Below are 56,642 nucleotides of genomic sequence, written 5' to 3'. Positions count from 1 at the left end.
GAAGAGGATCCGTCGAAGCCTCTTCGATAAGCTCTAGACCTTTATCCTTAAGAACCGGGCTGACAGAGAAAGCTTCAGCTTTATCCTGAGCGGATGCATTGTTTTGTTTTTTCTTGTGAAAACCCAAACCATCGGTGAGCGGCTTAAACTCAAATTCCTCAAAAGGATCCATGCCTTCTCCTTAAATCAACACATCAGATCAAAGTCATACTTTAGGACGGAGACCAAGGTCATGCAAGCCGTTTCAACTCGCAGAACCTGGGGCCCTAAGGTGACTGGATGAAGGCCTAGTTTTTGGAATTCCTCAACCTCGCGGTGAGAGAATCCCCCCTCACTGCCCACGATAATCCAGATGTCTTTGATCCCTTGAGGACGGTCAGATTTAACTTTGGTGACATAATCCTTGATGCTTAGAGTCGCCGGACCCTCATAAGCAAATAGACCCACACCGGAGTCATTTCGGTTAATTAAATCCGAGATCTTTTCAAACGGGATGGCCGGATGGATCTTCATCAGGTCGCCACGTCCACTTTGCTGAGTGGCGGATTTGACGATTTTATCCCAGCGGTCGGTTTTATTATCCGACAGCTTTTCCCCTTTTCTCAAGAAGCTAAATTCAGAGAAGAAGGGATGGATGCTGGAAACGCCCATTTCCACCGCCTTTTCCATGATGGCATCCATCACGGGAAAGCGGGACAGGGAAAGAACAAGATGAAGGTGAGGTTCTTTGAGAGCTGGGATATCCCGAGTTTCAAGAATCTGCGCGGTGGCAGTCTTTTTGGAAACTTGGGTGACTTCAACGAAGTAAGCTTTACTGTCTTCAGTCAGCACTTCAAATTTGGATCCCACTTCCTGACGACAAACATCGAAGATGTGATGAAACACATCCCCGGTGAAGTTCACCTGATCTTGAAAGAGATCTTTTTTGTCGATCCAATAACGTCTCATGACTGAACCCAGTAACCAACCCACTCGTCTTTTTCAAGGCGACGGATCACAGTCAGGCCCGAGCCTTCCAGGAACTTTTCGAAGAAGTGGTTGTCACGCTCTTCGAGAATACCCGTTAGCAGCATGTGACCACCGGGTTTCAGAACGCGCATAAGGTCTTTTTTGATATTGATCAGAACGCCGTCGATGATATTGGCCACGACCACATCGTACTGTTCACGCAGGTCTTCGATCAAAGACTCGGGGATGGAGATTTGTTCCACCTTGTTGAGCTTGATATTTTCGCGCGCCACTCGGCGGGCTTCAGGGTCAATTTCGATCCCGGTGACCAGGCCCATACCGGCCATCTCGGCCAGCATTGCCAAAATGGCTGTGCCAGTGCCGACATCCAACATCGTCCAGTTGCCGATTTGACCTTTGTATTTTTCAGCCAGCTTGTGAATGAAAAAAGCCATCATCTGAGTGGTCGCATGAGTGCCTGTTCCGAAAGCCATGCCCGGATCAATATAGATCGGATGTTTGCATTCTGGAGGAGGCGTCAGCCAGGAAGGGACAACCCAGAAGTCACCGACAAGTTTGAACGGCTTGAAGCCCTTTTTCCATTCTTCCAACCAGTCTTTGGTTTCTTCTTCATGGATATGCCACTTGATGTCTTCATTAAGTTCGATCAGGCCATCAAAGAAATTGCAGCCCGGGCGCTCTGGAAAAAACACGTCCAATTCATGGGCACGAACGTGAAGAATTTGAGGATCATAAGTCAGATCAGGCTGTGTGAACGGCAAGGCTTCAGTGACGCCCGAAGCGCCACATTCAAAGCAATGTGTGGTGATGATGTCTTCAAGTTCAGCAGGAACCTGGCTTAGGCGGATACGGAAGTAGGAATTTGTGTCACTCATTCCGAGTGGTGTTATCAGAAACCACCGATTTTTCAAGCTTTTCTGCGGTTTGCAGGGACGCCTGAACCACCGTGGATGTCACTGGTGGAGGGTTTGCAGAAACTACAGGGTTGGCGGTCTCTGGGGCCAGGTTGGGAGTCGTAATAACCTGCGTCTGAACCACGGTCACGGCCGGGGAGGGGGTGGCGGCCGGGGTATCAGCTTCGGCAATCTTGCGCCGTTTGGGTTTGGAGTTGTCAATAAACGAGCCCCCCAGATCAATGCGGTCGCCGGTCATAATGCCAATTTGCTCCAGCATGGGGAGCTCATCCCTGGATAGCAGGGTGAATTCGCGTGCCACGGCCACACGGTCATAGACGGCGATGATTTTAAGTTGTCCCACCGGGACCATGATTTCACCAACAGCATTGGCACCACTGGCATCACGCACGTTGATTTTTCGGACGGCGGTGACCACCAGATTCTTCTTTAAGCCAGAGCCGGGAGTGACATTGATGTAGAAGTCTTTGTAAACGGTGTCTTCTTCAGACAGCGTGATGTTTCTGCGCACATCCACCACTGACATGTCAGCGGCCTGCGATGGCGTCGAAAATCCCAACAGGAATGCAATTAAGAACATCATAAGAAAACCCTTCCATGGTTTGTCTGTTCCCTTTATCGGCTGTCTTATTTTGAAACTTGAGGGCTCTGGACCTTGGTTTGACCGAAGGTCCGTCAGTTGGAAACGATGGCGCCCTGAACAGAGCTGTAGACTTTGTAGGTCTTGTCTTCGGTGGTCTGCTCGATACCGGACATGTAGTTACCCACAGTGCTTTGCACATGATAAGTCACACCGCCACCTGTGGCGGTTCCTGTCTGAGTGGAACCGGAAACCAAACCGGTTGTTTTGGCAGGATCCTGAAATTTAATTGGAGAGTTCTCTGAAATTTGCTCCAGTGACGCATCCATCGAGCATCCTGTGGCAAGAATCATAAGTGAAGCCAGTACGATCCATTTCACGTGCAACCTCCGCACAAAATACTTATCGGCTGGAAGCCGGAGTTCTTTGAGTTTTCTCATTTTGAGACCTGATATATTTCATTAGATCTTCATTCTGTTGGCGTAGATCCTCATTTTGTTTTTGTAAGGCGGTCATTTGCTTTTCCAACGCCGAAATTCGATCTTCGTGATTCATGAGCATCGCTTTGAATTTGTGATAAAGCTCCTGCACAGCGCCAGTGATCGGGGCGATCATGTTCATGTAAGACACGGACTTGATGCCGCTTTTGTTCTGATCGACAACATGAGGGTAAATCTGTTCCAGTTCCTGGGCGATAAAGCCCATTTGCAACCGAGGATCCGCATAGGGGTCTTTCCAATGATACGAGGACGGTTTGAGCTGAAGGATCTTTTCCAGACTGCCTTCAAGAGTATGAATGTCTTTCTTCAGGCGGATGTCCGATGCACCGTTGACGGTGCCCACGGTCGTCAGATTTCCGACAGCAGACAAAACCATTTTGGGAGATATCGAACCGCCGTTTTTCGTGATGAAGTGCATATCGCCCCCCTCCATCTCGTTGGCGATGTTAAATAGTGTGCTCCCCGTGGTTGGTATGCCAAGATAACCGCTTCGAGTGGTGGGGCTTGCGGTGCGGGCAAAGAACTGAATATAAGTGTGATCGCCCGTGCCGGGCTTCAGGCTGAGTATTCCCATCCCGTTAGAGCCGGATTCACCCAAAGTCAGCAAGCCTGACGCATCCAAAGACATCAGCATCTGACCTGAACCCAAATTGCCTTTATAGAAATTCAGGCGACGGGAACTCCCAAATTCATTCACGATGTGGAAGTTGTTGGTGACAGTGGCGTCACTGCCGATCTGGAAAGAAGAGTAAGCCGTATTACCCGCACCCGAGCTGCCAATATGCACGTTGGCCAGGGGCGAAGCGGTGTTAAATCCGGTAGGACCCGCAAAATAGTTCTTAGCCGTGCCGCTGGCTTGATAGACGCTGTATCGGTTCGTCGCAGTACCACCTGTTGTCGGAGCTGCCAGGAGAAGATCGTACATGGTTCCGATGGTTCCGGATTGAAGTTGGGGTAAGACATGTAACCCAATGGCATTGTTTGTTGTGGGAGAGTTGCCTGCTTCGAAGCCTTCGTGTCCGTACATAAAGCTTGCGGCTCGCAGGTCGCTGACGGTCCCCGCGTCTATATTGCCGGCATAGCGATTGCGGGTCGCCGCTGTATACAGCGCCTCGTTGGTGCTGGTGACGGTGACACCCGCGGGAACATTCGGCACAACAATACTGACCGACGCGTGGGTGGACAGTGTCGAGTTGGCAGACGGGTTGAAGCGTTGATAGACTCCGCTGCCAGTCAGGTTGCCGGAGGTTTCGGTGTTGTTGCGTAAAACCGCCATCTGAGTTTCAGTCGGGATGACGGAATAAGCTGCAGGGAACGGTGTGAGATCCCCGATGATGGCTCCACCTTTGACTTGAAAATTGGTGGCGGGGGTGGCTGTCTTGATCCCCACCTTTCCATCCGCCTTGATGGTCATCCAGCGATTGACTCCCATCATGTCAGTAAAGTGCAGGTCCGCGGAGGTTGTGTTCGTGAAGTCAGTGCCGGACTCAATATAGTTGACTCCGTTCTGAGTCAGGATGCGCAGAGTGGAGGGATTGGCCACTGATTTGTCATGAAGGCGAATGTCTGTGGCCCCCGTGCCCGACACCATAAAACTTCCCGTCGGGGAGGTTTCGTTGATACCGACAGCGCCGTTTGAAAGAATTGTCATTCGAGGCGAGCCATTGGTTTCCAAGGTCAGAGAGTTGGCATCGTTCGTTCCCAGAACCGCCGCAGTTCCGAAGCTGTTGCCTCCATTGGCGAAGATTCCTGAAGATGAATAGTTAGTGCAGCCCATGACACCTAAGGCATCAAAGGTCACCATTTGCCCCACAGCACAAGTGAAAGGCACGATGCTAGAGCCGGTGCCATCCGAGGCCAGCAGGCGATTGGCGGTGATCGAGGCAACGCCGGTTCCACCTTTGGCAACAGGGACTGTTGACGGGAAATTAGCAGGGTCTGCGCTGATCGTGCCGGAAGATACGGCGATTCCCGCGCCTATTTGTACAACCCCGCGGGCCCCTGTTGTTGCCGGGTCCACGGAAATCACAGGAGTTGTGGTTCCGCTGGCCACCTGCACAGGTGCGGTTCCAGAAACACTGGTGACAGTTCCAACGGTGGGGGAAGCCCACTTCAGCCCTGAAGCTGTCGCGGTATCAACAGTCAATACCTGACCATTGGATCCAATCGGCAGACGGATATTATTACTGGTATCTCGTGTTAATATATCGCCTTTTGTGGTCAGAGGAGAAAGGGCATTGAAAGCCCCCAGAGAAGTTGTTGCACCCGTTCCGCCATTGGCAACAGGCAAAGTGCCAGTGACTTCAGAGGCAAGATTGATGGCAGCCCCATTGGCAGCCGCAGTCAAGCGGCCTTGCGCATCGACGGTGATATTTGCGCGGGTATAAGACCCCGCAGCCACCGTCGTGTTTGCCAGTGAAATCGTTCCGGTTGTAGTGATTGTTCCACCGGTAAGTCCGGTTCCGGTGGCGATGCTTGTGACGGTTCCCCCTGAGGAAGTGTCGGTGTCATTTGCACACTCCCAGCGGTTGTTCGCAGAAACCCATTTCAGAACCTGGCCGTCCGTACATGCCGTGTTGTTCGGGCGATAGATAAAGTACTTTCCGGCAGCGTTACCGATATCACCCACATCCAAGGTCACGGAGCCTGTGCGGCCCGCAACGCTGGTGACAGGGAAGGCGATCGCAGCATTGGCCGCTGCGGTTAAACGCCCTTGTGCATCGACGGTGAAAGTGCCGACTTGAGTTGTGGACCCATAAGAGTTCGGCGTGACCGTGGTGTTGGCCAGAGAAATTGTTCCTGTCGTCGTGATCGGTCCACCGGAAAGACCGGTTCCCGTGGCAATGTTGGTGACGGTGCCGCCTGAGTTTGCATCGTTATCGGCGGCGGGCGCCCATTTCGTTCCATCATACTTCAGAACCTGCCCTGGCGTGAGGCCGGTTGTGTCGACAGCAACACCTTTGATTTTATTCACGGTCACAGCTCCGATGGTTCCACTGACATCACCAGCGACAGAGACATTGATCGCCTGACAGTTAAAACCACTCACCGCATTCCAGTACATGGTCTGGTGAGCACCACAACCCGCATTTGCAACAGCATCACTGAATTCCGCATCGGTCATGTAGTTGTTCAGTGTTGTGTTGAGTCCGTTGACGTCGGCTGTGTTGATTTGCGCGGACAACCACTGGGTGCCGTTGAATTTCAAAAAATGCCCATTGGTGGGAGCGGCGTTGGAGACAGCAGTCCCCTGAAGCGCGACAACGCTGGGATTTGGGTAAGTTCCACCCAGATCACCTGCGGCGGCACCCGAGGGCGTTCGTGCATCGCTTAGACGAGGATCGTTCCCCACGGTCACAGTGTTTGCTGTGTTTCCCACCTGCAAAGTCAGTTGCGGAGTGCTGGTTCCATTTGTGATGGTGATGAATCCATTGGCGGAGGTGACCTCTGAAACTGTTCCTCCATTGGCTCCGGTAACCCCCGCACAACTTAAAGCCGTGCCATTCCATTTCAGGAACGTGCCATCGGGACACGTTGGCAGAGCTCCCTTAAGCACGAAGTCTTCGGCTTTGTTTTGCCCCAGTTTTTCCGAGGACAGGGCATAGGCTGCGTAGGGAACCGTGCGAATTTCATTGGACGGGGAGATGACTTTCCAGCCCGAGCCGTCGTGGAACTGCACTTTCAAAAGACGCGTATCCCCGGCTTGTGCGGGATAAGTGGAGTTGCCATAGCAGTTGTGTGATTTGCTGTTGTTAAAAGCATCCAGCAAAGTGAAGAGAGGATCTGAGGGAAACAGTTTGGTTCCCGAGCCGATCGGAACATCAAAGACCCCGGCGGAGTTAAGCATGTTGATGCCATCTTTTTGTTCGCGATAGATGACACAACTGCCGTTGGGGCTTGTGATTTCAAATAAAAAGCTGACGCTGCTATTTTCCAACGGTTGACCATTGGATTTGATAATCCGGCCCTGATAGGTCAGAGAATTGGGCGAGGCTTCAGCAATAAAAGCGCAAAGCCATGAGAGTAATATTAATAAATACGTTCCATTTCTCATGCTTAACTTATCGGCTGTTCGGAGGATTCGAAAGAGGTAAATTATCGAATTTCTGCAAGAATTTAACGAATCTTACTTCTTTTTTTGGCAGATTTTGGCCTTTGGATTGACCTCGCAGATGGCTTCGCGCAGTTCTTGATTTTCCTGCTTTAAGGAAGCAATTTCGCGCTTCTGGGCCTGAAGCTCGGCCTGAACCCCTGAGATGGATTTATAGAGTTCCTTAAAGGCTTCGATCATCGGGCCGATTAATTTGGTATAAGCCACGGCACGGAAGCCTTTCTCATCTTTGTCGACGGCTTCCGGGAAGACTTTTTCAACATCCTGAGCGATCACACCCATGTCCTTTTTGTCGATCAGATCCAGATCGGGACGGACATCGTGACGCCAGTTGAAGGTCACACCTTTTAGAGACAGTATTTTTTGTAAGGAGTCCGGTATGATTTCGATATCCTGCTTTAATCGGGCATCGGATAAGTTTTCCCAGGCTGCGGTTCCTCCGGAAGTTCCATTGACGAACAGTTTCCGCGAACCTGTGTTGCCGCCGATATAAACGTTTCCGCTGTTGGTGACCGTGATAATGTCCGTGGTGCCTGTTGTTGGGCCTGGACGAATCCAGAAGTTGCCGCCGTCGACACCCATGAAGAATTTTTGGTTCGCATCAACTTCTTCAAAGCCGATGTATGGCGCCGTGGCGTTCTTGATGTAGAAGGGAGCCCCTGGAGTTCCTGCCATACCGACTCCGACCCATCCAAGAGCGGAGATGCGCATTCGTTCTGTGGGAACCAACATGGAGCCCGTGCCAGAGTTTACGGCAAACACCAAATCTGCTGGAGCCGAAGTTGAAGTCCAAGTGGCAGAAGCTTCACTGTAGATATTGGCACCAAGACCCACGGTCGTTGCATCCCCATAACCGTTGTAAAGCACATTTCCCAATGTGTCGCCGCTTTGAACGGCTGCTTTTGCTGATGCGGTTCCTCGCGACTTCATCAGTTGAATACCCGGGCCGGCGGTGGCGTTTTCATTGCGCTCAAGGGCTGCGGAAGAAGCATTGTAGTTGGATCCTTGCACATGCAATCGCACGCTCGGAGAAGTTGTTCCGATTCCTAATTGTCCCCCGCTGGTGATTCGCATGCGTTCACCGTAGGATCCATTGGAGATGGTTGAGAAGGCCATATAGGCAGACTTGGCTGTGGCATAGTCGGCTTCGGCATAGGAGCTGATGGCCGTGCTATTGGAGTAAGCGGTGCCGTCCCAACCGCGCATTGCCAAGAATCCTAGTGAATCACCCGTCAACACAGGGGACTCGGCACCCGCATTGTCCCGAGCCTTGGTCAAAACAACAGCGGCTTCGGCCGTGTTGCCGACACTTTGAATGTACAGGTCATCACTGATGCCGCCGCTGCCCTTCATATGGAAGCCACGCTCGGGACTGGTTAAGGTACTTCCGATGGCAATGCCTCCGGGAACGACCAACTTCAAATCCTGAGTCGAACGCCAGTCCCCTTGGGCATTGGCATTACCCAAGCGCACGGTACTGCTTGCAGGATTGGCCACAGGCCCGATTCCCCAGTAACCAGTGCTATTCCAGTTACCAACAAACTGTGCCTGCCCCAGAGTGTTGTGATAGGAGCCGACGAATACGGCGTTGTAGTTGGCCGTAGCATCCCACTGTCCGACCTGCAGACGAGCGCCTGGATTGATCGTGTCAATTCCGACCTTTCCGTCGTTGGTGACACGCATCTTTTCGACATTGTTTGTATCAAAAATAATATGAGCGTTGGTTCCGTTGGTTACATAGAGATTTGAATTGGTGGCATCGGTATAGCCGATATTTCCCAGCCAGGCGGAATCGCGGATGTATTCCATTTCCACTTTGCCAGCATCAGGTCCTGAAAGAATAAGAGCTGATTTTGTTGTGGCTGGGGCTCTGACGATTAGAGAAGCATTGGTATCCGGAGTTGTATTGATACCGACATATCCATCCTTGTGGATGGTCATACGTGTGATGTTGGTGGTTTCAAAGTTCAAAGAGAAAGCGTCGTTGGTGCCCAGTGTGGCATTGGCTGCCAGAGTATTTCCACCATTGGCAAAGAAGCCGGCTGAAGAGAAATTAGTGCAGCCCATGATGCCTGACGCGTTGAAAGTGATCATCTGAGTTGTGCCGCACGTAAACGGAATAACCGCCGATCCCGTACTGTTAGACACAAGCAGACGATCAGCTGTTAAGGCTGTGGTACCAGTCCCGCCCTTGCTCAATGGAACTGCAGAAGGGAAGTTGGCCGGATCCGCAGAAATTGTACCCGCAGAAACGGCGATACCAGAGCCCACTTGCACCACGCCTTTGGTTGTCGTGGTTGCATTGTCAACCGAGATCACGGGTGTGGTTGTGCCGGTGGCGACTTGAATGGGAGCAGTCCCCGTGACATTGGTCACAGTGCCGACTGTTGGAGTCGCCCACTTCAGACCCGAAGCTTGTGCGGAATCCGCGGTCAGCACCTGACCGTTTGTGCCGACGGGAAGACGGATGTTGTTGGCGCCATCACGAACCAGAACATCACCTTTGGCCGTCAAAGGGGATAGGGCATTGAAGGCCGCCAAAGCTGTGCTCGCTCCAGTTCCGCCGTTGGCAATCGGTAAAGTCCCAGTAACTTCAGAGGCCAGGTTGATGGCGGCACCATTAGTCGCAGCAGTCAAACGGCCTTGGGCATCGACGGTGATATTCGCGCGAGTGTAAGCTCCAGGAGTGACCGCCGTGTTGGTCAGGGCAATGGTTCCAGTGGAGGTGATAGGACCTCCGGTCAAGCCCGTGCCTGTGGCAATGTTCGTCACAGTGCCACCGGAAGAAGTGTCTGTATCCGTGCCGCATTCCCATCGATTGTTGGCAGCAACCCATTTCAGGACCTGTCCGTCAGTACAAGCTGTATTGTTAGGGCGATAGATAAAGTATTTCCCTGCGCCATTGCCGATGTCACCCACGTCTAATGTGACAGCGCCCGTGCGGCCGGCCACAGTGGTTACCGGAAAGGCAATGGCCTGATTGGCGGCTGCAGTCAGACGCCCTTGCGCATCGACGGTGAACGTGGCCACTTGAGTAGTGGAACCATAGGAGTTCGGAGTCACCGACGTGTTTGCCAGGGAGATCGTCCCCGTCGTGCTGATCGGGCCTCCGCTCAGGCCGGTACCGGTGGCTATATTAGTCACTGTTCCGCCGGAATTTGAATCGTTGTCGGCCGCCGGAGCCCATTTGCTTCCGTCATACTTTAAGACCTGTCCGGTGGCGAGACCGGTTGTATCCACGGGGACACCTTTTATTTTGTTCACAGATGTTGCGCCGATAGTTCCACCGACATCCCCGGCAACAGACACATTGATCGGCTGACAGGAGAATCCAGCCACAGAATTCCAGTACATGGTCTCATGCGGATTGCAGCCCGCGTTCGCCACAGCCGCACTGAATTCGGCGTCAGACATGTAGTTGTTCAAGGTCGCTGACAAGCCACTGACATCACTTTGGCTGATTGTCGATGGTGTCCATTCTGTACCAACATACTTTAAGAACTGGTTTGCGGTCGGTGCTGTCGCAGTGACGGCAACGCCCTGGATTTTTGCAACCGACGGTGAAGGGTAGTTGCCAGACAGGTCCCCACTGGCTGCCCCGATGGGGGCACGAGAGTCTGTGAAACGAGGATCATTCCCCGCTGCCACGGTTCCTGCAGTTTGGCCTATGTTCAAAGTGATCACCGGAGCTGTTGCATTGTCAGTGATGGTCAAGGCTGCGCTGCCAGAGCTGACATTGGTCACAGTACCACCATTGGCGCCAGAAATACCGGCGCAGGACAAGGTGCTGCCCGTGCGAGTCAGGAAGCTATTTGCCGGGCAGACGGGAAAGTCAGATTTTAAAAAGAAGTCATCGATGACATTGGCGCCCAGCATTTCCGCGGACTTGGCATAAGCCGCATAAGGAACTGTGCGAATTTCATTCGCCGGAGAAATCACTTTCCAGCCGGAGCCGTCATGAAACTGCACTTTGAGGAAACGAATATCACCGGAAACAGCTTGATACTTGGAGCCCCCGGCGCAGTTGTGCTCCAGGGTGTTGTTGAAGGCATCCAGCAGTGTAAATAACGGGTCCGTCGGGAACATCTTGGTGCCGGAACCTATGGGAACATCAAAAACTCCACCGGAGTTTTGCAGGTTCACGCCATTTTTTTGCTCGCGATAGATGACGCAAGTTCCGTTGGGACTTGTGATCTCAAAAAGAAAGCTGACGTTATTGTACTCAAGACCTTTGCCATCACTGTTGATAATGCGCCCTTGATAGGTCAGAGAATTCGGAGCCGCACCGGCGATTCCGGCGCACAGAAACACGATAATTTGTATCAGGTACGTACCGCTTCTCATGCTTATCTTGTCGGTTTTTTAACAAGAAACATGAGCTTTTAGGGTCTGGATTGCACTATTAAAAGGGATCCCTGAGTTTAGCTCTGTCTCACTTTGAGAGTGGTCGTGTTGATGACGAGGGCCGCACCAATCACAAGGGCTCCAAGGATCTGAATAGGGCTCAGGGACTCTTTAAATATAACAGCTCCCATGATGGCCGCTGTGATGGGCTCTATCATCATCAGAAGGGCGACTTCGGTGCTTTTTAATTTTTGCAAAGCTGCCAATTCAAAGGTCAGAGGGATGATGGTACAGACCAAGGCCAGGCCCAGAATACTGGACGCCTGAATATTGGAAAGATTCTGAATCGCTGAAAAGTGCGGATGGTGGAAGAGCGACAAAGCCAGGGCCCCGAAAGTAATAACATAAAGAGACGAAGAAATCGGTCGGACGTTTTTCTGCAAACGCCCAGAAAGCAAAACATAGATCGCATAGCTGATCGCAGAAGCCAGTCCGGCGCCGACGGCCCAGATATTTTTAACTTCGATATGTCCCCATAAAAGAAGTACCAGACCACTGGAAGCCGCCAGCAGACACAGGGCCTCGCGACGGGAAATCTTATCTTCCGTAAAGAAGTGTGAAAAAATATTCACCCAGAATGGATAGGTGTAAAGCAAGAGTGCTGCCAGCGTGACACTGAGGCCTTGAACAGCCGTGAAATACAAAGTGGAAAAGAAGGCGTAACCGAAGATTCCCAGCAAGGCGGCGATCACGGTCTGGCGCAAGGTCAGGCGAACCCATGAGGGGCGGAACAACAGCAGGCCGATCCACATCAGAACTGCCGCCAAAGTGAAGCGATAGGAAAGCACTTCGCCGACTGAAAGGCCTGAATCAAAACCCCATTTTCCGAACACTCCTAAAAAACCAAAACCCACGCTCGCCAGGGATATTTCAATAGTTCCGCGAAGACGTGGGTTCATGTTTTTCATAGGCAGGGATTATTTAACTCGTTGGCCGTTTTTATATTTGCTTGGTTTTTTCTGAGTCTTCACTTTGGAAGCCGGTTTGGCCGTCTTCTTGATGGAAGTCGCGCGTCCTTTATAGGTGCGTTTTGTTTTTACTTCTTCCGGATCGTCGGCAAGGAAGACACGTTGAGCGGCCGCTTCGTTCAAGTAGGCCAGTTCGCCGGTTTTAATGGCACCCATACGCAGACGGCCGATAGCCACGCGCTGAAGTCTCATCACATCAAAACCGATTTTAGCAAACATCTGACGGATCTGACGGTTCTTACCCTCAGTGATCACGATTTTGTACCATTCGTACTTTTCAGATTTGTTCTCGCCAGTTTTTTTGACTTTTTCAATGTGGCGGGCCGACACGCGACCGCCCACGATGGAAACACCTTTGCGCAGTTTATCCAATTGCGCGGGTTCGGGTTTGCCGCTGAGTTTGACCAGATAAGTCTTGGTCACTTCGGCCTTTGGATGCATCACCTTGTTGGCGAAATCACCATCATTGGTCAAAAGCAGCATTCCTTCAGAGTCCCAGTCCAGACGCCCCACCGGGAACACACGTACTGGAATGTCAGCCAGATATTCGGCCACTGTCGGACGATCCAAAGGATCTTCCATTGTCGTTAACACGCCTGTGGGTTTGTTCAGAATGGCATAGATTTTCTGAGTCAGAGGTTTGCGCAAAGGTTTGCCGTCAACCAGAATACGGTCATTTTGCGGATCTACTTTGACACCCAACTCGTAAACGCGCTTACCGTTTACAGTCACTTGTCCCTCTTCGATCATGCGGTCTGCATGACGACGGGATGCCAAGCCACTGTCAGCAATTAGTTTATTAAGTCGAACTCTTTCAGAGGAGTTATTTTCAGACATTCTTCATCGGCCTCGGGTAATTGTTGAGTGATCAATATATCACTACTGAGGCCGGAAGAGGAGATATTCTTGCGGTTGTACTCGGCGATGGCATGGCGGAGGTCACGAGCCAGCAGAGTCATGAGTTTGTCTCCCAAAAAGACGTTATCCACGGCTGTTTCAGCCTTGGAAAGAACAATAGAGGACCATTTCAGGGCTTCAGAGTCACCCTGTTGGATAAGAGCACAGGTTCTTTCCAGTTGGCTGACCAGATCCTGATAATAAGGATCGGTACGGCGATCGACAAAGAACTGCTCCAGGCGTTTGATCGGGAACAAAAGACGGGTTTGTTCCTGCAAAGGCTCATTTTTCATCTCAAGCAGCTTTTGGAAAACGTAGCCGCGCAAAAGAGACCCCGTCACCTTGTCATTCACGACGCGGAACTGGGCGGTGATGTAGGGGGCCACCTCAATTTTGTGGGTATGCTGGGAGCTGAGTTCCAATTCAGACGTATAGTAAAGCACCAGATCCTTGCGCAAAGGCTCCAAAAGCCCGTTGCGGATTGTGAACTTGCGATCAAAAGTACGGACTTCCAGGGATTTGTCTTCGCGAAGGATGATCGCCACGGCCCGTTTGTTCTGATCTGGCAGGATACGGAACTTCTCACCTTCAGCGCATTGGGTCTTAATATATGAACTCACCGCGTCAATAAGGTCGGAGAAATGTTCAATCTCAATAAGTTGGACCGTTTGCGGGAAGCGAATCGGGGTTAGGTCAAACTTCTGCTGATAAAAGCCATTGAAGTTTTCCAAAAGAAACTGAACTTCATGGCCCAATTGCTGCTTATTGGACGCCCAGTGCGGGTAGTCCATGCAGTAATTGAAGAACATTTCGATCAGTTCCGGAGTCAAAACGTCATCAGGATGAGGGAAACCACGAAGGAAATTGAAAAAAGACAGACGCGTCGGAGTGTTCTGCGGATTTAAATCAGAAACAAACTTCAAAAGCTGTCCAACTTTTAGCATTTTTCCCCTCTCTGCATGTCGGCCCTAAAGTATGAACATTTGAATTTTTAGTCCAGAGAAAATATACTGGAAAGGCAGAATTTTTTAAGTCCTACGGAGGGGCCCGATTATGCATAAAGAATTGAATCCAGAATTGTTTGGGGAAAAGAAAGTGGCCAAGAGTTCCGCTATGGACAGCGTTTCTGCCATGGGGACAGCCCCGAACAGCTACTTGAATACGGACCGGCAGATTTTTGAACTGAAAGCCCAAAACCAGGCGTTGGCAGAACAGTTGAACAAGGTCGTTGCGACCGTGAATGAACTGATCAAAACATCCAACATCAAGTTTGAAAAACAGCACCACATGCTGAACCGCCTGGAGCAAAGCCACAACGGGCTTGCCACAGAAGCCGGCCAAAAGATCACTCAGCTCAGCCAGCGTGTGAACGAACGCAAAAGCTTGGATCTGAAAGTTCAGGAAATGGTGGATCGTCATAATAACGTTATCAAAAGCTTTGAAGTTCGCATGAACCATCTGCAAAAGCTTCTCGCGGAAAAAGAAGCTCAGATGATCGCAAGCCAAGCGGCTTTGAATGAAGCCAAAATGGAAATCTCCCGCTTGAAGCGTCTGTAAGATCCGAATCCTTCGCGGGCGGACCGTTGTCGGCGCTGCCCGCTACTGAACAGTACTTCCGCATAGAAAACTGAATGCGAGTTGTTTTGAGTTCGTCGAGATATCTAACCTATTTCGACATGCTTAAAAACATAATCACTCTTCTGACGCTTTTTCTTTCCATCACAACTCAGGCCGCCAATTGGTCTCAGACCAATGTGCAGTTCCTTCACGGTGATTCGTACAAGAAACCCGGGGACACGTCCTACTCAGCCACCGTCGTGACATTTGAACATCTGAGTCCGTGGGACTACGGTTCCAACTTTTTTTTCTTTGATATTGTCAGTCCTGACACCGAAAGCAGCACCTCCTATTACGGAGAGTTCGCGCCTGCGTTCAGTCTGGGAAAGATGGGGGCTTTCAGCGCGCCGGATGCGTGGCTGAAAGACGTCTTGTTTCAGTTGAATTTTGAGATCCCCCAGGGACCTGCTCGGCGGGCGAACTTGGCCGGCGTGACCTTGGAATGGAAAGATGTGGGCTTTGACTATCTGGCCACTCAGTTTCTATATCGGGATGTTGTGGGCATTGACGGGCATACGGGGCAATTGACCGTGGCATGGTTAAAGCGTGCCGGTGGGGATTGGCTGCCGCTGGAGTTTTCTGGCTTCTTGGATTGGGCCGGGGTTGAAGGCACTTTGAAGGACAACGTGCACATTCAGGCAAACTTCCTGTACGACCTGAGTCGCAAGACAGCCCAAAAGGTGCCATTGAAAGCTGGTTTGGAATACAAATACTGGAGCAATAAGTATGGCGTCGATGGCCTGACTGAAAATGTCCCCCAGGCCAAGGTGCTTTGGATTTTTTAGAAAAGCGGGTGCTGGAAACCCAGCACCGAGCTTACATTTTCATGACTTTTTTATATCGACAGGTGTTCAGTCCAAAAATCTGATAAGCGGGGCACCAGCCGACCAAACCTGTGACTAAGGGGATTGCTCCCAGCAGGAACCACGGATTTGCGGGGCCCACAAAAGCAAGACTGACCAATACAAGCCCGACGACGATTCTTAAAGTTCTATCTAATGAGCCTTCGTTTTTTTGAAAGACAGACATAAAGGCCTCCTTTTATAGGACAATTATATCCCCAAAGAGACCTGTTCGAATATGATCCAGGACATAAAACCCCGGTTGAAAGTCTATTGAGACGCTTTTTCCATGCGTTTGATGAATTCCGGCGCCTTTTCAAACTGGGTCAATGTCAGAGCGTCAATCCACATACCGTGAGCATTGATAAAGACAACCGTTGGGAGTCCTTGGATATTGTACTTTTTCTTAAGCTCTTTGAGTTCTGCCGAATCTTTTGTGGCATCGAACTTCAACATGACGAACTTTTCTGAAAGTGCCCGGACTCGAGGATCTGTGAAAGTGTGTTCTTCCAGTTCGTGGCAAGCAGCACACCAGTCAGCCCAGAAATCAATGATCACGGGTTTTTGATCCTTGGCAGCCTGAAGCAGCAGGGCCTCAGAATAGGGTTGCCAGTTCATTTTCTGTATCTGATTGATGCTGGCGGTTCCCATCATCTGACTGCGTATGTAGGGACGCAGATCAAACGTTGCAATCACCATGTATCCGATACCCACGATTAAAACGGATTGCATCAGACCCTTTTGAATGTGTTGCAATGTGGATTTTCCCGCTGCTGGCAGGAAAGCTCCGTAGACACTGGCCAGAATGATCAATCCAACAGCCAGGGCGCCATCGAACCAACGATCCGGCAACAGCAGCTCCAGATAGTAATAGAAGGCCGACAACATCAGGGTGCCCAGAATGAATTTAAAGGCATTCATCCACGTGCCGGATCTTGGCAAGGCTTTCGCCAACTGATTGAAAAGTCCCAGTGCGATAAAGATCAAACCTAATCCCAAGGCATAAACGAACAGGTAAATGAATCCAAGGGTCTTGTTTTGTGTAGAGGCCACGTAAGTCAGAATCGCCACCAGCACCGGCCCCACACAAGGGCTTGCCACGATACCGGCGAACAATCCTGTCAGATAGACGCCTACAATTCCTTTTTTCTGGGTCCCACGTCCAAACTTATTGCGCAGGAATGCTGGCACTTGCAGATCATAAAGACCGTACATGGAAAGCGCCATTGCCAGGAAGATTGCACAGATAACGGAAAGCACATAAGGATTGCCCAGGCTGGCACCAAAGATGCCACCGCTGGAAGCTGCAATCAGTCCAAGAATAGAATAGGTCGTCGCAATCCCCAGAACATAGATACAACTGGTGAAAAAGTTTTGCAGACGTGTGCGTTCGTTCGAATGATTTCCCAACACGGCCAGGGTGATTGGAATCATTGGGAAGATGCACGGAGTGAAGCTGGTAAAGATTCCGGCCAAGAATACAAAGATCAGCCCGGCAAACATACTGGAGCCAAGATACTTCTGGAAGTTATCAATGCTAAAGAAGGATGTCGGTGCAACCGTGGGTTGCACATCGGCTTCCATGATCTGCGATTCGCCTTCGACCTGGGTGACTGTTATGGGGACCTCAAGAGTTTTTACTGTCGGGAACAGGCAGAACTGATCGGAGCAGGCTTGATAAGTGAGCTCCATCTTCATTTTTGTATGGCGCTTCAGGAAGCGGTGAGGGGCTTCAATGTGCGCCGTCAGCGTGGCTTCGTTCACTATCCCTGAGCGCATCTTTTTTGAAAACTTGTCATTCCAGGTGATCAACGGTTCGATCTTAAAGGGAGCCACCTTAAATCCATCCGGCTCCAGAATCACCACGCTGAATTTATCTTCATAGGCGTGATAGCCAGCAGGCAGCTTCATTTTTATTTCAATGCTTCCGCCCTGACCCGGGCTCCATTCATAGGGAAGGACTTTGGTTTCCGCCAAAAGAGGGTCCGTGTCGTTTGGATCAGCGGCCCAGGACTTAGGACTTGCGAATAAAGAGAGAATTAAAACTACAACGTAAAACAGGCTGAATCTCATGTTTTTCCTCTTGGCCCGTCATAGTCCGTCTCCAGACTATGGGCAAGTTTATTTGCGACTGCCTCAATATTAACACAGTTCGGTCCGATAGAGAAACTGAGAGGTCATAACTTATGGGTTTTGTAGGTATTCTCGTCGTATTTGTGATGGTTTTCGGGGGCTTCCTGATCGCAGGCGGTAACATGTCTGTGATCATCAAGGCAGCTCCACTGGAGCTGATGATTATCGGGGGCGCCGCATTGGGAGCTTATATCATTGCCAACCCAATGAAAATTATCAAAGCCGGTTTCAAACTCAGTATCAAAGCTATGACGGCCAAAGGGCCTCAAAAGCAGGATTACGTTGAGTTGTTGCAGATGATGTTCCAGCTTTTCCAAGCCTTCAGAAAAGAAGGGCCTCAAGGGATCGAGAAACACATCGAAGAGCCGGATAAGAGTGACATCTTCAAAGCTTATCCCAGCTTTATGCACAATCATCATGCCGTTCATTTTCTTTGTGACACGATGAAAATCACATTGTCTGCTGAGATGTCTCCGTATGACGTCGATGACCTTCTCGATGCAGATATCAAGGCGATTCACCACGAAGAACACATGGCTGTTCACGCAGTACAGACAGTGGCTGACGGTTTCCCTGGTCTGGGGATCGTTGCCGCGGTTTTGGGTATCGTAAAAACGATGGCCCATTTGACCGACGGGGTTGAAAAGATCGGTGCCTTGGTTGCAAGCGCCCTGGTTGGTACGATGCTAGGGGTTTTCGGAGCCTACGGTCTGATTGGTCCCACGGCGACGAAAATGGGCGCAGATATCGATGCTGAAGGTCGCTATCTTCAATGTATCAAAGCTGCGATGGTGGCGTTGCAAAGAGGCGCACCACCGATTGTATGCGTAGAGTATGCACGCCGTTCGATCATGCCAGAAGAAAGACCTTCTTTTGAAGAGATCGACAAGGCTACAAAAGAAATTAAGAAAGCTGCGTAATCGGCTCCGCCGAGGAAGTGAAGCGGGCGCTGCCCGCGCAACTGGACTGGGTCGGCCCCGCCGAGGATGTGGAGGGGCGCAAGCCCCGCAACTGGACTGGAACTAAACTATGGCAGAAAAAAAACAGACGATAGTCATCAAGAAAATTATCGTATCGGGCGGCGGTCACCACGGGGGTTCCTGGAAGGTGGCCTTGGCCGATTTTATGACAGCATTGATGGCCTTCTTCCTGGTGATGTGGCTGGTGGGGCAGTCTGAAGAAACCAAAAAAGCGGTTTCTGATTATTTCTCCACTCCGTCTGTTATTGAATACAACTTCCAGAACTTCGGTGCGGAAATCACTCTTGAAAAATTGTTCTTGGATATTCTGAATGAGCCTTTGAAGGCCTTCCAAAGTTTCATGGAACCGGCGGACAAAACTCCGAACCTGCTGGATATGGGCTCCACAAAAGTGGTGGCGGCTTATCTGGCGGATCAGATGAACGACGTGGCGAAGAACGTCACGGTAACTCCGGAAGGGTATGACTTTGATATTCCAGATTATATGTTGTTTGAACGTGGTTCGGCGACACCGAATGCGAACTTCGTGAAGGTCATGGACAAAATCAAAGGCATCACAACAGGCTTGAAAGATGCCAATATCAAACTGACTTCCGGTTTGTTCGTGCAGGCAGTTCCCGATGCCAGCCTGATGACGGCTAACAAAGTGGCGGCGGAACGCTATGATATAGTTCGTAACAAGATTCTGGCTTCTTTGGAAAACAACACCGTGGATGTTTCCGGTGGTATCAACGTCAAAGAAAAACGCGGGGAAGTGGACCCGGCAAAACTGGTGGGCTTCATTCGTGTGAAGATCGCCCAGAAGGAAATCACTTCTGATGGCAGAAAGCCACGCAAGCTGGACACCTTGTTCGGGCCTTCGCGTGTGGATATGTCTGTATATGACAACTTTGTGAACCAGATCAGCAACCGCAAGAAAGCGGAAAAGCCGGATCTAAAGCAACAGGTCGATCAGGATCTGAAAGAAGAAGCGGGCTTCACAGCTCCGTCTTCGCAGACAGAATAAAGAAGTAATCCCCTGCGCCGTTAAACTGAGAGCTTTCACTGGTTCCGGTGAGAGCTCCTTCAAAGAAGATCACCCCCCATTTTCGTCCTAACCCTGTGCGGGCATCGAAGTAAGGATTGATGGAATCCACCTCGGGGGTGTTGTACCCAACCTCGTTATCCCATTTCCAGCTACCAAAGACATCCATGGTGTTGCCAAAAGCAAAGCGTGCTGAGCGTTCTTTGCTGGCTTCCCAGTTGGACAGGGCATCGTACATGATCCGTGATTTCCACAGATGCAGGTGCAGACTCAAAATGTTGCCGTTGTGATCACCACCGTTATAAAACTGGCTTTCGCTGTAACCGATAATCAGATTGGCATTGGGTGAAAAATCAACTTTGATATCGGCATTCAGGCGCAGATTGAAATGATCGTCACCTTGTTCATAGTTTGTGTTGGAACCCCAAACTCCAAGTCGGAACTGCGAGCCAAAGTTAAACCAGAATGAACCCTGCAAAGCCGGTGAATGGTCTGATTGGGAAAGTCCATATTCCACATAATGGGAAAGCAGACTCACGTCTCCGGAAAGATCGAAAGTGGGGGACGTGCTGGCTTTGGAGTTTAAGGCCCCTAAAGTGCTCAATAGAATAACGGTAAAAGTAATGTATCTTCGCATAGATAGTCGTCTCATTGTGACTTAAAGACGTGGGAAAAACAAAGTTTTCGCAGGGCCCCTGCAACGGGAACTGGACCAAAAGCCCAAGGACGGGTAGATTGGCCCGCTATGAATCTGGATTTGCCCCTAAACGAATACACCTATGTTGCCTTTGATACTGAAACCAGCGGAGCTTATCCGATCGGATTTGACGTGGTCGAGTTCGGGGCCGTGAAGTGGTACAAGGGGGAAGAAGTCGGGCGCTTGCAGTTTTTGTTCAAACCGCGCGAACTGATGAGTGACTTTATCATCGGCATCCACGGCATCACCAATGAGATGGTAAAGGATGCCCCTTTAATCTCTGAAAAAATCCAGGAGATCCACGAATTCTTCAAGGGTGCTGTGGTGATGGCACACCATGCCCCTTTTGATCTGGGATTCATGGCCATTGATTTTGAAAAGGCTTTTCTGCCTGTTCTGACCGAGCCTGCTTTATGCACCAGTCTGCTGTCCAGAAAGTGGATTCACGGCGTGGACAATCACAAGCTGCAAACCTTGGTGAAGCACCTGGGAATTGATGGCGGTCAAGCGCACCGGGCTTACGACGATGCTAAGGCCTGCCTGCATGTGGGACTGGCTTGTTTTGCCAAGATGCCACCGGAAATGACTTTGGCCGGAGCCATCAAAAGTCAGGGGAAGAACCTGCAATGGAAAGACTACTCCATCAATGCGCTGACGGCGGCGCCCATCAAAACTCTGATCGATGCCATTCAGACCAAAAAAGATGTCGATATGTCCTATGAAGGTGGATCCAACAAAGGTGAAACCCGCCGGGTCACACCGATTGGCATCGTTCGCAATCCCGATGGCGACTATCTGTACGCCTTCTGCCATAAAGATCAGTCGCATAAAAGATACTATTTAAATCGTATCAGTGATGCCCAGGTGATCTGGATTTAGTCTTCGTCGATATTCCAGCTAAGTTTGCTTTTCTTTTTGGACTTGTTTGGGGTCAGGTCAAAGCGTTCTTTCATTTGTTCCAGATCCTGTTTGTGGGCGCGGATCTTCAGCACAACGCCATTGCCTTCATAGTTTTCTGAAAGCACGCGCATTTTGCTGCGGATTTCGCCGATGGCCCCTTGAGTTGTGTAAGGAATCAGGACGTCTTCCTCGATCATCTCTTCTTCAAAGTGTTTGACCAGTTTGGCATGCAAAGCGGCCACATCGTCAGGGTTCTTTGCAGACATGAAGTGAGCAGTTGGGAATTCTTTTGCCAACTCGGCTTCTTGTTCCGGCGTCAGGCGATCGCGTTTATTGAAAATCAGGAAACTTGGCAGATCGGCCGCACCGACTTCGGCCAAAACCGTGCGCGTGACTTCCAGCTGGGATCGGAACGTCGGATCAGAGCAGTCCACTGTGTAAAGCAAAAGCGAAGCATTGGCCGCTTCGTCCAAAGTGGATTTGAACGAGGCCACCAGATCGTGCGGAAGTTTTTTGATAAAACCAACGGTGTCGGAAACCAGAATACGAGGACGGGTCTCTGGATAAAGAACACGGACCGTGGTGTCCAGGGTCGCAAACAGTTTGTCGGCGACAAGAACATCACTGCCAGTCAGAGCACGCATTAAAGAGGACTTTCCAGCGTTGGTATAACCCACCAAAGCGACGGAAATTTCCTGATCACGACGAGCCCGGCGCTGATCCAGCTCTTGCGATACGGCGGCCAGTTCTTGTTTTAGTTCTTTGATGCGGTCGCGGATTTTACGGCGATCCAATTCGATGCTGGTTTCCCCGGCACCTTTACCACCACCACCCTGGCGATCGTCATCCCCTAAAGCCTCACGCATGCGCGGGGCTACGTATTTTAAGCGAGCGATTTCCACCTGGGAACGAGCCGCTTTGGTTCTGGCATGACGACTGAAGATCTCAATGATCACACCCGTGCGATCCAAAACCTTGGCACTGGTGGCGCTTTCAACAAGCTTTAATTGGGAAGGCGAAAGATCGCAGTCAAAAACCACAACCTCGGCAGTTTCTTTGGGAACCGTATCCGCAGAAGCATCCAGATCCTCTGCTCCTTGTTCAACATCAAAGACCTCTTCGACGTTGTCTCCGAAAAGATCATCGTCTTCGTCCTCTTTGTTTTTGCTGAACTTCAGGGCGGCCTTGTGTTTCTTCTTCACAAAAGACGGCGCCACTTTTCCAGTGCCACCGGTCCATTCTGCCAGTTCCATCAGTTTTCCATCCCCAAGGACTGTTGCTGTCTTCGTGGACGTACGACGCTGGGACATTTGGCCGACAACCTCATAGCCCAAAGTGGTGACCAGACGGGAAAGCTCCGTCAAGGACTCTTGGGTCTCTTCATAAGTGGTGCGAGGGGTTTGGATGCCGACAAGGACTGCCTTCAGAGGTTTTGTTTCGTTCATGGCGAACGGTATAGCACAGGCCCATGGAAAAGCCAGCGAAACCCCTGAAATTATTCAGGGTTCAAAGATGAGTTCGGGTCGGAGTGTAACAAATACCTGGGCTTATTCGCTTTCAGAGTACTCGATGACGTTGACGGTGCGCTCTTTTTTGATCTGGTGCAGGCGTTTGTTGACCTCTTCCGCCAATTCTTCCAGATGCTTGAACTCGTCACCGGCGCGCAATTTTAGATTGGCGTTGGCTTTTCCTTCCAGGGCTTCATTCAGGAACCTTTCAAATGCATACAAAGGCCCTGCGATACGGTGGGAGATCAGGCGACCGACCGCGAACAGGATCGCGCAGAAAGCGACAGAGATAATCAGGAACGTGATTACAAACGGCACCAGAAACTTGTTCAGCAGAAAAGCATTATTTCCGACCAGCTCCTGAATCGTTACGCGCATATAGGTGTAGGAAAACACCGAGCAAATCAAAGTCAGACTTAAACCCACGCCCATCAGAATGAAGCAGTATTTCAGCTGGAAAGGCATATTCACCCAGTACTGCTTGCGCACGTTATTTTCCGGCCACAGCAGTTCTCCCTCACGAATGATCGCATAGACGATCAATCCATAGCCCAGCCATTGCAAGGCATCGGCGATGTTAAATGCCGGACTGGACAGGGACGGAGTTCCCAGGACAATGAAGTCGACCACGTAACCCCAGACGATACGGTCGGTGACATTCCCGATGATCCCGCCAATCAAGATGGACAAACCCGAACGCAGAGTCAGGGACTTGATCGGCAGCAGATACTGAATCAAGGCGTAGGTCGCTAGCAGGAAAGCACCGCCGGTGGATAAAGACACAATACGCAGAACAGACGGAAGGTCGGAAAACAGTCCCAGCATCGCACCGTGATTGTGGTGCAAAACGAAGTGCACCGGACCGAAGGATTTAATCTGGGTGATGCCCGTGGCCCATATTTTTGTGATGCGGTCCAAAGACCACGTCGCTAGAAGAGGAAGAATCACAATTAGCCATTCGCGTTTTTTCATGCACTTCAGTCTAACAATTCACACAAGGACTTGCGAACGAAAAAACCTCTCATTACCATCGTCTAGAAAGCGGGTGAAAAAGGTCCATCCGACTGCGTTGGCGGGACGCCTTCTCACTTCGACGTGCCACGGGCACGCCTGCGTTGCGAGGGCATCCCTCCGCCTTGCGGCTGAACCTTTTTGACCCGCTTTCTTTTGCTTCTGAGCTGGCTTTTCTCATTGGGATTGGAGACTTCGTGAGATTTCTTTTGAATGTTTGTTTGATTGTTTTTGTAGCAGTTTCGGCGCGGGCCGATGAGAAGTTTGGGGATGTCCAGAAAGAGTTTGAGGCTTTGGCTAAGAAGTATGGGGTGAGTACCAAGGATGTTGGTATCTATGCGACTATTGGTGAGGGGGAGGAGCTGAAGACTTTGCTGGACGTGAATGGTCAGAAGGTGATGATTCCGGCCTCTATTTCCAAGGTGGCGACGGCTTCGGCGGTTTTGGCGTCTTTTCCGCCGGGGTACAAGTTCAAAACTCAGTTGCTGACCACCGGGGATGTCAAAAATGGCACCTTGAAAGGGAATATCTATCTGAAAGGCGGCGGTGATCCGTCGTTTGTTTCTGAAAATATGTGGTTCCTGGTGAACGCGTTCACGCGTGCGAAAATCAAGAAGATCGAAGGGGATATTGTCGTTGATGATTCTCTGTTTGATAAGATTCGCTACGACATGAGCCGCCAAAAAGAGCGGGTGGATCGCGCCTATGATGCGCCAGTCGGGGCGATGAGCTTTAACTGGAACTCCGTGAATATTTTCGTTCGTCCCAACGGTGTGGGAAATGGGGCGGATGTTTCCATTGATCCTGAAAATGATTACATCCGTCTGGTGAACAAAGCCAAGACTGTCGCGGGTTCGGCGAACAAACTTCTGGCGGATCGTCAGGAGGACAAAAAGTTCGATGGCGATGTGATTCATGTCGGCGGCAGCATCGGGCAGGGCCTGAAAGAGGTTGTTGTCTTTAAGAACATCACGCAGCCCGACCTTTGGGCAGGCTACAATTTGAAATCTTTTCTGGCACAGCGGGGAATTCAACTCACCGGAAACATCAAAAATGGTGTCACACCAGAGAAGGCTGAACTGGTTGCCGAATCAGAAAGCAAGGCGATCGAAGCCATCGTGGCTGACATGAACAAGTTCTCCAACAACTATGTGGCAGAGATGCTGACAAAGAATATGGGGGCCGTGAAAAAAACAAAGGGTGCTTCATTGGCAGATGGCGTGGCTGTTTTGAATGAGCACATGCAAAGTCTGGGTGTGCCGGCGGATCAGTATCATTTGCAGTCGCCGTCGGGTTTGACTCGCGATAACAAAATGTCATCGTTCGCTATGTGGAAGGTCCTGCAGCATTTACGCAACGACTTCCGAGTCCAGCCGGAGTTCCTGACCTCCTTGCCGATCGCAGGGGTTGATGGCACGCTGAAGAAGCGCATGAAAAACTCTCCAGCCGAACGCTGGGTGCGTGCGAAAACGGGATTCCTGACTGGCGTTGTCTCCTTGGCGGGTTATGCGGGTTTGGAGGACGGTCGAGTTGTGACTTTCTCTTTCGTTTACAATGGTTCTACGGATGAGACGAAGATTCGTTCGTTTTTTGATAATTTACTTATCTATCTTGTAAAATAAGCCGAATAAAACTGTGGAAGGTGGACCTCCATGATGAAATTTAGTGTCTCAATTCTATACGCAGTTCTTTTGAGTGCGCCGATGGCGATGGCTCAAGGGGATCTTGCTTCTCAGGTCGTTCCACAGGTGATGGGAAGAAACCCGGAGGAAAGTCGTCCTTGGCGTGCGCCGGTGTTTTCTGGTCAGGAGTCCTTCTTAGGCTATCATGACGAAGCTTTTGCAATCCCGAAGGGCATGGAAAAGCAGGTTCAGTTCTGGGTGGATATCTATACCAAGTACTCCACGAATCAGGGTGTGATCCATGATGCTGAAAATGTCGAGACCGTTTATGAAGTGGTCGATTTGACAGGCCTTGTGGGTGAACGTGCCCAGCAGAAGAAGATCGATGAGGTTAAAAAAGTCATCGGTTTAAAACTTTCCCAGGAAGAAAGGGACCGTCTTCGCTTCCAGTTGGGTCAAAAGGATCGTATGCAGGATGCGATCTTCTATTCCGGTCGCTACATTGAAGAGATGGAAAAGATCTTCCGTGATGCCAAGGTCCCGGTCGAGTTGACTCGCCTGGCATTCGTTGAAAGCAGTTTCAATATTATGGCGCGCTCTAAAGTCGGGGCGAGCGGTATCTGGCAGATCATGCCTTACACGGCAAAGCCTTATAAAATGATTACCCCGACAGTGGACAAACGAAACCATCCGATGGAAGCAACCAAGTTGGCGGCGAAGCTTCTTCGTCAGAATTACGGCATGTTGCAATCCTGGCCTTTGGCGGTGACGGGTTACAACCATGGTCCTACGGGCGTGCGCAAGATGACGGAAAATTATAAAACCCGTGAGTTGGGTGAGTTGATTGCCAATGTTCGTTCACGTAAAAGCTTCGGCTTTGCGTCCCGTAACTTCTACGCAAGCTTTTTGGCGGCAGTGGAAGTGGAAAAGAACGCAAACAAATATTTCGGTTCTGTGGTGTGGTCCAAGCCTTTGGATGCCCAGGATCTGAAATTGCCAGTATCAGTGAAATATAAAGAGATCGTCAGTTGGTTTGACGGTGATGACCGCAAGGCTCAGATCTTCAATCCCCACCTGACATTCAAAGCCCGCAAAGGTCATCCGATCCCTGCGAAAACAGTGATTGCCGTTCCCAAAGACAAGTACAATGTGGCTTTGATTTCCCTAGCTCGCCGTGACCGCATGGTGGCAATGGAACGAAAATAAGTCCGAAATTAAATCAGGGCACAAAAAAAGGGAGCTTTGCAGCTCCCTTTTTTATTTTCTAAAAGTCGATCTTAGATGAAGTCACCTTTGCTGCGGTTTACAGTCGCCGCAGGAGCCGGTGCCGTTGCATTCATATCCAGATACTTGTGGAAGAGCTGATAGATCTCTTCAACGATGGCCGCATCATGGATGGCTGTCGGGTTGTCGATCGCCATGGTGTTAGTCAGGCCGATAAAGGCATTGACCATGATGTAGGAGATCTTTTCCATATCGCGACCCGGGATCTGAGGCAGATTGTAGCGAACAACCTCCTGGAAGAACCGGATGGACTCAGACATATAAGCAGCTTCGGCTACATAGTACTGAATGGTGGTCAGTTTAGAGCGAAGTTCTGAGTTACGGCGAGTGGTCTCCACAGCAAGTTCGATCATTCCCTTCACACGCTGTTCCGGTGGAAGTGGAGAGACGGCGCGCATTTTCTCACTGAAGATGCGTTTGTCTTCCTCCAGGATATTCTTCACCACGGCCTGAACAACGGATTCTTTGTTGCCAAAGAATTGGTACAAAGACCCGATGCTAACGCCCGCCTCTTTGGCGATTTTATCCGTCGTGATAGAGTAAAAGCCTTCACTTACTAGCAGGCGAGAACAGGCATCCAAGATAGTCGCAACTGTCTGGCGTGAACGTTCTTGAGTAGGTGCCTTGACGATAATCTTAGTTTTCTTCGTTTTTTCTTCCGGTGACATCATGATTAACGAATACCCTTTCTGTGGACCCGAAGTCCGTGAGGACAGAATAGGTTCGTCTGGACGCGTGGGCAAGTCTGGTTTTTTACAAACCTGTAATGTTTGTAAATAAAATCTTAAGAATAATGTGAGGCTTTCTTCGACGAAAACTACTGAAGCTCTTGATCGCAGTACTGGAGCGCTCTTTGCTCGTTCGCAGGGTAACTCATGCTTTGGGCGAGCTTATTACACTGCTTCTTTGAGATCGTCTTATTAAAGTGACGCAGGCACTCCCAACGGGCTTCATCTCCTGAGTCTGGGAACTCCATAGCCTTCGTGATGGTATGGCATTCCTTTAACGTCGGACGCGTGCGCAGATCATAAAGGCAAATCAAACGTGCATCTTCGGCGTTAGTAGAATACTCCATGTTGGCCGCGATGTTAAGACACTGGGCCACAGAGATCTGTTGTTTCTTTTGTTTAAGGCATCGCAAGCGCAGATCGTCTCGTTGGTCCATGGCAAGCTTGGCGGTCTTGGAAACCTGGCAAAGACCCGAAGCCTGAGCCTGGGACAACCCAAATCCGATCATAACTGCAGCAGCCAACAAGAACTTCAACATACGTAAAAACCTCTCTCAAGGAATCCAGACATCCATTTAGCAAGGCTCTGGCCAACCTTTTATGCATTTAGAGGCTACCTGAAGGCAAGTGACTGTCTCAATATTTGACAGCAGGCACATTATTGGCTGGAAAGACTCCACCCCGGGTCGACTATTTCAAAAGTCGTTGGGCTTCGATGACAGCGGCTTGTGCATCAACCAATCCTGCGCCGAACTTGTTATGATCATTCGGAGTCAATGGCAGGGCTGTCTTTATCAGCAGGGACTTGATCTGTGCGGGAGTCAGCTTTTTGTTGGTGGCTTTGATCAGGGCCACGACCCCCGCGACGTGCGGTGAAGCCATGGAAGTTCCAAACGTTTCAAAGTAATTGGTCCCAATCGTCTGCAATGACACGACCGGATTTTTCCCGGCGGCAAGCAAAGATCTCAGTTCCCAACCCAGTTTCGCATCAATCAAGTAGGCGCTGGCAAAGAGCGAATTTTCTTTTTCAAACAAACGGAGGTCCGTGTATTGGTCATCCGTATTGTAGATCAGAACGTGGCGAGAACCTGCAAGCATGGCTGACCTGATCTGATCTGCAAAGTTCTGATTTGTTTTTGCAACCAGAGCGATCTTTCCAGTCAGATCTTTTCCCTTAAAATCCTCGGGACGACCCCGGCCGCAATCGACCACCGTCATTTCCTGAGGATTCCAACTGGGCGTGGTTCCCATCATCAAATCAATCGAAGACTGAATCCGGCGGGCACCCACCTTCAGAGTCAAAAAGCTTTTGCGACCTTTGCCCACTGGATAGGTGGAAATCACCTCCACACCCGGAGCCACCACGGTCACTTCTGGTCCGTACTGGGAAAACGATGCGATTTCCATATTTCTATCCACGGCCCCGACAGCAATCACTGAAGGATAGGCCGCGGGGAAAAGAACACTGTCGATGCCGTAATTGCCCGTCGCCGCCACCACAGAAATACCAGCACGATCCGCACGCAAGATCGCCTCTTGTTCTGCGGGGGACGAACTTGTAGAGCCCAAAGACAGATTGATCACGTCGACTTTTTCACTTACGCCCCAATCCAGTCCTTCAATCATCGCAACGTTGTTGCAACCCATTTCACTGCATACGCGGCCAGCTAGAATTTTAGCTTTGGGAGCCACACCGGCAAAGCCCGCATTGTTTTCGACCGCGGCCACCGTGCCTGCGACGTGAGTTCCGTGACCGGTTTGATCAGTGAAGTCTTCGCCTTTGCTCAGGCCGGTAAAGTCACGGCCTTTTTCAAAGTTGTCTTTCAAGGAGGGGTGTTTTGGATCAATGCCGGTATCCAGCACTAGCACGCGAATGCCCTGACCTTTCCCCGCGAGGTCCCAGGCTTGGGGTGCTTTGATAGCTTCCAGACCCCAGGTTCTTTCTGCTCGGTCAATGGCGATATTGGCCAAACGGGATTGTTTTTGCGGGCGCAGGCCCAGGGGATGGTTATGTTCTTTTTCCACATAGCTGACGCCGGGAAGATTTTTAAGAGCTTGCAGCTGCGACTCGTGTGGGGCTTCGACGATGAAGGTGTTTAAATTCTTTAGGTGCTTTTGAACCTTGACGGGAAGTCGTGCGGTTTCAAAGGCCTGGCGGTCCTTCATGAACACGATGGCGCGACCGGCCTGGGCAGCAGGAGTTAAAAGAATGCTCAACAAGAAAGTAAAAAAGGTGAACTTCATCGTCGCTAGAAGTTCACCTTTTCATGTCTTTATGTAAAGGGGTGGCCGGGGGGCCTTGAAAGCTTTACCGGAGTGTCAAAAGACTTTACGGGCGATTTTCTCTTTCAGAGCTTCTGCCACCCAGAACTGCACACCGTGATGTTCTTGGATGTTCTTCATATACTGGCGGACCGTCTTGTCTTTGATCTGCACGTTGTATGATAGGAAGCGGAAGACGATCGGCGCAAAGAAGGCATCGGCGATACAGAAGTCACCAAACAGATAAGGTCCCTCACTGACTTTAAGGGCGGTTGTCCACATCTGTAAAATGCGCTCAATGTCTTTGATAGTGCCCGGAGACAGATGTCTGACGTCCCCTTTGTGTTGCAAATCCATGCTTAGTTGTGCCCGCAAAGAGGCAAAACCAGAATGTACTTCCGCGGCATAACTTCTTGCCAGGGCTCGGGCTCCGATGTCTTCAGGCCACAGCTGCGCTTCAGGGGAAAGTTCATTGATATATTCAGCAATCGCCAAAGAATCCCAGATGATGATTTTGCCATTGCGAAGGGCGGGAACTTTGCCTGCAGGGGAGTATTTCAGGATCTTCTTTGCCGTGTCAGGCTGATCCAGAGTGATATTGATTTCCTTAAACGGCAGGCCCGACTGAACCGCCACCAGCCACGCACGCATGGACCAGGAAGAAAATGTTTTATCCCCGATGATCAAATCAAAGAAAGGCTTGTCGCTGTGAACGTGATAGGCCACGAAAATACCTCCGGTATTGCTGAAGTGGTGCTGTCACAGTCTAAACGGACGAGGGACTGTCGGCAAGGGTCATCTCAAACGGTGGTGGTGATGCCGAGCTTCTTTCTTGTTTCTTGTGAATATACTTGGCCCAGAGCTTTTTCACCCAGTGGTGGGTCAGAGGATTGGCGAAGTGGCGCTGATCTTTTTTTTCAAAGACCGCGATGGCGCATTTGTAGTTCATTTTCTCGATGTGACCCTGGATCGTAGCCCCCAGGCGTTCACACATGGAATCCACTTTCAGATCCACGCGGGGAGTCCCGACCACTAGGTCGGCAGGTGATTGATCCATGTAGAATAGTCCCAGTCCTGTCAGGATCTCGCCCCAGGGAATTTCCTGGGACTGCTTGCGCCAAAGGGGCGACAGGGTGAAGTATTCCATCGTCATGATCTTGCTGCCTTGTTTGGTGACTGATTTTACAAACTGGGGATCAAGATCTTTGAAGTAGTTGTGGTTGCGGTGGGCGTGCAGATTCAGATCGAAAGTGGTGAATAGATTAAATCCCACCACTTCATTTTTATAAAGCAGCACCCCGGCGGCATGACAGCGGAAGAAGTCATCGTAATCCAGTTCGACACCGGCGCTGTTAAGCACATGACCGAACGTTTCTTCCCAAAGTCCGAAGACTTCATTGAGGAGCTCTTTTTGGGAATCACACACATGATGAAGTGGGATGATTTGATAGCTGATGCTTGGCATACATCAAGCATGAAGTTGGTACCGTCAAAATACAGAGTCCAAATCTGAGAAATTAGACCTTGGCAGGAGTATCTGTGCAAAAAAACAAAAAAAGGACGCCAATTTCAGCGTCCTTTTCAGAGTATATTTTGTTTTTACTTTCCTTAAGGCTTGAAGATCGGACCGCCACTTTCCAACACCCGGTAAGGGTTGTCGGCGTATTCGATCATGTACAGCACCGGTTCTAAATTCTTTCTTTGCACTTCGGGAATGATTTGAGCACCGGGATAGAAGCCTCCGCCACCCCAGCCGCTGTTGGCTGGATCCAGCTCAAAGGTGAAAGAGATGATTTTGTGTTGTCCATAGGACCAGTCAGTGGTGTCTCCGCTGGCAATGTATAGTTCAGAAGACTGTTGAGGGCGATAGCCGTTCCATTCTGCCATCTTTTTTGCCATCACTTCATGAACTTGTTTGTCGCGGCTGTTGGCGATGCCTTCGTATTGATGCCCCCAAGGGTAAAGAATCAACTGTGAATAGGTGTGGAAGGAAAGAAGACTTGTGATATTCTCGTGCGCTTCCACATAGTTTTTGATCGCTTGAGTTTCCGGTTCGCTAAAGGCGGAAGGTCCACGATAGGTATCACTGCCAGGGCTTGTGCTGGCACCGCCGCCGCCCCAACCGTAGCCATAATTGCGATTCAGATCCACTCCGTAAGTGCCGTTGCTGTTCTGGCGGCGATTTTTTCTCCAGGATTTATAGCTGCCAGTGGAAATGTCATACTCAGCGCCATCTGGATTGACCATTGGGATGAAGTGCAGATCGCGTCCGTTCACCAGACGTTGGATGCGCGGATTGCCGTTGGCGTATTCCGTTAGCAGGTATTCGATGTAATAAATTGGCAGCTCAATGGACAGATGCTCACGGGCATGGTGTCCGCCCATGAAGATCGCCGCCGGGAATGAATCCGCCTGAGCAAGGTCCCCAGAGATTCTCACAGCCCAGATGTCACGGCCTTCCAATGATTTTCCGATGGAGTTCATTTGAGAAATGCCGGAGTGTTGCTGCGTCAGGGTGCGGAGCTTGTCGGTCATTTCGGCATAGTTATGAAAAGCGGCATCCTTGGCTGGGAAGTCCATGGCTTCAGTCAACGGAAAGCTGACCTCCAGAAGCCCCAGTTCTTCGATGGCTTTCTTTTCATCCAGGCTGCCCACTGCAATCACATAGTCTTCGCGCGTGGTTTCAATCGTCGCACCGGTATCGGCAATCAGGCTTCGTTGAAACTTGTCGGTCGCGCGAACTTTCATCCAGTATTGATTGGTATCGACAGATTGTGCGTTTTGGATTGGCAAAAGTGCCATCGCTGCAACGGCGACAAGGCTCAGCCATTTAGTGATTTTCATAACCCCTCCTTGGGTTTCTGAGATTCTCAGATACCATATTGTGAGAGGATTTTATGTTAGGGTACAAGGCTTAGGTAGAGTCGTGCCGACCTAGGTCCAGCTTGTCGGGCTACCAGCGAATAGGTTCGGGTTCGATATCCACGCCGAATTTGTTTTTCACATCCAGGGCCACCTGACTTGCCAGCCGCCAAACATCTTCTGCCGTCGCGCCACCGTGATTCACCAACACCAGCGCCTGCTTTTCGTACATACCCACGGGGCCAAGAGTTCTGCCCTTCCAGCCGGTTTGATCGATCAACCAGCCTGCCGCTAGCTTGAACTGACCCTGCTCATAAGGAAAGCTGACCAGATTGGGATAGGTGATCAGAAGCTGATCGCGCAGTTCTTGTGTGACGATGGGATTTTTAAAGAAGCTTCCAGCATTGCCGATGACTTTGGGATCCGGCAATTTACTTTGACGGATATTGATCACGGCTTTGGCAACGCTGCGTGCATCCAAAGTCCAACCCTGGCGTTCGACTTCCTTACGGATATCGCCGTATTCCAGTCGTAAGGTGTTTTTCTTGGGCAGACGGAAAGTCACATCCCAGATCAGATACTTGCCGGCACCTTCTTGTTTAAAGAAACTCTCCCGATACGAGAAGCGACAATCCTTGTTCGAAAAGACTTTCGTTTCACCGGATATCAGCTCAAGGCAGGTCACTTCCCACAGGCTGTCCTTCACCTCAACACCATAGGCCCCGATATTCTGAATCGGGGCAGCCCCCACGGTTCCGGGGATCAAGGACAGATTTTCCAGCCCCCAATAGCCTTGTGCCAGGGTCCATTGCACAAACTCGTTCCAGATGTCGCCAGCTTGGGCTTTGACGAACCAGTAATCAGTGTCTTCGTTGATCAGGGACCAGCCTTGATTGGCGACTTTTAGAACCAAACCCTGAACCTTGTAGGGGAGTACCAGGTTGCTTCCGCCTCCCAGGATCTTCCAGTTCATCTTTTTGACTTGAGAATCGTTCAATAAGAAGTGCAGATCTTCGGGCTTATGCAATTCCACGTAATGCTCGGCTTGCGAGCGCAATTGAAGGGTGTTGGAAGAGCTGAGGTCTTGATTTGTGTGAATCTGCATTAAGCAGAGATCATATTAGAAGCTGCCAGTTTTGGCCATCATTCTTTCGAGGATTTGGTCTTTATGGATAAAGCAAATGCCAAGTCCCAAACCTTTGCTCCAAATCACTTCTGCGGCCACGTTGTGAGTCCGTTCGACGGTGTCTAGCTTAACTGTGAGATTTAGCAAATCACCTTTTTGAGGGACATAGTCGCCTTGAGACACTTCCAGGAATGCGCCGGTTTGCGAGAGATTGCGAAGTTTGGCCACCAAAATCCCGATGTGGCCATAGACTTCAATATGCGCCATCTCTTTTGTTCTATAGCGTTTTGCGGCTGTCTTTGAACTCATCCGACACTCTCCGGGATAAAGTGCTTGCTATTATTCTCGGAGAAAAAATCGTGTTGGTAGAGTCCAAAATGGTGCGTTCTCAAATTGGGACCTGTTTCTGGACCTTACTTTCGCAAGTAGGTCAGAAACGAAAAAGGTATGGGCGTTTCGACATCCCGACGGTGAGTCTGGGTGAAAATACTTTGGTCAATTTCAGGGTAATAAGTGTCGCCCGGAAACTCTTGGTGGATCAGCGTCAGATAGATTTTGTCCGTGATCGGCATAGCTTGTCTGTAGATCTCGCCACCACCAATGATGAACACTTCATCCCCCCACTTTTCAGTCAGGGGTTTTGCATGTTCAACGGCTTCTTCGATCGAAGATACAAAGACCACAGGACTTGATTCGGTCGAAGGGAAGCTGTGTTTGGACGGATCGCGCGTGATGACGATATGATAACGGTTTGGCAGCGCACGACCGTTGAAGGAATCAAAAGTCTTTCGGCCCATGATCATGATGTGACCCTTGGTGGTCTCGCGGAAAAACTTCATGTCCTCGGGAAGATGCCAGGGAAGTCCCCCTTGTGCCCCGATCACGCGGTTTTCAGAGCAAGCCACCACATGAGTCAAAATCATACTGCCACCTCGGCCTTGATCGCCGGATGTGGATCGTAGCCGACAATTTCAATGTCTTCATACGTGAAGTCGAAAAGATCTTTCTTCGCAGGATTCAGTTTCAACTGTGGCAGCGGGCGAAGGTCGCGGCTGATTTGCAGCTTGGCTTGTTCCAGATGATTCAAATACAAATGGGCGTCCCCCAGTGTGTGAACAAAGTCACCCACTTCAAGGTCACAAACCTGCGCGATCATATGAGTCAACAATGCATAGCTGGCGATATTGAACGGAACGCCCAGGAAGATATCCGCGCTGCGCTGATACAGCTGACAGGAAAGCTTTCCGTTGGCCACGTAGAACTGGAAGAAAGCGTGGCAAGGCGGCAGGGCCATCTTGTCAACGTCACCAGGATTGAACGCCACAACCAGCAGACGGCGCGAATTTGGATTCTTTTTGATTTGTTCCACCACATTTGTGATCTGGTCAATCGTGCGTCCGTCAGCGGTTTCCCACGAGCGCCACTGTTTACCATACACCGGACCCAGGTTGCCATTTTCATCGGCCCATTCGTCCCAGATGGTTACTTTGTTGTCGTGAAGATACTTGATATTGGTGTCACCTTTAAGGAACCACAAAAGCTCATGGAAGATGGAGCGGGTGTGAAGCTTCTTGGTCGTGACCAGGGGGAAGCCTTCCTGCAGGTTGTAGCGCATCTGATACCCAAACATGGAAATCGTACCCGTGCCTGTGCGGTCTTCTTTTTTTACACCCTGTTCAAGCACTGTTTTGATGAGATCATGATACTGCTTCATTCTGCCTCCTTGCGATCGCCCGCCCCGGTGAAAAGCGGGTGTTTCTGTCGCCGAACATTCTATTTTAGCTTCTTGCCTTGTCCACGTGAAAAGTAGTTCCAGATGAATTTGCCGCAGGGGCCTAAATCCTTTGCGGAGTGTCGAGCGATACTGGCGTGAAGGGTGATCGGCTTTTGTCCCAGCGTCACGAGGGATTTTTTCTTGATTTCCTCTTTAATTGCGAAGTCGGGCATGCGGCCGTAACCCAAGCCGCCCTCCAGAAACACTTTTTTGGTTTGCAGATCCTGCACGCTGATGGTGTTGGACTGATTCACGATACCACCTGAGCGGTCGGAGCTTTTCACCGTGCTGGAAAGAACAATCTGAGGATACTTCTTCAGATCTTCGGTGGTGGGTTTTTTCAGTTTTGCCAAGGGATGCTTGGCTGAACACACCATCACCATGTCCACAGTGAAAAGCTCCTCAGTGATGAGGAGTCCTTTTTCGTTAAAGATCGTGCCTAGGGAAATGTCGGCATGGTCCTCCAGCAGTTGTTCATCTGTACTGAGAACATCGTGAATAATTTTGATCTCCGTCTGGGGGAAGCGTGAAGAGAATTCCTTCAGCGCGCCGACCAAATTCGGGAGGGGCCACAGCGCACTGACGGCCAGACGGATGATCGGTTCATGTCCTCTTTTTAAAAACTCAGCAGTTTCCCCCAGTTCATCGAACTGAAAGATCAGGTCATTGGCTTTCTTTAAGAAAGCCCGGCCCTGGGGGGTCAATGTCGGACGGTACTGGTCGCGGCTAAATAATTTAAAACCCAGTTCGTCTTCCAAAGTGCGCATGGAGTAACTGACCGCGCTCTGGGCGCGATGCAATTCCTGGGAAGCGGCTCGGAAGCTTCCGGAAGAAACAATGGTTTTAAGGACTTGCAGTTGATCCAGCGTCATACCAGGAAAGTATATCAAAAAATTAGATCATGTTAATAGAAAAATTATAATTTTTTTAGATCATTTTATTTTGTAGGATATTTCCTGACGCCAACAACTATGCAAAGAAGCAACAGTACGGGCGCAAAAATATAGCTACAATGGCGTAGCGCTCGAAGAGAGGAGTTCTTTATGATGTATCAACGTAAATCTGCCGACAGAGGCTATGCGGAATTTGGCGGCTGGCTGAAATCCATGCACACATTCTCGTTTGCCGACTATTACGACCCTAAATTCATGGGCTTCCGTGATTTGCGTGTGATCAATCAGGACTGGATTGCGAAATCTTCCGGTTTCCCCACTCATCCTCACCGCGACATGGAAATCATCACCTATGTATTGAAAGGAACTGTGGAGCACAAAGACAGTCTGGGGAACGTCGGCCAGATCAAAGCAGGCGAAATTCAGACCATGCACGCCGGAACCGGCATGCGCCACAGCGAGTACAATCCGTCACCAACAGAAGAGCTTCAATTGTTCCAGATCTGGATCATGCCGGATGTGGCCGGGGCTAAGCCGGGTTACACACAGCAGTCCTTCACTCGGGAGCAGAAGCTCGATCAGTTCAAGCTGATTGTTTCCAAAGACGGTCGTGAGGGCAGTCAGATGATCAATCAGGATGTGAACCTGTATGCGTCTGTGTTCACCGAAGGGTATGAACAGGAATTCAAACTTCGTCCCGGTCGCGCTGCCTGGTTGCAACTGGCAGAAGGCGAGCTGGAGGTCAATGGTCAGGTGTTGAAATCCGGCGATGGCCTGGCGGTGGAGCAGGAAGAGTCCTTGCAGATCAAGGCTCTGAAGGAAACCGAGTTCCTGCTGTTTGATCTGCGCTAGGTTTTAAAAAAAACAAAAAAAGGCGGAGTGAATGCTCCGCCTTTTTTATTTTGAGGAAAGGCGTCGCTCGTAGAGAATGCCTTGATCGAACGTCGGGGGAATGAAATGTCCCCCGCTTTCTAGTGATGATGATGTCCTTCCGGTTTTACGCGGGGAATGACTTTGAAGTCATAGGTTTCGCTTTTGCCGTTCACCTTGAAGGTCACTTTCAAAGTTTCATCCGCCTTCACTTCGCGGATCGGGTCGAATAGCATGATGTGATTGCCGCCCGGTTTCAGATCCACAGAGCCCTTCGCGGGGATTGTCAGCTTTTCCACTTTTTGCATGGCCATGCGGCCTTCCTTTTCGATCGTCTCGTGCATTTCCACGGCTTTAAACGGCTCCACTTTTTCGATAGTCACGGCGACCTCTTTGCCGGTGGTGTTGGTGAAGGTGCCATAGCCCGCTGTCGCCGAGCTGCCTTTCAGTGGCGCAAAGATGCGCGCTTCAATGATGTTAAGTGAGTTCTTGGTTTCTTTGGCTGCAAAGGCCACGGGACTGAATGCCAAGGCCACAGCGGCCAGAGTCATCATTTTCATAAATTCTCCTTAATTTTTTGCACAATCTCTTCGGCAGAGCGTGGGCTTGGAATGGAATCCACGACGATGCCTTTTTTATTTAAAATAAAAATACGATCCGTATGGGCGATGGAATAGCCCAGGTAGGATTTTGGATTTTCCTCAACCATATAGGTGGCGCCGAAGGGTTTGATGGCCAGATCAATGGCTTCCTGTGTTCCAGTCAGCCCGATAAACTCCGGATTGAACTGTTTGGCATAAGTGGAAACGGACTCGGCGGTGTCATTCTTGGCGTCCACACTGATAAAGATCAACTGCACTTGAGAGATCTCTTTGGAGGTCAGCATCTTAAACGCCTGTGCGGAAAAACTTAAAGCCATCGGGCAGACGTCCGGGCACTTCGCATAGCCGACATAAAGCAAATTCAGAGGTTTTGCGTGTTCAGAAAAGGTCCACATGTTCCCTTCGTGAATCAGGCTAAAATTTCCACCCATCCGGGGGCCTTGTTGGGAATACCACAAGCCGACACCTAAGGCGGCTAAAGCGAGGACGGCGGTAAAGAAAGCGGTAAGTATTTGTTTTTTGAGGGACTTCATTGTTTGTATATAAAACCCAAAGGGGCGTTCCGCCAAGCTGTAGCATCGCATGTGCAACATCATGCTGCGGGGAAATTATCTTTTGACTTTCATTTCGGCCTTTCGTAGGTTGGCCAAGTAGTTAGGGAGTAGTCGAAAATCTTCCCAGATTTTGTTTAGGCCGACATACTGAGTGATGAACTCCGGTTTAAACGCAAAGGATCCTCAAGATCCGCTGTTGACGAGACTGACACGAGTGTTTTTAACAAAGCACCGTGTGGTCTCGTTTTCTTTTTTGAAGCAGCCTCACGGTCATAACTGTATCGAGGGTGCAGATGGAAGCAATCATCAATTCATTCTTACTAGTCGCCGCCACAGAGATGGGTGACAAGACCCAACTGTTGGCGTTGGTTTTAGCGTCAAAATATAAAAAGCCCTGGCATGTGATGGGTGGTATTTTCGTCGCCACAGTATTAAATCATGCTCTGGCCGCCTGGGCGGGGGGATGGATCGCCTCTACGATCCCAAGTCAGTGGTTAAGCTGGGGATTGGCGCTGACTTTCTTTGGATTCGCTCTTTGGATTCTGATTCCTGACAAAGATGATTCCGACACCAATGATATGAAGTGGGGAGCCTTCTGGACGACAACAGTTTTGTTCTTCTTCGCAGAGATCGGTGACAAGACTCAACTTTCCACAGTGGCATTGGCGGCTAAATATCAAAGTCTGACTCTGGTCACTTTGGGCACCACGATGGGGATGTTGTTCGCCGATGGCTTGGCCGTGGTCTTTGGCGAAAAGTTGACGCAAAAAATCTCTATGAAGTGGATCAACTATGGGTCGTCCGCTTTGTATGTTTTGTTCGGTGTCGGCATATTGATGCGTTAAGGGCTGTATAAAAAGGTGACAGATAAGTTTTGCAAAAGCCTAAGTGATTGAAAACAAAAGGTCTTTCCCCCTTTTCGCAGAGCCGATTATTGCGTCTGGAAAGGGGGGCTTGGGGCTCCTATACTCTCACAGTTTCTAAGTTCTATCAGCCTGTGGGAGTATTATGAAAAAGCAAACCACCATGTTCTTCACTGTTCTTTTGGCAGGAGTTATCTCTCAGGCAGCGCCTGTTGTAAGCAAAACCACCACAGAAGTTTTGGGGTTTTCCAATATTCTGGGGACGGATGCCACTTCGTGCAGTTACTCGGTTGAAAACCGTAAAGATTTAAAAGGCCGTGATGAAGTGGTGGTGTCGCTGGCGTCAGATAAGGAAACGTCGATCACGGACTCCATCCGTATTCCCGCGGACAAGCTGCCTTTGAAAGAGGGCGTGTTGCAGGTGCGTCCCGGTTTAAGCATCACTTACAAAAAAGGTGTTCTGACTAAAAAAGAAAAACTGCCGTCTGAAGGTCCTTCTGGCCAGGACTATCAAGTGATGATGGTGAAGGTCAGTCCGGATTTGAAAGTTGTTTCCTTGGGCTATGCGCTGGATTCTGTGAAAAGTCTTTTCTCTGAAAAAGCCCTGGCCGAAATCAACTGCACATTCTAACCAACAGACGATTCTGAAAATAAAAAAAGGAGCCTTGTGGGCTCCTTTTTTATTTTCATCCCAGTGAATCTTACTGGAAGTTCTGAACTTGCGCGATGTAGGGAAGGTTTCTGTAGTAACCCTGATAATCCAACCCGTAACCCACAACGAATTCGTTTTGGATTTTGAAGCCCACGTGGTCGATATCGCATTTCACCTTCAAAGCGTCCGGTTTTTCCAGCAAAGACACTGTTGTCAGGCTTTTTGGTTTGCGGGACTGGATGGCATTTTTCAGGTAGTTCATGGTCAGGCCGGTGTCCACGATGTCTTCCACCAGAATCACGTGGCAGTTTTCAATCGGGCTGGCCAGATCCAAAGTCACTTTCACTTCACCGGAAGAGGAAGTCCCGCCGTGGTAAGAAGCCACACCGAAGAATTCACAAGTGATGTCAGCGTCAATTGCGCGAACCAGGTCGGAATAGAACATGAAGGAACCCTTCAGGACACAAACCGCCACCACTTTTTCGTTTTTAAATTTTTTGGAAAGAGTCGCGCCCAGCTCTTTTACTTTTTGCTGGATTTGCTCCTCAGTGATGTAGGGTTTCAAGGAAAGATTCGTCATGGTGGTCCTTTCTCCAACTTTATACGAAGGAGTTGTTCATGATTTCGCCAAAGCCCCCGCCGCCTGGGACAATGTATTGTTTGTCGTTCAGGCCTCGTTCTTGATCCCAAAACTGTCCGGGAGTTGCCTCTAAAACTGCCTGAGGGGACAGTCCCCGGTCAAGTCTTAAGGCATAGATTACGACCTCCGGATGAGCAGCCAGTACATTCTTCAGATATTCCGGGGTCACGATCAGATTCAGGGCGATAAATTTACGGGCCGGGCCCTCGATATGGGTCTTGTAGTGTTCAATCGCGGTCACCATGGTGTTTCCAGTGGCGCCCATCGGGTCCGGGAAGATCACATGGGCGTCTTTGACATCGCCGCCGATCTTCATGCCGCCAAACTCGGCCCCTGTCACAGCGTCTTTGCTGTTTGTCACGCGGGCAGCAAAGATATGGTCCTGACGAACATTCTGGGCAGGCAGGGCATAGTGCAGGAAGTTGTAACAGATATGGCTGGGATAAGTTCCCGCCCGGGCCAGATTCACGCTGACAGCCTTTTGTGTTGTCTGGACTCTGTTGCCGGAAAGCTTTTGTTCGGGATGGACCGCAGTCATGCGCGTGTCTTGCTTGAATTTTTCGATCTGGAATTCATTGTTGATCGTGATCGAAATCATGTGGGTGTAAAGAACTTCCACGATGCGGTTGATTTCGGGCTGGAAGGTTTCCGGGGAGCACAGGCGGGCCAGAAGACCATTCAAGAAAGGATTGTCGATAAGATGCACTTGCGGCCCATAGTGATGAGCCAGTTCCTGCTGAAATGTCATGATGTTGCCTTTGGTGTTTTAATTGCCTTTTTCAAAATCGACAAAGATCACAAATTCACTCTGACCAGCACGGAAGCGGGGCGAGCGCAGGATTTTGTAGATTTCAAAGTTCATCAGATCATCTTCGATAGGGCGGTCGATGCCGGAGCCTGGGGGCAGGACGCCGGACATAAAGAATCCTGTTTCACCGCCGATTTCAAAAATAGCGGGGAAGGATTTTCGTTGAAGTTCAAAGGATCCGTTCGGGGAAGGCTCCAGCCAGTTTCGTTGAATCTCCAGATTGCCACGCAGACTGTTGTTTTCAAGATCACTGAGTTCGAAGAAAGTCGTCAGGCCGATCTCCATGGATGGGTTCGTGCGGTTTTTGGCGGCATAGGACCACTGCAGGGTGCGGCTGGTGCTCAGAGTTCGGTCTTCTTTGTGCAATATCTGAATGTCGGACTGATCCAGGACATTTTTTTTGAAGTCCGGCAGAATCCCGGCGGTGTATTCGTTAAAGTTCATAAACTGACCGGTGGATCTGCTGGCTGTAAAGATCGCGTTCAAGCGGCTGCGCGGCACTTCGGCATAATAAACAATCAGGTGGGCGCCGGTTCTGGCCACATTGCGCGGATTTTTGCTGTCGGTCTCGGGGGCCGGCGTCGGCGAGGTCCCCGGCGTTGGTGCCGCAGCCAGGGCCGAGGCCGGTGGAGGTTCCACCTTGTAGGCATCCACCACGCCATCAGCAGCTTCTGAGGATTGCGACGTGGAGTCGACATTGCTCTCGGCCACCGGAGCAGCCTCAGCAAGATCCGGAGTTCCATTGGTGGAGTTGATCTGCACAGAGGACTTCAGGTACTGCACCCGGCGCTCCAGATTTTGCTGGCCTTTTTGATACAAAGTGATTCCGACGCCGCCGGCGACGACAACGACCAATGAGAGCTGAATCAGCGGATTGCCAAAGAAGCGCTTCCAGAGGGGTGGTGTTGCGGGTTTGAAGCTCTCCATGTCAACGCCACACTGCGCACAGTATTTGTCTTCAGGTTGTTGAAAACCACAGCGGGGGCAGTTGATAAGCATGCAATCAGGGTAAGACAAAGCGACTTGACGCTCAATAGAATAATTCATACCTTGAAAATCCCACAGGAATTTCAAACTAGCGAAAGCGCGCGATCATGAAGAAGTATAAGCCCAAATCCGGTGAAAAAATTGAACGTCACGAAGAAGAGATCCCGCCCAAGGTCGAGCTTCCTTTTGAATTCTCTCCTGAACACTATCCTGTTTTGCTTCAGGAAGTGTTGGGGGCCTTCTATCCTCTAAGACACAAAAGTGAATTGAGTTACTTCGATGGGACCTTTGGGCGCGGTGGCCACTACATGGCGATGAAGTTTGCCTACCCCCAGATCAAAGCCACGGTCATGGACCAAGATCTGGCAGCTATTGCCTACGCGCAAACCCGCTTCCAGACTGAAGTCGAGAAGGGCCAGTTAAAGATAATCCACGGTAATTTCTCGCAGTTTTCAGAACACAATCTAAATAACTTTGATATGATGCTCTTAGATCTAGGTGTGAGTTCTCCGCAATTAGACCAGGGGGAACGAGGCTTTAGTTTTTATAACGATGGCCCCCTGGACATGCGAATGAACCAACAGCAGGGATTGACGGCTGAGGTGCTTATTAATACGGCTTCTGAGGATGAACTCATTCGAATCTTCAAAGAGTACGGCGAGGTCTATCGCCCTTCCAGAGTCGTACGTGCGATTGTTCACGATCGCAAAACCAAAGCATTTCAGACAACGAGCGCCCTGGCAGGCCTGATTGAGCGTGTGGATGGGTGGCAGGTAAAGGGTCATCATCCGGCGACCAAGTACTTCATGGCTTTGCGGCTGGCAGTGAATTCCGAGCTGGAGGTGGTGGCCGAGTCCTTGCCGAAAATGATCCGGGCGTTGAATCCGGGCGGTCGTTTGGCAGTGATTTCCTTCCACTCATTGGAAGATCGAATTGTTAAGAATATTTTCCGTGCCTCTGAGGATATGGGGCGCACGGTAACTAAAAAAGTAATTGTTCCCACTCAGGAAGAGTGTGACAGAAATTCTCGCTCGCGATCTGCGAAATTGAGAATCTTCGAGAGGAGTGCTCAGGATGAGCAAGGAAAACTTTAAACAGCTAAAACCGTTCTTCAGCATCCTACTTATCATTTCCACGCTGTTTTCCATCGTCTTCCTGCAAATGGAGGAACGTCGCATGGGTTACAGCGTTCTGAAACTGACCCGCGAACACAAAAAAGTCTGGGAAGAAAAGCGCACCAAAGAAATTGCTCTGGCGAAAATCACTCGTCCGCAGTTGCTGGATTCCGTGGCGCAGCAGAAGTTTACACTAAAAAAAGTACAGGCAAATCAGATCATTCATCTTGGCGGTCCTTTGGCCAGCGACATGAATTCTGTATCTGAAAAAGGTATCGCAAAAAAGGATCTGTAGTTTGAAATCACGTATTGTTGTCATCTTCGTAGGGATTCTGGTTCTGTGGTCCGCGCTGGCGATGCGTGCGGCTTATCTGCAATTTTTGCCAAATGATCGTCTGAACTCTTTGCAGAACCGTCAGTTTCAAACCAAGGTTTCATTGCCGGCCCGTCGCGGGGCGATTGTCGACAGCAATGGCCGGGATCTGGCGATGTCGGCGGCGGCATATTCCTTGTACGCCGATCCGAAAATTCTGGAAAATCGCAAACAGGTGGCTAAGAAGTTAGCGAAAGTTCTGAACCAATCACCAGAATCCATTTACAGCAAAATCAAAGACGGCAGTCGTCGCTTTGTGTGGATTCAGCGCATGTTAGAGCAGGACAAAGCCGATGAAATCAAATCCTGGGACATTCGTGGTTTGTCCTTTGTTGAAGAATGGCGCCGGGTTTATCCGAATGAAACCCTGCTGGCTCAAACCTTGGGCTTCCTGGGCAGTGAAGGTCAGGGGCTTGAGGGTTTGGAGCTCAGTTATAATCAGGCTCTGACAGGAAATAAGAAAAAAGTGATGGTGAAGCGTGATGCCCGTGGCCGTCCCTTGATTAATGACGGTCTGATGTTCATTGAAAATCCGGAAGGAAGTGAACTGAAGCTGACCGTGGATTCTGATCTGCAGTATCGGCTTGAAAGTGAATTGGCCAATGCCGTTTCCACCTTTGAAGCCGACCATGCGGTGGGCGTGATTCTGGATGCCAAGACTTCTGCGGTCCTGGCGCTGGCGTCGGCTCCGACTTTTGATGTGAATAAAGCCGCCAAAGCCCCGGCAGAATATCGTCGCAATAAGATTGTCACTGACGCCTTTGAGCCAGGCTCTACGATGAAGGCCTTCGTGATTGCGGCGGCATTGCGCGATGGACTGATTCAGCCGAACAGCAAGTTCTACTGTGAAAAGGGAAGTTTCAAAGTGGGTGATCGTATCATCCGGGAAGCTGAAACCAGAGAAAAGTTTGAAGATCTGACGGTGTCAGAAATCCTGGCAGTGTCTTCCAACGTTGGTACAACCAAGATCGCCTTTAAAATGGGGCAGGAACGACTTCGTCAGGGCCTTTTGGATTTCGGCTTTGGCCAGCGTTTGGGTGTGGATCTTCCGGGCGAAGCACGCGGGATGGTGCAGGCTCTTCCCTGGAGACAGCATTTGCTTAGTAATATCTCTTTCGGTCACGGTATTTCCACCACACCATTGCAGATCGCCAACGCGTTTGCGGCGATTGCCAACGGTGGTGTGTTGAACACGCCTTACATCGTTCAGTCCATGCGCGATGCCGAAACCGGGGAACTGGTGGAAACTCAGCCTAAACCCATCCGCCGAATTCTTTCCCCAGAGCAGGCCGCTCAGATGCGGGCCATGTTGGTGGGGGTTACGACGAAGGGTGGAACCGGCGGCAATGCCCGTGTTGATGGTTTCATGGTGGCGGGTAAAACTGGGACAGCTCAGAAGGTCAACCCCAATGGCCGAGGTTACTTGAAGGGTGTTTATGTATCCAGCTTTGGCGGATTTATTCCTGCGAATGATCCCAAATTTGTGATCTACATCGCTGTGGATTCTCCGCGTAAGTCCTATTATGGTTCGACAGTGGCGGCGCCGGTGTTCTCGCGAGTCGCCTCCTATGCGGTTCGCAAAGAGGGCATTGCCCCATTGCCGCTGGCCGAAGAATCGACAGTGAATCCGAAAACACGCAAGATCGCCGCGGAAAATCCAAAACCGGCCAAAAAAGTGACTGTGGCGCCGGCAATCATCACGGCAGCCGAGTTGGATAAAGTGACTGAGGTGGCCACCGGTGAAACAGTTCCCAATCTTCTGAACATGAGCACTCGCGAGGTTCTTCGTCGGGTCAGCGGGCAGGATTTGAAGGTGAAATTTGTGGGGCAGGGACTGGTCAGTGATGTGCAGCCTGTTCCGGGATCACAGCTTCCGGAAAACAAGGAAATCACGGTGATCTTGAAATAAAAAAAAGGACTCGCAAGAGTCCTTTTTTATTTTACCAAAGGCCTTCTTCCTTTAGTTGCTCAATGGTCAGCTCTTTGGCGTAGCGGCTTCCGAATTCGCCATTTTCAACATCCACGGTGTCCGTGAAATTTGTGGCAAAGACATATTGATGATCTTTGGTGGTGAGTGTCCCGACAAACCAGCCGATACGGCGTTTCAGTGTCGAGTCGGTATAGCCAGAGCCGGTTTTTCCGCTGAATTTATTCCCTGTTGGCGTGGTTTCCAGGAAGATGATTTTTTTGGTCAGGTCTTGGGATTGTTTACTGGCTGGAAGTTTGTCGTACAAAAGTTTTTTCAAGAAGTCGGTTTGCTGAAAGGCGGAAATTTTTAGGGAAAATCCTTTTTCTTCGTTAATAAACGAAGCCGGTGTCAGCCAGGCTGTTTTGATTCCACCGGAAAGATCCTGATTTCCATAGTCGAATTTGCGCAGATAGTTTTGCAGCTTCTCATAGCCCAATTTTCCGGTCAGAACCTGTGAATACCAAACCGTGGAATTTTTCATCCAGGACGCCGCCGTTTGATCCTGATTCCAGGCTTCGATGGAATGCTTTTGTCTATTCCACTTAAATTTGGTGGTTTCATTTTTTAATATTCCAGAATCAAAGCCCATCACCGCCAGAGGCACCTTGAAGGTGGAGCAGGCCGGAAGCTGGATGTTGCAGTTTTCTTCGTTCACGGACTTTTGAATCTGTCCTGTTTGTGCATCAATCAGCAAAAAACACACAGCCTTGCCGGGATACGGATCAGCTTTGACCGGCGGAGCCGTGGCAGCGGCTTTGCCTACGGGGGCCGGAGATGAGCACCCTGCAGTCAATATGAATAGTGAAATTAGAAGATTTCTTTTCATGTCAACTCCTTGAGAGGTTTCAGCGTCTCATAATTCCATTTAAAGGTCTCGCATATTCCTGTCTGAAATTCGGAAGTGAAGGAAACTCCGTTGGATTTTCAAGGGTTTATAGCGGTGTTTGGATTTTGCTGGAAGGCTTGCGCAGCAGCAAAATTAGCCATGCAATCTTGTTGCTATCAAAGGAGCTTTGCATGAAAGTGTCGTCTATGGAATTTGCCGTCAATCCGCAGGAAAATCAGCTCAAAAAATACTTCAATCTTCCCGGATTCCGACGTGGTCAGCAGGAGATTATTTCTGCCGTTCTCTCTGGTCGCGATGTTTTGGCGGTGCTGCCGACAGGGGGCGGAAAGTCCTTATGTTATCAGTATCCCGCCGTGGTCATGCAAAAACTGGTGATTGTGATTTCGCCACTGATCGCCCTTATGAAGGATCAGGTGGCTTCTTTGCGCCGTTATGGCATTCCTGCAGGGTGTCTGCACTCAGGGCAATCAGATGACGACAAGCGTGAGGTCTTCGCGGAGATCAACAAGGGCGGGGCCTTCGTGCTGTACTTGTCGCCAGAGCGCGCGCAGAAAGAGGGTTTTCACCGCTGGGTGCAGGCTCGTCAGGTGGGGCTGTTTGCGATAGACGAGGCTCACTGCGTGTCGCAGTGGGGGCATGATTTCCGTGAAGAGTATGCTCAACTGGGTATTTTAAAAAAGCTCTGCCCGGATGTTCCGGTGCTGGCATTGACGGCTTCGGCGACGCCGACTGTTTTGGATGATATTTCCAAACAATTGCAGCTTAAAAAGCCCGAACGCATGGTTCACGGATTCTATCGTTCCAATCTGTTTTATCAGGTCGAGCTATGCGAAGACGAAGAGGCGAAGATGGCCTTGTTGCTTCAAGGGATCAAGCAGACACCCGAGGGGCGTATTATTGTCTACTGCGGTACGCGCAAGGTCACGGAAAGTATTGCGGCTTTCCTGCAAAAAAAGTTCGGTGCACAGGTGGGCTTCTATCATGCCGGGCTGACTTCAGAGCAGCGCAACTCGACTCAGGAGGCCTATGCTGAAGGCAAGTTGCGCATTCTGGTGGCGACGAATGCGTTTGGTATGGGGATCGACCAGCCGGATGTGCGTTTGGTCATTCACTTCCAGATACCGGCGAATATCGATGCCCTTTATCAGGAAATGGGGCGTGCCGGTCGTGATGGGCAGGAATCCACCTGTCTGACTTTGTATGCAAAGAAAGACAAGGGCTTGCAGTCGTATTTTATTCACAGTTCAGAGGCTCCGGATCATATCAAGGATGCGCGCTGGAGAAACCTGGACGCCTTGGTGAATTACTCTGAAGGTGGTGAATGTCGCCATGCTGAGATTCTGACTTATTACAAGGATTCCCAACGTATCGAACGTTGCGGGCACTGTGACAGTTGTGATGCCCGTTCCAGTCGGAAGGTTCAAAAAGTGATCACACCGCTGGAAAAGCTGGATATCGCTGTTGAAAAAATCAAAGCCGTTGCGAAACCGAAAAAAGCCAAGGGCGGGGCCCAGGATATTGTTTTGGACGAAATGCAGGAGCAGCGTCTGGCACAGCTAAAGCGCTGGAGAAAAGAAAAAGCCAAAGAGCTGGATGCTCCGGCCTTTGTGGTCTTCAGTGACCAGACCCTAAGGCATCTGGCACAGAAGAATCCGCGCAATCTGGATGAGATGAGAAACATCTATGGTATCGGAGACGCCAAGCTGGAAAAGTTTGGCTGGGATGTCCTGGCAGAGCTGGGTCAGCACAGATAGATCCTGTGGTTTCAATTAGCAGTACTTGATAACCGGGGCTGGTGAATCCCCCGGGGCTCGCCGATCATAGGGTATGAGCACTTCTTTTCAGCGGGAACAACTGGTAGAAAAACTAAAAGCAGCATTGAACTCTTTAGTCGAAGCGGACGCCGCCTGGCTGGGGGGCTCGCGTGCAACGGGCAGCGAGGATGTCTATTCAGACACCGATATGGTCGTCGTATCATTGCATCCAGAGCGGATCTTTCAGGCGGTGGAAGACACGTTGCAGAGCCATTATGGTCTTGAGCGCATCTGGCCTGTCACAGGGCCTGCCATGTGGAAAGGTTTTGTTCAGAAGTTCTATATTCTGTCAGGCACACCGGACTTCTACTATGTGGATTTCGGTATCTTTGTGACGGATCAGGCGCAGGATTTGGCAGAGTTCTTTAATCAGGATCGGCATGGCAAGGCTGATATTCTGTGGGATAAGTCCGGCATCCTGCAAAGAGCCTCCGCCCTGACCACCTTTGAGAAAGCAACGCCACTTGGTCCACTTCAGCAGGCCCATTTTGAAGTTCTGTACAGGACTTTTTTGAAGGAATCCCTGCGCGGCAAATACATCGACACATACTTGTTTTATCAACGCCTTGTGGGGATGTTTGTTCAGTCACTGCGTTTGCGTCACAGTCCTCAGAAACATGATTTTGGTTTGCGCTATCTTTATAAAGATCTGCCGTTATCGGACTCACAGCGGATCGAGGCTATTTTAAAAGCCAGTGCGGATATTTCCAGTATGCAGAAGTGTGCCGCGGAAATGAGAAAGGAGTACCTGCGATGAAAATTCTGATTATGGGTGGAACCCGCTATTTCGGCCGCCGTCTTGTTCATAAGCTGCTTGAGAAAAACCATGAGGTCACCGTGCTTTCGCGCGGGAATGTGCCGGATGATTTTGGCTCACGAGTGCAGCGTTTGAAAGCTCATCGCGGGGATGAGGCGGCGATGTCGGCCGTGTTGGCGGGACACACTTTTGATGTTGTGGTGGATCAGGTCTGCATGACCGCTCACGATGCAGAGTTGTCGGTGAAACTGTTCGCTGGAAAAATTTCTTATTACCTTATGACCTCAACCATGTCGGTTTATGATTTTGCCGCCAATCTGCCGGAATCGGCCTTTGATGCCAGATCTTATCGGCCTCGCAAGGCGACAAATCCGGCTGAACAGTACGCCGAAGGAAAGCGCGCGGCAGAGCATGTTTTTACGACTCAGACGGCCTTCCCGGTAGCTTGTGCGCGCTTCCCGGTTGTTGTGGGTGAAGATGACTATACCGAACGCCTCCTGGGGCAGGTGCGGGCGGTGAAAAATGGAGAGGCGATCTACTATCCTAATTTGGATGCTGAGTTTTCTTTTATCACCTCCGAGGATGCAGCCAGAGCTTTGTTGTGGTTGCTGGAAAATAAAAAGACCGGCCCCTACAATTTTGCGTCGGCTGATGCCTTTTCACTCAGGGACTTGATTCATAAAATTGAGGTTGTCACCGGAACATCGGCCAGACTCTTATCGCAGGAAGGTGGGGGTGTCGGCTCACCCTTCGGCATCCCATCAAGCTGGTACATGAATGTGGACAAGGCGTCACGGGAAGGTTTTACGGCCTCTTTGCATCAGCAATGGTTGGTGCCTTTGCTGCAGACTTATTTTTCAAAGCTGTAGCTTTTCGCGCAAACGGAAGATTTGCGGATAGAAGGCTTCCAAAGTATCAATCGATCTTTGCATCTCAGGGGCATAACATTCGTCGTACTTCATGTAAGCCTCCGAGCAATTTAGAAGATTCCATTGATAGGCCAGGGATTCTGCAAGACTCAGACGATAGTGCTCCTTCTGAGTTGACGGCGACGTGGACTCCAGTGCTTCCTTGATACGCAGGGAACTGAACTTCTGCAGCAGCTCGGTGTTGATCTTCTTTGTCAGTTCGGACTTGTTCTGGACGGTCTGCAATGTCCCGATAAATATCAGGAATTCTTTCAGGCGACGAACGCTGTCGTCTGATTCAAATTCGGTTTGCTGCGCTAATACCTGGGCTGGGTCCTGGCAGCGGTAAGCCTTGGCCTGGGCGCTTTCTTTATTATCAATCTGACTGAAAAAGATGGATTCTTTCACCGCGTGCAAAAGATATTTTCCCGGCGCGGGATCGCCAAAAACTTCCTGATGTTTGCTGCCATACAGGCTGTTTTTTTCCAGGATGTTCTTCGCGCTTACGGCCACAGCGGTGTGAATCAAATGGCCATCTTCGCTGTAAGTCAGCAGTGTCAAGGGTTCGAGATTGTTTAAACTTAAAGGGACTTCCTGACAGTGGTATTTCAGATGGTATTTGATTTCCGCGCTGGAAGCGTAAAGTGGTGTGTCGGTGTAGCCCAAGGCCCGCAGGGAGGTGTTGAAGCAATTGGGGCCGTCTTGATAAGAGCTCATCTTTGCCAGGGCTGAGGCCTTCTCCGCAACGCCGAAAGCATGACCCGTTGAGGTCCAAGCGAAAGTCAGAATAAGGCAGGCTAAAAGGCGTTTAAGCATAGAGGCTTTTAACAGCAAGCTCGGTGCCACGATCCCTGAGGTCCTATTGATTCTGGCCCCCCAGGGTGTCAAAGTCTTCGACAGAGCGGTTACGGCAAGGTCACCGAGTTGAGATAGTCGCCGATTTTCATCAGAACCGGCATCGGGATCTCATGGCCTCCGCGGAAGCCCACCAAGGAACCTTTCATACCGTTTTGGTTCAAAAGGGTCTCAAGTTTCTGTGCCTGCTTAAAACCCAGAACGGCATCGTATTCACCGTGGCTTTGGAAGAATCTTTGGCCCGCACGCTGGGGAACGTACTTCTTCCATTCATCCTGATGCACCAAAGTGCCAGACATGATCACAAGTCCCGCCGGGGTTTCCGGGGCACGCAGATAAAGCTCGGTCGCCAGCATGGCGCCCTGACTGAAGCCACCCAGAACGATTTTGTTCCATGGAACTTTCAGCTGTTTAATCATTTCCATGGCCATGTCATAAGCCTTGGACATTCCTTTGGGAGTGTCATTGCTGAAGTCGCGATGCTCACCGCGCTCTTGTGCGCGCTGAATCTCCATCATGTCAATCGACCACCAGGCGCGCCCCGTCCAAGCCGGGCCAATCGGGACTTCCAAGATTCCATTTGGGAAAAGCCAGTTGAAGGGTTTCTTGGTGGAAATGATTTCTCCCAGCGAAAACAGGTCGTTGGCGTCAGCGCCATAGCCGTGGAAACAGATGACCCAGGGCGCATCGTCGTCGCGATTTATTTCTTGGCAATGTATTTTTCCGAGTTGTCTCATATCTGAGTCCTAAGTTACTCTTAGTGCGTGAAACTGCAACATCTCTTTTCCATTCTTCCGGGAATTCCTGAAAACGCATTTGCTCATATCGAAGTGACAGGGGTTTTCAATGACGCTCGTCTGGTGACGCCGGGCTCGGTCTTTGTTGCCATTCGTGGCAGCAAGTTAGACGGTCACAGTTTTTTGCCGGATGCGGTTGCCAAAGGCGCTGCTGCTCTTGTCGTGGAGGACCGCAGTCAGGTTCCGGCGGAATTTGCAGGCGTCGTCCTGCAGGTTGCCAACTCACGCGAAGTCCTGGATATTTTGGCCAGTCGGTTTTATTGGGACCCGGGGCAAGAGTTGTTCTGTGTCGGCGTGACCGGGACCAATGGAAAAACGTCAGTGACTTACATGACCGAAGCCATTTTGAATCATGGCAAAATTCCCACTGGAGTGATCGGGACTGTGAATCATCATTTGGGTGAAAAAGTCTGGCCGTCAGAGATGACCACGCCGGATCCGGTGTTCCTGCAGCGCCGCTTGCGCGAGTTCCGGGCCGAAGGGGCCCTGGCAGTGGCGATGGAAGTTTCCTCTCATGCCTTGGATCAAAAGCGCGTGGACAGTGTTCCCTTTAATACGGTGATTTTCACTAATTTGACCCGCGATCATTTGGATTATCACCATACGATGGAAAATTATCTTGAGGCCAAACAGCGTCTGTTCACGGATCTTCTGTGGAAGACTCACAAGCGTCCTTGTTTTGCCATCATCAACACAGCCGACAAGTATGGCCGTCGTTTGCGCGTGGCTGACCCCGCGGTGCTTTGGACCTATGGTGCCAAGGACTCGGACATTCGCTATGAAATTATCAAAATGGACTTTGCGCTGACACACTTTAAAGTCTGGACTCCGATGGGGGAAAGCGAAGTGAAGCTGCCAATGTCAGGTGTTCACAATGTGATGAATGCGCTGGCGGCGCTGGGCGCGGGGTTGTCGGCCGGTCTGCCCTTGAGTGTCTGTGTCGAAGCTTTAAATTCATTCACGGGTGTGCCGGGTCGATTGCAGTCAGTGCCGAACAATAAGGACCTTTCAGTCTTTGTCGATTATGCCCATTCTCCGGACGCCTTGGAAAATGTTCTGACTTCGTTGAACAAGGTTCGCGAAAGTCTGCAGTCAGAAGCTCGCATCTGGACTATCTTCGGTTGTGGTGGGGATCGTGACAAAGGCAAGCGTCCGTTGATGGCGCAAATGGCATTGAAGTATTCAGACGAAGTTGTCATCACCTCGGACAACCCGCGTACGGAAAATCCGGAAACCATAATTCAGGATATTCTGGCCGGGGTCGCAGGCGGTGAAAAAAATAAAACCACAACGATTGTGGATCGCAAAGAGGCGATTCATGAAACTTTGAAGAAAGCTCGCCGCGGGGATGTGATTCTGATCGCAGGCAAAGGGCATGAGGACTATCAGATTATTGGGACTCAGAAATTCCCGTTCAGCGATGTGAAAGTGGCCGAAGAGGCCTTGCAAGGAAGGTAGTGCGATGAGAGCAATGGATCTGCAAACAATTGTCAAAGTCACAGGTGCCAAAGTTCTAAGTCAAAAGGATACGCAGTTTTCCGGCATCGGCACCGACACTCGCATGAACCTGCAAGGTCAGCTGTTCATCGCTTTAAAAGGCGAGGCCTTTGATGCCCACAGCTTTGTGGATAAAGCGGTGGAGCAGGGGGCTGCGGCACTTCTGGTGCATAATGAAAGTCCCTTGGTGGCCTCTTTAAAAAGCAAAGTCACGATTCTTCTGGTGCCCGATACGCTGAAGGCCCTGCAGCAACTGGGGAATTGGGCTCGTCATGAGTCCTCAGCGCGCATTGTGGGGATCACCGGCTCTAACGGGAAAACCACAACCAAGGAATTTACGGCCGCTCTGGTGGGTTCAGTGATGGACGTTCACTACAACAAAGGCAGCTTCAACAATCATTGGGGCGTGCCTTTCACACTGTTGCAGCTTCATCCCAAAAAAGATGTCGCCATCGTGGAAATGGGGATGAATCACGCCGGTGAGCTGACCGAACTTGTGCACATTGCTGAACCTGACGTCGTTGTCTGTACAATGGTGGGGCGTGCGCACATGGAGTTCTTCGGAACAATTGAAAAGATCGCCGAAGCCAAAGAGGAAATCTATGAGGCGGCCGGTGACAAGACCATTCGTATCTACAACCTGGACAATGCGCAGACCCACAACATGTATGTCAAAGCGCGCGAGAAGTTCCCGAAGGCCCGGATTTTGACGTTCTCTTCTGAAGACCCTCGCGCGGATGTGCATCTGATGATCTCTTCGATGAACATGAACGAGATTTCAGTCAAAGGAAGCATTGGGGGTGTTGAAAACACCGCGCGCATTCAGGTTTTCGGTGCGCAAAATCTGACCAATCTGATGGCGGCAGCTTCTATCGGTCTGGCGGTGGGATTGACTCCGGAACAGGTGTGGGCGGGACTTCCAGCTTGCAAAACGAACTGGGGTCGCAATCAGTTGGTGCATTTAAAATCCGGCGCGCAGATGATCTTTGATGCCTATAACGCCAACCCTGACAGCATGAAGGCTTTGATCGACAATATGAAATTGTTGTCCGTGCAAGGGCGCAAAGTGGGGGTCTTCGGTCAAATGCGCGAACTGGGACCGGCGTCAGCTGCATTGCATGAAGAGTTGGGCACTTGGGTGGGGAAAGCCGGTTTTGATAAGGTCTATTTTATCGGCGAGGATGCGGAGGCCTTTTCCAAAGGCCTGTCCAGTGCCGGGTATAAGAATCCGTCGTGGGTTGAAAAAGACTACCAGGAAAGTGCGGGTCAGGATCTCGCAAAGTTCCTGAAAAAAGACGACATTGCCGTCGTAAAAGCCTCGCGTGGAACCAAGCTGGAACGCTTCGTGTTTCCTTGTGAACCTTTGGACTTCGCAGAAAAGCAATAATCCAAAGGTTCCCGCTTCTTTTTTAGACGCCTGTTTGGCCGACCAGATAGGCGGTTCTTTGCAGAAGGGGATTTACGAACAAATCCCCCAGAACCCAAGGGGCGTCCGAAGATTCATCTTTTTTTAGAATTTGATCCAATAAAACCAGCATGTCCTCTGAAGTCACGATGCCGACGACTTCTTCTTCTTTAGTGATCAGAAATGCAGAAACTTTTTCTTCGATCATGGCATCGACCACACTTTTCATTGGCGCTTCAATAGGGAAAGTCTTAATCGGAGAAGTCATCAATTGAGACACCGGAGTGTCGGGGTTGGGAGAGCGCAGAAGATCGCGCTCAGAAAGCATACCGATGATATAGTCCTCATCTGTATCCATCACGGGCAAATGGCGAATCCAATAGTTATTCATCAGACGAAGAGCTTCGGCTGCCGGGGCATCTTTGTTCACAGTGATCAGCTTTCTTGTCATATGGTCTTTCAGAGCAATTTTCACAACGACCTCCTTAGATGTACTCAGTCTAGCACTTCCTGAGGTTAAGAACATGACCTGTGTCATCTATCAGAGATTATATAAAACCAAGTGAAATCATATACTTAACAAGTTTTCCTTGATTTTAGGCTGGCGAATGTGCTAAATCCTTTAAGTTCCTGAAATATTTTAATTTTTAGGTCGCAACAGGGGATCTTCACAACATGCTTTATCAATGGCTTTATTCAATGGCAGATGAGTTCTCGCCGCTGAATGTTTTCAGATATATCACCGTCAGAACTTTCATCGCCTTCTTCACGGCATTTTTGCTTTGCTGGATGTGGGGACCACACTTTATCAAACGTCTTCAGTTGAAGCACTTTGGTCAGGCGATCCGCGATGATGGTCCTCAGACCCACAAGAAGAAAGCCGGCACTCCAACCATGGGTGGTGGATTGATTCTGCTTTCCACTTTGATCCCATGTCTTCTATGGGTCGATATGATGAACCCCTTGGTGTGGGGCGTTTTGATCGTCACATGGGGCTTTGGTTTGATCGGTTACATGGATGACTGGCTCAAGGTCAGCAAAAAGAACTCCAAGGGTCTGTCTGGAAAAATCCGTCTTGCCGGAGAATTTTTGATCAGTGGTCTGGTGGTGGCAGCGCTGGTGCACTTCCACGGTATGAGCACGGCTGTGACAATTCCTTTTATTAAGTCCGTGTCGATTGATCTGGGTTACTTCTATGTCGTGTTTGCATCTTTGGTGATTGTGGGAACCGCGAACGCCGTCAACCTGACGGATGGTTTGGATGGACTGGCGATTGTGCCGGTGATGATCTCGGCTGCGACCCTGGGGTTGTTCGCCTATGTGACGGGCCACTTCTCTATTGCGAATTATCTGCAAATTCCTCACGTGATGGGTGCCGGGGAGCTGACTCCTGTGGCGGCCACGATCGTGGCGGCAGGTATGGGCTTTTTGTGGTTCAACGCCTATCCGGCGCAGGTGTTCATGGGGGATGTGGGTTCACTTTCCTTGGGTGGATTCCTGGGCACGATGGCTGTTATCACTCAAAATGAACTTCTTATGCTTGTCTTGGGCGGGGTGTTCGTGGTGGAAGCCTTGTCTGTAATCACTCAGGTGATTTCCTTTAAAATGACCGGGAAAAGGGTTTTCAAAATGGCTCCGATTCATCACCACTTTGAGTTGGGCGGTTTGACGGAAACCAAGATCATCGTTCGTTTCTGGATCATTTCTATTTTGTTAGCGGTTT

General features: G+C 50.3%; 54 protein-coding genes (2 of these 54 cut by a window edge). 19 read left to right on the top strand and 35 right to left on the bottom strand.

Annotation, left to right across the window (positions count from 1 at the left end; genetic code table 11):
- The 10 genes from ACZ50P_RS14555 to ACZ50P_RS14510 all read right to left on the bottom strand — a co-directional run.
- Positions 1–172, bottom strand: the 5' portion of a protein-coding gene (locus tag ACZ50P_RS14555) for a metalloendopeptidase (protein ID WP_464118435.1). The gene continues 611 nt to the left of window position 1, outside the view; only the first 172 of its 783 coding nucleotides appear in the window; its start codon is at positions 170–172; its stop codon lies off the left edge, out of view.
- 14 nt (positions 173–186) lie between these two features.
- Positions 187–948, bottom strand: coding sequence for an RsmE family RNA methyltransferase (locus tag ACZ50P_RS14550; protein ID WP_464131997.1), 762 nt, complete (start codon positions 946–948; stop codon positions 187–189).
- Positions 945–1,844: a 50S ribosomal protein L11 methyltransferase gene (locus ACZ50P_RS14545; protein WP_464131996.1), complete on the bottom strand. Its 900-nt coding sequence runs from the start codon at positions 1,842–1,844 to the stop codon at positions 945–947. The genes ACZ50P_RS14550 and ACZ50P_RS14545 overlap by 4 nt, the downstream gene beginning before the upstream one ends.
- Entirely contained in the window at positions 1,837–2,466 is a 630-nt protein-coding gene (locus tag ACZ50P_RS14540) for a hypothetical protein (protein ID WP_464131995.1), read from the bottom strand. The genes ACZ50P_RS14545 and ACZ50P_RS14540 overlap by 8 nt, the downstream gene beginning before the upstream one ends.
- 92 nt (positions 2,467–2,558) lie before the next feature.
- A complete protein-coding gene (locus ACZ50P_RS14535; protein WP_464131993.1) occupies positions 2,559–2,843 on the bottom strand; it encodes a hypothetical protein in 285 nt (94 codons plus the stop codon).
- Positions 2,844–2,865: 22 nt separating this feature from the next.
- Positions 2,866–7,017, bottom strand: coding sequence for a tail fiber domain-containing protein (locus ACZ50P_RS14530; RefSeq protein ID WP_464131992.1), 4,152 nt, complete (start codon positions 7,015–7,017; stop codon positions 2,866–2,868).
- A gap of 72 nt (positions 7,018–7,089) precedes the next feature.
- Complete coding sequence (locus ACZ50P_RS14525; protein ID WP_464131991.1) at positions 7,090–11,418, bottom strand: tail fiber domain-containing protein; 4,329 nt, start codon at positions 11,416–11,418, stop codon at positions 7,090–7,092.
- Between the two features lie 77 nt (positions 11,419–11,495).
- The gene (locus ACZ50P_RS14520; RefSeq protein ID WP_464118426.1) at positions 11,496–12,386 is read right to left on the bottom strand and encodes an EamA family transporter; all 891 of its coding nucleotides are present in this window, start codon (positions 12,384–12,386) and stop codon (positions 11,496–11,498) included.
- Positions 12,387–12,395: 9 nt separating this feature from the next.
- Positions 12,396–13,283: a pseudouridine synthase gene (locus tag ACZ50P_RS14515; protein ID WP_464118425.1), complete on the bottom strand. Its 888-nt coding sequence runs from the start codon at positions 13,281–13,283 to the stop codon at positions 12,396–12,398.
- Positions 13,238–14,287, bottom strand: a complete 1,050-nt coding sequence (locus tag ACZ50P_RS14510) for a hypothetical protein (protein ID WP_464118424.1) — start codon at positions 14,285–14,287, stop codon at positions 13,238–13,240. Before ACZ50P_RS14510 ends, ACZ50P_RS14515 begins: the two co-directional genes overlap by 46 nt.
- 109 nt (positions 14,288–14,396) lie before the next feature.
- Here ACZ50P_RS14510 and ACZ50P_RS14505 point away from each other — a divergent pair, with 109 nt between their 5' ends.
- Together ACZ50P_RS14505 and ACZ50P_RS14500 are read left to right on the top strand one after the other, a co-directional pair.
- Complete coding sequence (locus ACZ50P_RS14505) at positions 14,397–14,900, top strand: hypothetical protein (protein ID WP_464118423.1); 504 nt, start codon at positions 14,397–14,399, stop codon at positions 14,898–14,900.
- Positions 14,901–14,986: 86 nt separating this feature from the next.
- A complete protein-coding gene (locus ACZ50P_RS14500; protein ID WP_464131990.1) occupies positions 14,987–15,745 on the top strand; it encodes a DUF5020 domain-containing protein in 759 nt (252 codons plus the stop codon).
- Between the two features lie 31 nt (positions 15,746–15,776).
- On the opposite strand, the gene ACZ50P_RS14495 is transcribed toward ACZ50P_RS14500, so the two are convergent.
- Positions 15,777–15,989 carry a YgaP family membrane protein gene (locus ACZ50P_RS14495; RefSeq protein WP_464118421.1) on the bottom strand — a complete coding sequence of 71 codons (213 nt, stop codon included), beginning with the start codon at positions 15,987–15,989 and terminating at the stop codon, positions 15,777–15,779.
- 83 nt (positions 15,990–16,072) lie between these two features.
- Complete coding sequence (locus ACZ50P_RS14490; protein WP_464131989.1) at positions 16,073–17,875, bottom strand: protein-disulfide reductase DsbD family protein; 1,803 nt, start codon at positions 17,873–17,875, stop codon at positions 16,073–16,075.
- 113 nt (positions 17,876–17,988) lie between these two features.
- Here ACZ50P_RS14490 and motA point away from each other — a divergent pair, with 113 nt between their 5' ends.
- Together motA and ACZ50P_RS14480 are read left to right on the top strand one after the other, a co-directional pair.
- Entirely contained in the window at positions 17,989–18,855 is an 867-nt protein-coding gene (gene motA, locus ACZ50P_RS14485) for a flagellar motor stator protein MotA (RefSeq protein ID WP_464118419.1), read from the top strand.
- Positions 18,856–18,964: 109 nt separating this feature from the next.
- Positions 18,965–19,921, top strand: coding sequence for a flagellar motor protein MotB (locus ACZ50P_RS14480; RefSeq protein ID WP_464131987.1), 957 nt, complete (start codon positions 18,965–18,967; stop codon positions 19,919–19,921).
- Here ACZ50P_RS14480 and ACZ50P_RS14475 read toward each other — a convergent pair.
- Entirely contained in the window at positions 19,893–20,576 is a 684-nt protein-coding gene (locus ACZ50P_RS14475; RefSeq protein WP_464131986.1) for a TorF family putative porin, read from the bottom strand. The genes ACZ50P_RS14480 and ACZ50P_RS14475 overlap by 29 nt on opposite strands.
- 108 nt (positions 20,577–20,684) lie before the next feature.
- On the opposite strand from ACZ50P_RS14475, the gene ACZ50P_RS14470 reads away from it, so the two are divergent.
- Positions 20,685–21,515 carry an exonuclease domain-containing protein gene (locus ACZ50P_RS14470; protein ID WP_464118415.1) on the top strand — a complete coding sequence of 277 codons (831 nt, stop codon included), beginning with the start codon at positions 20,685–20,687 and terminating at the stop codon, positions 21,513–21,515.
- On the opposite strand, the gene hflX is transcribed toward ACZ50P_RS14470, so the two are convergent.
- Positions 21,512–22,981: a GTPase HflX gene (gene hflX / locus ACZ50P_RS14465; protein WP_464131984.1), complete on the bottom strand. Its 1,470-nt coding sequence runs from the start codon at positions 22,979–22,981 to the stop codon at positions 21,512–21,514. The two genes, ACZ50P_RS14470 and hflX, sit on opposite strands and share 4 nt — an antisense overlap.
- Positions 22,982–23,083: 102 nt before the next feature.
- The gene (locus tag ACZ50P_RS14460; protein WP_464131983.1) at positions 23,084–24,016 is read right to left on the bottom strand and encodes a signal peptidase II; all 933 of its coding nucleotides are present in this window, start codon (positions 24,014–24,016) and stop codon (positions 23,084–23,086) included.
- A gap of 236 nt (positions 24,017–24,252) precedes the next feature.
- Between ACZ50P_RS14460 and dacB the strand changes: the two genes are divergently transcribed.
- Both dacB and ACZ50P_RS14450 read left to right on the top strand, forming a co-directional pair.
- Positions 24,253–25,677 carry a D-alanyl-D-alanine carboxypeptidase/D-alanyl-D-alanine endopeptidase gene (gene dacB, locus ACZ50P_RS14455; protein WP_464131981.1) on the top strand — a complete coding sequence of 475 codons (1,425 nt, stop codon included), beginning with the start codon at positions 24,253–24,255 and terminating at the stop codon, positions 25,675–25,677.
- Between the two features lie 30 nt (positions 25,678–25,707).
- A complete protein-coding gene (locus ACZ50P_RS14450) occupies positions 25,708–26,883 on the top strand; it encodes a lytic transglycosylase domain-containing protein (protein ID WP_464118411.1) in 1,176 nt (391 codons plus the stop codon).
- A 71-nt stretch (positions 26,884–26,954) separates the two neighbouring features.
- On the opposite strand, the gene ACZ50P_RS14445 is transcribed toward ACZ50P_RS14450, so the two are convergent.
- The 11 genes from ACZ50P_RS14445 to ACZ50P_RS14395 form a co-directional block, all read right to left on the bottom strand.
- A complete protein-coding gene (locus ACZ50P_RS14445; RefSeq protein WP_464131980.1) occupies positions 26,955–27,632 on the bottom strand; it encodes a TetR/AcrR family transcriptional regulator in 678 nt (225 codons plus the stop codon).
- A 146-nt stretch (positions 27,633–27,778) separates the two neighbouring features.
- Positions 27,779–28,228 carry a hypothetical protein gene (locus tag ACZ50P_RS14440; RefSeq protein ID WP_464131978.1) on the bottom strand — a complete coding sequence of 150 codons (450 nt, stop codon included), beginning with the start codon at positions 28,226–28,228 and terminating at the stop codon, positions 27,779–27,781.
- A gap of 151 nt (positions 28,229–28,379) precedes the next feature.
- A complete protein-coding gene (locus ACZ50P_RS14435) occupies positions 28,380–29,933 on the bottom strand; it encodes a S8 family serine peptidase (protein ID WP_464131977.1) in 1,554 nt (517 codons plus the stop codon).
- 75 nt (positions 29,934–30,008) lie between these two features.
- Positions 30,009–30,677 (bottom strand): glutathione S-transferase family protein, encoded by a 669-nt coding sequence (locus tag ACZ50P_RS14430; RefSeq protein WP_464118407.1) that lies wholly within the window; start codon positions 30,675–30,677, stop codon positions 30,009–30,011.
- Positions 30,678–30,717: 40 nt separating this feature from the next.
- Positions 30,718–31,416, bottom strand: coding sequence for a hypothetical protein (locus ACZ50P_RS14425; RefSeq protein WP_464131975.1), 699 nt, complete (start codon positions 31,414–31,416; stop codon positions 30,718–30,720).
- A gap of 143 nt (positions 31,417–31,559) precedes the next feature.
- Positions 31,560–32,795: a M14 family metallopeptidase gene (locus ACZ50P_RS14420; RefSeq protein ID WP_464118405.1), complete on the bottom strand. Its 1,236-nt coding sequence runs from the start codon at positions 32,793–32,795 to the stop codon at positions 31,560–31,562.
- Positions 32,796–32,904: 109 nt separating this feature from the next.
- Positions 32,905–33,918: a UDP-N-acetylmuramate dehydrogenase gene (gene murB, locus ACZ50P_RS14415; RefSeq protein ID WP_464131973.1), complete on the bottom strand. Its 1,014-nt coding sequence runs from the start codon at positions 33,916–33,918 to the stop codon at positions 32,905–32,907.
- A gap of 15 nt (positions 33,919–33,933) precedes the next feature.
- The gene (locus tag ACZ50P_RS14410) at positions 33,934–34,248 is read right to left on the bottom strand and encodes a PilZ domain-containing protein (protein WP_464118403.1); all 315 of its coding nucleotides are present in this window, start codon (positions 34,246–34,248) and stop codon (positions 33,934–33,936) included.
- A 104-nt stretch (positions 34,249–34,352) separates the two neighbouring features.
- Positions 34,353–34,862: a dihydrofolate reductase gene (locus ACZ50P_RS14405; RefSeq protein WP_464131971.1), complete on the bottom strand. Its 510-nt coding sequence runs from the start codon at positions 34,860–34,862 to the stop codon at positions 34,353–34,355.
- Positions 34,859–35,653, bottom strand: coding sequence for a thymidylate synthase (locus tag ACZ50P_RS14400; protein WP_464118401.1), 795 nt, complete (start codon positions 35,651–35,653; stop codon positions 34,859–34,861). Before ACZ50P_RS14400 ends, ACZ50P_RS14405 begins: the two co-directional genes overlap by 4 nt.
- A gap of 59 nt (positions 35,654–35,712) precedes the next feature.
- Positions 35,713–36,603, bottom strand: coding sequence for a LysR family transcriptional regulator (locus ACZ50P_RS14395; protein ID WP_464131969.1), 891 nt, complete (start codon positions 36,601–36,603; stop codon positions 35,713–35,715).
- A gap of 153 nt (positions 36,604–36,756) precedes the next feature.
- Here ACZ50P_RS14395 and ACZ50P_RS14390 point away from each other — a divergent pair, with 153 nt between their 5' ends.
- Entirely contained in the window at positions 36,757–37,458 is a 702-nt protein-coding gene (locus tag ACZ50P_RS14390; RefSeq protein WP_464131967.1) for a pirin family protein, read from the top strand.
- A gap of 119 nt (positions 37,459–37,577) precedes the next feature.
- Here ACZ50P_RS14390 and ACZ50P_RS14385 read toward each other — a convergent pair whose 3' ends face one another.
- Together ACZ50P_RS14385 and ACZ50P_RS14380 are read right to left on the bottom strand one after the other, a co-directional pair.
- Positions 37,578–38,036 carry a copper chaperone PCu(A)C gene (locus tag ACZ50P_RS14385; protein WP_464131965.1) on the bottom strand — a complete coding sequence of 153 codons (459 nt, stop codon included), beginning with the start codon at positions 38,034–38,036 and terminating at the stop codon, positions 37,578–37,580.
- Positions 38,033–38,509 carry an SCO family protein gene (locus ACZ50P_RS14380; protein WP_464131963.1) on the bottom strand — a complete coding sequence of 159 codons (477 nt, stop codon included), beginning with the start codon at positions 38,507–38,509 and terminating at the stop codon, positions 38,033–38,035. Before ACZ50P_RS14380 ends, ACZ50P_RS14385 begins: the two co-directional genes overlap by 4 nt.
- 416 nt (positions 38,510–38,925) lie before the next feature.
- On the opposite strand from ACZ50P_RS14380, the gene ACZ50P_RS14375 reads away from it, so the two are divergent.
- On the top strand, positions 38,926–39,477 hold the full coding sequence (locus tag ACZ50P_RS14375) for a TMEM165/GDT1 family protein (RefSeq protein WP_464118395.1): 552 nt from the start codon (positions 38,926–38,928) through the stop codon (positions 39,475–39,477).
- Between the two features lie 163 nt (positions 39,478–39,640).
- Positions 39,641–40,126, top strand: coding sequence for a hypothetical protein (locus ACZ50P_RS14370; RefSeq protein WP_464118394.1), 486 nt, complete (start codon positions 39,641–39,643; stop codon positions 40,124–40,126).
- A 70-nt stretch (positions 40,127–40,196) separates the two neighbouring features.
- Here the strand turns inward: ACZ50P_RS14370 and hpt are convergent, their stop codons facing one another.
- The 3 genes from hpt to ACZ50P_RS14355 are packed head-to-tail and all read right to left on the bottom strand — an operon-like array spanning position 40,197 to position 42,642.
- The gene (gene hpt / locus ACZ50P_RS14365; protein WP_464118392.1) at positions 40,197–40,727 is read right to left on the bottom strand and encodes a hypoxanthine phosphoribosyltransferase; all 531 of its coding nucleotides are present in this window, start codon (positions 40,725–40,727) and stop codon (positions 40,197–40,199) included.
- A 19-nt stretch (positions 40,728–40,746) separates the two neighbouring features.
- Positions 40,747–41,535 carry a uracil phosphoribosyltransferase gene (locus ACZ50P_RS14360; protein ID WP_464131960.1) on the bottom strand — a complete coding sequence of 263 codons (789 nt, stop codon included), beginning with the start codon at positions 41,533–41,535 and terminating at the stop codon, positions 40,747–40,749.
- A gap of 18 nt (positions 41,536–41,553) precedes the next feature.
- Positions 41,554–42,642 carry a hypothetical protein gene (locus ACZ50P_RS14355; RefSeq protein ID WP_464131958.1) on the bottom strand — a complete coding sequence of 363 codons (1,089 nt, stop codon included), beginning with the start codon at positions 42,640–42,642 and terminating at the stop codon, positions 41,554–41,556.
- 47 nt (positions 42,643–42,689) lie between these two features.
- On the opposite strand from ACZ50P_RS14355, the gene rsmH reads away from it, so the two are divergent.
- The 3 genes from rsmH to ACZ50P_RS14340 are packed head-to-tail and all read left to right on the top strand — an operon-like array spanning position 42,690 to position 45,979.
- Positions 42,690–43,676 (top strand): 16S rRNA (cytosine(1402)-N(4))-methyltransferase RsmH, encoded by a 987-nt coding sequence (gene rsmH / locus ACZ50P_RS14350; RefSeq protein ID WP_464118388.1) that lies wholly within the window; start codon positions 42,690–42,692, stop codon positions 43,674–43,676.
- Positions 43,657–43,992, top strand: a complete 336-nt coding sequence (locus ACZ50P_RS14345; protein ID WP_464118386.1) for a histidine kinase — start codon at positions 43,657–43,659, stop codon at positions 43,990–43,992. The genes rsmH and ACZ50P_RS14345 overlap by 20 nt, the downstream gene beginning before the upstream one ends.
- A 1-nt stretch (position 43,993) precedes the next feature.
- Complete coding sequence (locus tag ACZ50P_RS14340) at positions 43,994–45,979, top strand: penicillin-binding transpeptidase domain-containing protein (RefSeq protein ID WP_464131956.1); 1,986 nt, start codon at positions 43,994–43,996, stop codon at positions 45,977–45,979.
- A gap of 31 nt (positions 45,980–46,010) precedes the next feature.
- On the opposite strand, the gene ACZ50P_RS14335 is transcribed toward ACZ50P_RS14340, so the two are convergent.
- Complete coding sequence (locus ACZ50P_RS14335) at positions 46,011–46,865, bottom strand: penicillin-binding transpeptidase domain-containing protein (RefSeq protein WP_464131954.1); 855 nt, start codon at positions 46,863–46,865, stop codon at positions 46,011–46,013.
- Positions 46,866–47,056: 191 nt separating this feature from the next.
- Here ACZ50P_RS14335 and ACZ50P_RS14330 point away from each other — a divergent pair, with 191 nt between their 5' ends.
- The 3 genes from ACZ50P_RS14330 (at position 47,057) to ACZ50P_RS14320 (ending at position 50,326) form a co-directional block, all read left to right on the top strand.
- Positions 47,057–48,640: a RecQ family ATP-dependent DNA helicase gene (locus tag ACZ50P_RS14330; RefSeq protein ID WP_464131952.1), complete on the top strand. Its 1,584-nt coding sequence runs from the start codon at positions 47,057–47,059 to the stop codon at positions 48,638–48,640.
- Positions 48,641–48,713: 73 nt separating this feature from the next.
- On the top strand, positions 48,714–49,457 hold the full coding sequence (locus ACZ50P_RS14325) for a hypothetical protein (RefSeq protein ID WP_464131950.1): 744 nt from the start codon (positions 48,714–48,716) through the stop codon (positions 49,455–49,457).
- Complete coding sequence (locus ACZ50P_RS14320) at positions 49,454–50,326, top strand: NAD-dependent epimerase/dehydratase family protein (protein WP_464131948.1); 873 nt, start codon at positions 49,454–49,456, stop codon at positions 50,324–50,326. Before ACZ50P_RS14325 ends, ACZ50P_RS14320 begins: the two co-directional genes overlap by 4 nt.
- Here the strand turns inward: ACZ50P_RS14320 and ACZ50P_RS14315 are convergent.
- Positions 50,315–51,181 (bottom strand): hypothetical protein, encoded by an 867-nt coding sequence (locus ACZ50P_RS14315; RefSeq protein WP_464131946.1) that lies wholly within the window; start codon positions 51,179–51,181, stop codon positions 50,315–50,317. The genes ACZ50P_RS14320 and ACZ50P_RS14315 overlap by 12 nt on opposite strands.
- An 89-nt stretch (positions 51,182–51,270) precedes the next feature.
- Positions 51,271–51,957: an alpha/beta hydrolase gene (locus tag ACZ50P_RS14310; RefSeq protein WP_464118377.1), complete on the bottom strand. Its 687-nt coding sequence runs from the start codon at positions 51,955–51,957 to the stop codon at positions 51,271–51,273.
- A 27-nt stretch (positions 51,958–51,984) separates the two neighbouring features.
- Here ACZ50P_RS14310 and ACZ50P_RS14305 point away from each other — a divergent pair, with 27 nt between their 5' ends.
- Together ACZ50P_RS14305 and ACZ50P_RS14300 are read left to right on the top strand one after the other, a co-directional pair.
- Complete coding sequence (locus ACZ50P_RS14305; protein WP_464131944.1) at positions 51,985–53,475, top strand: UDP-N-acetylmuramoyl-L-alanyl-D-glutamate--2,6-diaminopimelate ligase; 1,491 nt, start codon at positions 51,985–51,987, stop codon at positions 53,473–53,475.
- A 4-nt stretch (positions 53,476–53,479) separates the two neighbouring features.
- Positions 53,480–54,901, top strand: coding sequence for a UDP-N-acetylmuramoyl-tripeptide--D-alanyl-D-alanine ligase (locus ACZ50P_RS14300; RefSeq protein WP_464131943.1), 1,422 nt, complete (start codon positions 53,480–53,482; stop codon positions 54,899–54,901).
- Positions 54,902–54,923: 22 nt separating this feature from the next.
- On the opposite strand, the gene ACZ50P_RS14295 is transcribed toward ACZ50P_RS14300, so the two are convergent.
- Positions 54,924–55,394, bottom strand: coding sequence for a CBS domain-containing protein (locus tag ACZ50P_RS14295; RefSeq protein WP_464118374.1), 471 nt, complete (start codon positions 55,392–55,394; stop codon positions 54,924–54,926).
- Between the two features lie 200 nt (positions 55,395–55,594).
- Here ACZ50P_RS14295 and mraY point away from each other — a divergent pair, with 200 nt between their 5' ends.
- A protein-coding gene (gene mraY / locus ACZ50P_RS14290) for a phospho-N-acetylmuramoyl-pentapeptide-transferase (protein ID WP_464118373.1) crosses the window boundary here: on the top strand, positions 55,595–56,642 show its 5' portion. 29 nt of this gene lie beyond the right edge of the window; only the first 1,048 of its 1,077 coding nucleotides appear in the window; the start codon lies at positions 55,595–55,597; its stop codon lies beyond the right edge, outside the window.

Source organism: Bdellovibrio sp. CKG001, assembly GCF_055397465.1.
The sequence above is the reverse complement of the archived record's forward strand: the minus strand, read 5'-3'. Positions and strand labels throughout refer to the sequence as shown.

Excerpts from the sequence above, each read along its gene's own strand:
- ACZ50P_RS14400 (WP_464118401.1), bottom strand. The coding sequence starts at position 35,653 with ATGAAGCAGTATCATGATCTCATCAAAACAGTGCTTGAACAGGGTGTA.
- ACZ50P_RS14375 (WP_464118395.1), top strand. The coding sequence starts at position 38,926 with ATGGAAGCAATCATCAATTCATTCTTACTAGTCGCCGCCACAGAGATG.
- ACZ50P_RS14325 (WP_464131950.1), top strand. The coding sequence starts at position 48,714 with ATGAGCACTTCTTTTCAGCGGGAACAACTGGTAGAAAAACTAAAAGCA.
- ACZ50P_RS14515 (WP_464118425.1), bottom strand. The coding sequence starts at position 13,283 with ATGTCTGAAAATAACTCCTCTGAAAGAGTTCGACTTAATAAACTAATT.
- ACZ50P_RS14530 (WP_464131992.1), bottom strand. The coding sequence starts at position 7,017 with ATGAGAAATGGAACGTATTTATTAATATTACTCTCATGGCTTTGCGCT.
- ACZ50P_RS14390 (WP_464131967.1), top strand. The coding sequence starts at position 36,757 with ATGATGTATCAACGTAAATCTGCCGACAGAGGCTATGCGGAATTTGGC.
- ACZ50P_RS14490 (WP_464131989.1), bottom strand. The coding sequence starts at position 17,875 with ATGAGATTCAGCCTGTTTTACGTTGTAGTTTTAATTCTCTCTTTATTC.
- ACZ50P_RS14550 (WP_464131997.1), bottom strand. The coding sequence starts at position 948 with ATGAGACGTTATTGGATCGACAAAAAAGATCTCTTTCAAGATCAGGTG.
- ACZ50P_RS14425 (WP_464131975.1), bottom strand. The coding sequence starts at position 31,416 with ATGCCAAGCATCAGCTATCAAATCATCCCACTTCATCATGTGTGTGAT.
- ACZ50P_RS14520 (WP_464118426.1), bottom strand. The coding sequence starts at position 12,386 with ATGAAAAACATGAACCCACGTCTTCGCGGAACTATTGAAATATCCCTG.
- ACZ50P_RS14380 (WP_464131963.1), bottom strand. The coding sequence starts at position 38,509 with ATGGGTGGAAATTTTAGCCTGATTCACGAAGGGAACATGTGGACCTTT.
- ACZ50P_RS14545 (WP_464131996.1), bottom strand. The coding sequence starts at position 1,844 with ATGAGTGACACAAATTCCTACTTCCGTATCCGCCTAAGCCAGGTTCCT.
- ACZ50P_RS14540 (WP_464131995.1), bottom strand. The coding sequence starts at position 2,466 with ATGATGTTCTTAATTGCATTCCTGTTGGGATTTTCGACGCCATCGCAG.
- ACZ50P_RS14470 (WP_464118415.1), top strand. The coding sequence starts at position 20,685 with ATGAATCTGGATTTGCCCCTAAACGAATACACCTATGTTGCCTTTGAT.
- motA (WP_464118419.1), top strand. The coding sequence starts at position 17,989 with ATGGGTTTTGTAGGTATTCTCGTCGTATTTGTGATGGTTTTCGGGGGC.
- ACZ50P_RS14440 (WP_464131978.1), bottom strand. The coding sequence starts at position 28,228 with ATGTTGAAGTTCTTGTTGGCTGCTGCAGTTATGATCGGATTTGGGTTG.
- ACZ50P_RS14410 (WP_464118403.1), bottom strand. The coding sequence starts at position 34,248 with ATGAGTTCAAAGACAGCCGCAAAACGCTATAGAACAAAAGAGATGGCG.
- rsmH (WP_464118388.1), top strand. The coding sequence starts at position 42,690 with ATGAAGAAGTATAAGCCCAAATCCGGTGAAAAAATTGAACGTCACGAA.
- ACZ50P_RS14355 (WP_464131958.1), bottom strand. The coding sequence starts at position 42,642 with ATGAATTATTCTATTGAGCGTCAAGTCGCTTTGTCTTACCCTGATTGC.
- ACZ50P_RS14335 (WP_464131954.1), bottom strand. The coding sequence starts at position 46,865 with ATGAAAAGAAATCTTCTAATTTCACTATTCATATTGACTGCAGGGTGC.
- hflX (WP_464131984.1), bottom strand. The coding sequence starts at position 22,981 with ATGAACGAAACAAAACCTCTGAAGGCAGTCCTTGTCGGCATCCAAACC.
- ACZ50P_RS14345 (WP_464118386.1), top strand. The coding sequence starts at position 43,657 with ATGAGCAAGGAAAACTTTAAACAGCTAAAACCGTTCTTCAGCATCCTA.
- ACZ50P_RS14330 (WP_464131952.1), top strand. The coding sequence starts at position 47,057 with ATGAAAGTGTCGTCTATGGAATTTGCCGTCAATCCGCAGGAAAATCAG.
- ACZ50P_RS14525 (WP_464131991.1), bottom strand. The coding sequence starts at position 11,418 with ATGAGAAGCGGTACGTACCTGATACAAATTATCGTGTTTCTGTGCGCC.
- ACZ50P_RS14510 (WP_464118424.1), bottom strand. The coding sequence starts at position 14,287 with ATGCTAAAAGTTGGACAGCTTTTGAAGTTTGTTTCTGATTTAAATCCG.
- ACZ50P_RS14505 (WP_464118423.1), top strand. The coding sequence starts at position 14,397 with ATGCATAAAGAATTGAATCCAGAATTGTTTGGGGAAAAGAAAGTGGCC.
- ACZ50P_RS14385 (WP_464131965.1), bottom strand. The coding sequence starts at position 38,036 with ATGAAAATGATGACTCTGGCCGCTGTGGCCTTGGCATTCAGTCCCGTG.
- ACZ50P_RS14435 (WP_464131977.1), bottom strand. The coding sequence starts at position 29,933 with ATGAAGTTCACCTTTTTTACTTTCTTGTTGAGCATTCTTTTAACTCCT.
- ACZ50P_RS14320 (WP_464131948.1), top strand. The coding sequence starts at position 49,454 with ATGAAAATTCTGATTATGGGTGGAACCCGCTATTTCGGCCGCCGTCTT.
- ACZ50P_RS14315 (WP_464131946.1), bottom strand. The coding sequence starts at position 51,181 with ATGCTTAAACGCCTTTTAGCCTGCCTTATTCTGACTTTCGCTTGGACC.
- ACZ50P_RS14405 (WP_464131971.1), bottom strand. The coding sequence starts at position 34,862 with ATGATTTTGACTCATGTGGTGGCTTGCTCTGAAAACCGCGTGATCGGG.
- ACZ50P_RS14300 (WP_464131943.1), top strand. The coding sequence starts at position 53,480 with ATGAGAGCAATGGATCTGCAAACAATTGTCAAAGTCACAGGTGCCAAA.
- ACZ50P_RS14480 (WP_464131987.1), top strand. The coding sequence starts at position 18,965 with ATGGCAGAAAAAAAACAGACGATAGTCATCAAGAAAATTATCGTATCG.
- ACZ50P_RS14460 (WP_464131983.1), bottom strand. The coding sequence starts at position 24,016 with ATGAAAAAACGCGAATGGCTAATTGTGATTCTTCCTCTTCTAGCGACG.
- ACZ50P_RS14360 (WP_464131960.1), bottom strand. The coding sequence starts at position 41,535 with ATGACATTTCAGCAGGAACTGGCTCATCACTATGGGCCGCAAGTGCAT.
- ACZ50P_RS14420 (WP_464118405.1), bottom strand. The coding sequence starts at position 32,795 with ATGAAAATCACTAAATGGCTGAGCCTTGTCGCCGTTGCAGCGATGGCA.
- ACZ50P_RS14310 (WP_464118377.1), bottom strand. The coding sequence starts at position 51,957 with ATGAGACAACTCGGAAAAATACATTGCCAAGAAATAAATCGCGACGAC.
- ACZ50P_RS14450 (WP_464118411.1), top strand. The coding sequence starts at position 25,708 with ATGATGAAATTTAGTGTCTCAATTCTATACGCAGTTCTTTTGAGTGCG.
- hpt (WP_464118392.1), bottom strand. The coding sequence starts at position 40,727 with ATGACGAATCTTTCCTTGAAACCCTACATCACTGAGGAGCAAATCCAG.
- ACZ50P_RS14445 (WP_464131980.1), bottom strand. The coding sequence starts at position 27,632 with ATGATGTCACCGGAAGAAAAAACGAAGAAAACTAAGATTATCGTCAAG.
- murB (WP_464131973.1), bottom strand. The coding sequence starts at position 33,918 with ATGCAGATTCACACAAATCAAGACCTCAGCTCTTCCAACACCCTTCAA.
- ACZ50P_RS14495 (WP_464118421.1), bottom strand. The coding sequence starts at position 15,989 with ATGTCTGTCTTTCAAAAAAACGAAGGCTCATTAGATAGAACTTTAAGA.
- ACZ50P_RS14370 (WP_464118394.1), top strand. The coding sequence starts at position 39,641 with ATGAAAAAGCAAACCACCATGTTCTTCACTGTTCTTTTGGCAGGAGTT.
- ACZ50P_RS14475 (WP_464131986.1), bottom strand. The coding sequence starts at position 20,576 with ATGCGAAGATACATTACTTTTACCGTTATTCTATTGAGCACTTTAGGG.